Source organism: Nitrospinaceae bacterium, from assembly GCA_018669005.1.
Taxonomy (GTDB): Bacteria; UBA8248; UBA8248; order UBA8248; family UBA8248; genus UBA8248.
In genome coordinates this window covers 57,672-114,167 of sequence record JABJAL010000103.1, presented here as the reverse complement: position 1 = coordinate 114,167, position 56,496 = coordinate 57,672, and the positions used below count along the sequence as shown (strand labels likewise).

61 protein-coding genes (2 of these 61 running past the window's edge) are annotated in these 56,496 nt (G+C 52.6%); 36 read left to right on the top strand and 25 right to left on the bottom strand.

What is annotated here, in order from left to right:
• Together HOJ95_16685 and HOJ95_16680 are read right to left on the bottom strand one after the other, a co-directional pair.
• Positions 1–1,009: the 5' portion of a GAF domain-containing protein gene (locus tag HOJ95_16685; GenBank protein ID MBT6396334.1), read on the bottom strand. 503 nt of this gene lie to the left of the window's left edge; only the first 1,009 of its 1,512 coding nucleotides appear in the window; the start codon lies at positions 1,007–1,009; its stop codon lies beyond the left edge, outside the window.
• Between the two features lie 144 nt (positions 1,010–1,153).
• Complete coding sequence (locus tag HOJ95_16680) at positions 1,154–2,158, bottom strand: dipeptide ABC transporter ATP-binding protein (GenBank protein ID MBT6396333.1); 1,005 nt, start codon at positions 2,156–2,158, stop codon at positions 1,154–1,156.
• A 360-nt stretch (positions 2,159–2,518) separates the two neighbouring features.
• On the opposite strand from HOJ95_16680, the gene HOJ95_16675 reads away from it, so the two are divergent.
• The 4 genes from HOJ95_16675 to HOJ95_16660 all read left to right on the top strand — a co-directional run bounded on the left by HOJ95_16675 (position 2,519) and on the right by HOJ95_16660 (position 6,357).
• The gene (locus HOJ95_16675) at positions 2,519–2,989 is read left to right on the top strand and encodes a hypothetical protein (GenBank protein ID MBT6396332.1); all 471 of its coding nucleotides are present in this window, start codon (positions 2,519–2,521) and stop codon (positions 2,987–2,989) included.
• A 186-nt stretch (positions 2,990–3,175) separates the two neighbouring features.
• Positions 3,176–3,640: a hypothetical protein gene (locus HOJ95_16670; GenBank protein MBT6396331.1), complete on the top strand. Its 465-nt coding sequence runs from the start codon at positions 3,176–3,178 to the stop codon at positions 3,638–3,640.
• A 78-nt stretch (positions 3,641–3,718) separates the two neighbouring features.
• Positions 3,719–4,714, top strand: a complete 996-nt coding sequence (locus tag HOJ95_16665) for a radical SAM/Cys-rich domain protein (protein ID MBT6396330.1) — start codon at positions 3,719–3,721, stop codon at positions 4,712–4,714.
• Between the two features lie 380 nt (positions 4,715–5,094).
• A complete protein-coding gene (locus HOJ95_16660; GenBank protein ID MBT6396329.1) occupies positions 5,095–6,357 on the top strand; it encodes a sodium:proton antiporter in 1,263 nt (420 codons plus the stop codon).
• Positions 6,358–6,408: 51 nt separating this feature from the next.
• Here HOJ95_16660 and HOJ95_16655 read toward each other — a convergent pair whose 3' ends face one another.
• From HOJ95_16655 to HOJ95_16635, 5 genes are all read right to left on the bottom strand, one after another.
• Entirely contained in the window at positions 6,409–8,058 is a 1,650-nt protein-coding gene (locus tag HOJ95_16655; protein ID MBT6396328.1) for a Tat pathway signal protein, read from the bottom strand.
• A 31-nt stretch (positions 8,059–8,089) separates the two neighbouring features.
• The gene (locus tag HOJ95_16650; GenBank protein ID MBT6396327.1) at positions 8,090–8,572 is read right to left on the bottom strand and encodes a hypothetical protein; all 483 of its coding nucleotides are present in this window, start codon (positions 8,570–8,572) and stop codon (positions 8,090–8,092) included.
• A 97-nt stretch (positions 8,573–8,669) separates the two neighbouring features.
• Positions 8,670–9,659 carry a tripartite tricarboxylate transporter substrate binding protein gene (locus HOJ95_16645; protein MBT6396326.1) on the bottom strand — a complete coding sequence of 330 codons (990 nt, stop codon included), beginning with the start codon at positions 9,657–9,659 and terminating at the stop codon, positions 8,670–8,672.
• Between the two features lie 248 nt (positions 9,660–9,907).
• Entirely contained in the window at positions 9,908–10,786 is an 879-nt protein-coding gene (locus HOJ95_16640) for a DMT family transporter (protein ID MBT6396325.1), read from the bottom strand.
• Positions 10,787–10,820: 34 nt separating this feature from the next.
• Positions 10,821–11,702, bottom strand: coding sequence for a DMT family transporter (locus HOJ95_16635; GenBank protein ID MBT6396324.1), 882 nt, complete (start codon positions 11,700–11,702; stop codon positions 10,821–10,823).
• Between the two features lie 268 nt (positions 11,703–11,970).
• Between HOJ95_16635 and HOJ95_16630 the strand changes: the two genes are divergently transcribed.
• From HOJ95_16630 to HOJ95_16590, 9 genes are all read left to right on the top strand, one after another.
• Positions 11,971–13,206 carry an aminopeptidase P family protein gene (locus HOJ95_16630; protein ID MBT6396323.1) on the top strand — a complete coding sequence of 412 codons (1,236 nt, stop codon included), beginning with the start codon at positions 11,971–11,973 and terminating at the stop codon, positions 13,204–13,206.
• Between the two features lie 73 nt (positions 13,207–13,279).
• Positions 13,280–14,047: a cyclase family protein gene (locus tag HOJ95_16625; GenBank protein MBT6396322.1), complete on the top strand. Its 768-nt coding sequence runs from the start codon at positions 13,280–13,282 to the stop codon at positions 14,045–14,047.
• A gap of 49 nt (positions 14,048–14,096) precedes the next feature.
• Positions 14,097–15,251, top strand: coding sequence for an ABC transporter substrate-binding protein (locus HOJ95_16620; protein ID MBT6396321.1), 1,155 nt, complete (start codon positions 14,097–14,099; stop codon positions 15,249–15,251).
• 2 nt (positions 15,252–15,253) lie between these two features.
• Positions 15,254–16,165 carry an ABC transporter permease gene (locus tag HOJ95_16615; protein MBT6396320.1) on the top strand — a complete coding sequence of 304 codons (912 nt, stop codon included), beginning with the start codon at positions 15,254–15,256 and terminating at the stop codon, positions 16,163–16,165.
• 75 nt (positions 16,166–16,240) lie between these two features.
• Complete coding sequence (locus tag HOJ95_16610; protein ID MBT6396319.1) at positions 16,241–17,011, top strand: ABC transporter ATP-binding protein; 771 nt, start codon at positions 16,241–16,243, stop codon at positions 17,009–17,011.
• A 16-nt stretch (positions 17,012–17,027) separates the two neighbouring features.
• A complete protein-coding gene (locus tag HOJ95_16605; protein MBT6396318.1) occupies positions 17,028–17,840 on the top strand; it encodes a 3-keto-5-aminohexanoate cleavage protein in 813 nt (270 codons plus the stop codon).
• A gap of 90 nt (positions 17,841–17,930) precedes the next feature.
• Entirely contained in the window at positions 17,931–19,607 is a 1,677-nt protein-coding gene (locus tag HOJ95_16600; GenBank protein MBT6396317.1) for a thiamine pyrophosphate-binding protein, read from the top strand.
• 31 nt (positions 19,608–19,638) lie between these two features.
• On the top strand, positions 19,639–21,024 hold the full coding sequence (locus HOJ95_16595; GenBank protein MBT6396316.1) for an MATE family efflux transporter: 1,386 nt from the start codon (positions 19,639–19,641) through the stop codon (positions 21,022–21,024).
• Between the two features lie 55 nt (positions 21,025–21,079).
• On the top strand, positions 21,080–21,700 hold the full coding sequence (locus HOJ95_16590; protein MBT6396315.1) for a glycerol-3-phosphate acyltransferase: 621 nt from the start codon (positions 21,080–21,082) through the stop codon (positions 21,698–21,700).
• Between the two features lie 40 nt (positions 21,701–21,740).
• Here HOJ95_16590 and HOJ95_16585 read toward each other — a convergent pair whose 3' ends face one another.
• The 5 genes from HOJ95_16585 to HOJ95_16565 all read right to left on the bottom strand — a co-directional run bounded on the left by HOJ95_16585 (position 21,741) and on the right by HOJ95_16565 (position 26,249).
• Positions 21,741–23,234 (bottom strand): nitronate monooxygenase, encoded by a 1,494-nt coding sequence (locus HOJ95_16585; GenBank protein MBT6396314.1) that lies wholly within the window; start codon positions 23,232–23,234, stop codon positions 21,741–21,743.
• A 285-nt stretch (positions 23,235–23,519) separates the two neighbouring features.
• The gene (locus tag HOJ95_16580; protein ID MBT6396313.1) at positions 23,520–24,254 is read right to left on the bottom strand and encodes a hypothetical protein; all 735 of its coding nucleotides are present in this window, start codon (positions 24,252–24,254) and stop codon (positions 23,520–23,522) included.
• Between the two features lie 44 nt (positions 24,255–24,298).
• Positions 24,299–25,042 (bottom strand): hypothetical protein, encoded by a 744-nt coding sequence (locus HOJ95_16575; GenBank protein MBT6396312.1) that lies wholly within the window; start codon positions 25,040–25,042, stop codon positions 24,299–24,301.
• 15 nt (positions 25,043–25,057) lie between these two features.
• The gene (locus tag HOJ95_16570) at positions 25,058–25,798 is read right to left on the bottom strand and encodes a hypothetical protein (GenBank protein MBT6396311.1); all 741 of its coding nucleotides are present in this window, start codon (positions 25,796–25,798) and stop codon (positions 25,058–25,060) included.
• Positions 25,799–25,847: 49 nt separating this feature from the next.
• Positions 25,848–26,249 carry a cupin domain-containing protein gene (locus HOJ95_16565; protein MBT6396310.1) on the bottom strand — a complete coding sequence of 134 codons (402 nt, stop codon included), beginning with the start codon at positions 26,247–26,249 and terminating at the stop codon, positions 25,848–25,850.
• A 239-nt stretch (positions 26,250–26,488) separates the two neighbouring features.
• Between HOJ95_16565 and HOJ95_16560 the strand changes: the two genes are divergently transcribed.
• The 6 genes from HOJ95_16560 (at position 26,489) to HOJ95_16535 (ending at position 32,175) form a co-directional block, all read left to right on the top strand.
• Positions 26,489–27,073 carry a tripartite tricarboxylate transporter TctB family protein gene (locus HOJ95_16560; protein ID MBT6396309.1) on the top strand — a complete coding sequence of 195 codons (585 nt, stop codon included), beginning with the start codon at positions 26,489–26,491 and terminating at the stop codon, positions 27,071–27,073.
• Positions 27,074–27,080: 7 nt separating this feature from the next.
• Positions 27,081–28,601 (top strand): tripartite tricarboxylate transporter permease, encoded by a 1,521-nt coding sequence (locus HOJ95_16555; protein MBT6396308.1) that lies wholly within the window; start codon positions 27,081–27,083, stop codon positions 28,599–28,601.
• A gap of 20 nt (positions 28,602–28,621) precedes the next feature.
• Positions 28,622–29,599: a tripartite tricarboxylate transporter substrate binding protein gene (locus HOJ95_16550; protein MBT6396307.1), complete on the top strand. Its 978-nt coding sequence runs from the start codon at positions 28,622–28,624 to the stop codon at positions 29,597–29,599.
• A 202-nt stretch (positions 29,600–29,801) separates the two neighbouring features.
• Entirely contained in the window at positions 29,802–30,770 is a 969-nt protein-coding gene (locus tag HOJ95_16545; GenBank protein ID MBT6396306.1) for a tripartite tricarboxylate transporter substrate binding protein, read from the top strand.
• Positions 30,771–30,846: 76 nt separating this feature from the next.
• A complete protein-coding gene (locus HOJ95_16540) occupies positions 30,847–31,368 on the top strand; it encodes a cupin domain-containing protein (GenBank protein ID MBT6396305.1) in 522 nt (173 codons plus the stop codon).
• 72 nt (positions 31,369–31,440) lie between these two features.
• Positions 31,441–32,175 carry a cupin domain-containing protein gene (locus HOJ95_16535; protein MBT6396304.1) on the top strand — a complete coding sequence of 245 codons (735 nt, stop codon included), beginning with the start codon at positions 31,441–31,443 and terminating at the stop codon, positions 32,173–32,175.
• A 69-nt stretch (positions 32,176–32,244) separates the two neighbouring features.
• Here HOJ95_16535 and HOJ95_16530 read toward each other — a convergent pair whose 3' ends face one another.
• Positions 32,245–33,237, bottom strand: coding sequence for a zinc-binding dehydrogenase (locus HOJ95_16530; protein ID MBT6396303.1), 993 nt, complete (start codon positions 33,235–33,237; stop codon positions 32,245–32,247).
• 14 nt (positions 33,238–33,251) lie between these two features.
• Positions 33,252–33,704, bottom strand: a complete 453-nt coding sequence (locus HOJ95_16525; protein ID MBT6396302.1) for a hypothetical protein — start codon at positions 33,702–33,704, stop codon at positions 33,252–33,254.
• A 143-nt stretch (positions 33,705–33,847) separates the two neighbouring features.
• Between HOJ95_16525 and HOJ95_16520 the strand changes: the two genes are divergently transcribed.
• From HOJ95_16520 to HOJ95_16505, 4 genes are all read left to right on the top strand, one after another.
• Positions 33,848–34,267: a hypothetical protein gene (locus HOJ95_16520; protein MBT6396301.1), complete on the top strand. Its 420-nt coding sequence runs from the start codon at positions 33,848–33,850 to the stop codon at positions 34,265–34,267.
• A 12-nt stretch (positions 34,268–34,279) separates the two neighbouring features.
• The gene (locus tag HOJ95_16515; protein MBT6396300.1) at positions 34,280–34,675 is read left to right on the top strand and encodes a hypothetical protein; all 396 of its coding nucleotides are present in this window, start codon (positions 34,280–34,282) and stop codon (positions 34,673–34,675) included.
• 72 nt (positions 34,676–34,747) lie between these two features.
• Positions 34,748–35,140, top strand: a complete 393-nt coding sequence (locus HOJ95_16510) for a hypothetical protein (protein MBT6396299.1) — start codon at positions 34,748–34,750, stop codon at positions 35,138–35,140.
• Positions 35,141–35,355: 215 nt separating this feature from the next.
• Positions 35,356–35,778 carry a hypothetical protein gene (locus HOJ95_16505; protein MBT6396298.1) on the top strand — a complete coding sequence of 141 codons (423 nt, stop codon included), beginning with the start codon at positions 35,356–35,358 and terminating at the stop codon, positions 35,776–35,778.
• Positions 35,779–35,802: 24 nt separating this feature from the next.
• On the opposite strand, the gene HOJ95_16500 is transcribed toward HOJ95_16505, so the two are convergent.
• A complete protein-coding gene (locus HOJ95_16500; protein MBT6396297.1) occupies positions 35,803–36,222 on the bottom strand; it encodes a hypothetical protein in 420 nt (139 codons plus the stop codon).
• Positions 36,223–36,251: 29 nt separating this feature from the next.
• Entirely contained in the window at positions 36,252–36,677 is a 426-nt protein-coding gene (locus HOJ95_16495) for a cupin domain-containing protein (GenBank protein ID MBT6396296.1), read from the bottom strand.
• Positions 36,678–36,849: 172 nt separating this feature from the next.
• On the opposite strand from HOJ95_16495, the gene HOJ95_16490 reads away from it, so the two are divergent.
• The 5 genes from HOJ95_16490 (at position 36,850) to HOJ95_16470 (ending at position 41,321) form a co-directional block, all read left to right on the top strand.
• Entirely contained in the window at positions 36,850–37,728 is an 879-nt protein-coding gene (locus tag HOJ95_16490; protein ID MBT6396295.1) for a DMT family transporter, read from the top strand.
• Between the two features lie 135 nt (positions 37,729–37,863).
• Positions 37,864–38,649, top strand: a complete 786-nt coding sequence (locus HOJ95_16485) for an SDR family oxidoreductase (protein ID MBT6396294.1) — start codon at positions 37,864–37,866, stop codon at positions 38,647–38,649.
• Between the two features lie 592 nt (positions 38,650–39,241).
• Positions 39,242–39,703, top strand: coding sequence for a cupin domain-containing protein (locus tag HOJ95_16480; GenBank protein ID MBT6396293.1), 462 nt, complete (start codon positions 39,242–39,244; stop codon positions 39,701–39,703).
• Between the two features lie 70 nt (positions 39,704–39,773).
• Entirely contained in the window at positions 39,774–40,808 is a 1,035-nt protein-coding gene (locus HOJ95_16475) for a ketopantoate reductase family protein (protein ID MBT6396292.1), read from the top strand.
• A 12-nt stretch (positions 40,809–40,820) separates the two neighbouring features.
• Positions 40,821–41,321: a CinA family protein gene (locus tag HOJ95_16470; GenBank protein ID MBT6396291.1), complete on the top strand. Its 501-nt coding sequence runs from the start codon at positions 40,821–40,823 to the stop codon at positions 41,319–41,321.
• Between the two features lie 6 nt (positions 41,322–41,327).
• On the opposite strand, the gene HOJ95_16465 is transcribed toward HOJ95_16470, so the two are convergent.
• The 7 genes from HOJ95_16465 to HOJ95_16435 form a co-directional block, all read right to left on the bottom strand.
• The gene (locus HOJ95_16465; GenBank protein ID MBT6396290.1) at positions 41,328–41,753 is read right to left on the bottom strand and encodes a YjbQ family protein; all 426 of its coding nucleotides are present in this window, start codon (positions 41,751–41,753) and stop codon (positions 41,328–41,330) included.
• Positions 41,754–41,852: 99 nt separating this feature from the next.
• Positions 41,853–43,019, bottom strand: a complete 1,167-nt coding sequence (locus tag HOJ95_16460; protein ID MBT6396289.1) for a citrate synthase/methylcitrate synthase — start codon at positions 43,017–43,019, stop codon at positions 41,853–41,855.
• Between the two features lie 387 nt (positions 43,020–43,406).
• Positions 43,407–44,285: an agmatinase gene (gene speB / locus HOJ95_16455; GenBank protein ID MBT6396288.1), complete on the bottom strand. Its 879-nt coding sequence runs from the start codon at positions 44,283–44,285 to the stop codon at positions 43,407–43,409.
• Positions 44,282–45,109, bottom strand: coding sequence for a polyamine aminopropyltransferase (speE, locus tag HOJ95_16450; GenBank protein ID MBT6396287.1), 828 nt, complete (start codon positions 45,107–45,109; stop codon positions 44,282–44,284). Before speE ends, speB begins: the two co-directional genes overlap by 4 nt.
• A 44-nt stretch (positions 45,110–45,153) precedes the next feature.
• On the bottom strand, positions 45,154–45,621 hold the full coding sequence (locus HOJ95_16445; protein ID MBT6396286.1) for an arginine decarboxylase, pyruvoyl-dependent: 468 nt from the start codon (positions 45,619–45,621) through the stop codon (positions 45,154–45,156).
• Positions 45,618–46,022 carry an adenosylmethionine decarboxylase gene (gene speD, locus HOJ95_16440; protein MBT6396285.1) on the bottom strand — a complete coding sequence of 135 codons (405 nt, stop codon included), beginning with the start codon at positions 46,020–46,022 and terminating at the stop codon, positions 45,618–45,620. Before speD ends, HOJ95_16445 begins: the two co-directional genes overlap by 4 nt.
• Before the next feature lie 61 nt (positions 46,023–46,083).
• Positions 46,084–46,695 (bottom strand): cupin domain-containing protein, encoded by a 612-nt coding sequence (locus HOJ95_16435; GenBank protein ID MBT6396284.1) that lies wholly within the window; start codon positions 46,693–46,695, stop codon positions 46,084–46,086.
• 402 nt (positions 46,696–47,097) lie between these two features.
• On the opposite strand from HOJ95_16435, the gene HOJ95_16430 reads away from it, so the two are divergent.
• Positions 47,098–47,358 carry a glutaredoxin gene (locus HOJ95_16430; protein MBT6396283.1) on the top strand — a complete coding sequence of 87 codons (261 nt, stop codon included), beginning with the start codon at positions 47,098–47,100 and terminating at the stop codon, positions 47,356–47,358.
• Between the two features lie 81 nt (positions 47,359–47,439).
• On the opposite strand, the gene HOJ95_16425 is transcribed toward HOJ95_16430, so the two are convergent.
• On the bottom strand, positions 47,440–48,216 hold the full coding sequence (locus HOJ95_16425) for a hypothetical protein (GenBank protein ID MBT6396282.1): 777 nt from the start codon (positions 48,214–48,216) through the stop codon (positions 47,440–47,442).
• Between the two features lie 101 nt (positions 48,217–48,317).
• On the bottom strand, positions 48,318–48,716 hold the full coding sequence (locus HOJ95_16420; GenBank protein MBT6396281.1) for a hypothetical protein: 399 nt from the start codon (positions 48,714–48,716) through the stop codon (positions 48,318–48,320).
• A gap of 178 nt (positions 48,717–48,894) precedes the next feature.
• Between HOJ95_16420 and HOJ95_16415 the strand changes: the two genes are divergently transcribed.
• From HOJ95_16415 to yqeC, 7 genes are all read left to right on the top strand, one after another.
• On the top strand, positions 48,895–50,328 hold the full coding sequence (locus tag HOJ95_16415; GenBank protein MBT6396280.1) for a gamma-aminobutyrate dehydratase: 1,434 nt from the start codon (positions 48,895–48,897) through the stop codon (positions 50,326–50,328).
• 10 nt (positions 50,329–50,338) lie between these two features.
• The gene (locus HOJ95_16410) at positions 50,339–51,055 is read left to right on the top strand and encodes a hypothetical protein (GenBank protein MBT6396279.1); all 717 of its coding nucleotides are present in this window, start codon (positions 50,339–50,341) and stop codon (positions 51,053–51,055) included.
• 33 nt (positions 51,056–51,088) lie between these two features.
• Positions 51,089–51,805 (top strand): cyclase family protein, encoded by a 717-nt coding sequence (locus HOJ95_16405; protein ID MBT6396278.1) that lies wholly within the window; start codon positions 51,089–51,091, stop codon positions 51,803–51,805.
• 13 nt (positions 51,806–51,818) lie between these two features.
• Complete coding sequence (locus HOJ95_16400; GenBank protein ID MBT6396277.1) at positions 51,819–52,925, top strand: hypothetical protein; 1,107 nt, start codon at positions 51,819–51,821, stop codon at positions 52,923–52,925.
• An 89-nt stretch (positions 52,926–53,014) separates the two neighbouring features.
• The gene (locus tag HOJ95_16395) at positions 53,015–54,607 is read left to right on the top strand and encodes a hypothetical protein (protein MBT6396276.1); all 1,593 of its coding nucleotides are present in this window, start codon (positions 53,015–53,017) and stop codon (positions 54,605–54,607) included.
• 59 nt (positions 54,608–54,666) lie between these two features.
• Positions 54,667–55,818 carry an iron-containing alcohol dehydrogenase gene (locus HOJ95_16390; GenBank protein ID MBT6396275.1) on the top strand — a complete coding sequence of 384 codons (1,152 nt, stop codon included), beginning with the start codon at positions 54,667–54,669 and terminating at the stop codon, positions 55,816–55,818.
• Between the two features lie 2 nt (positions 55,819–55,820).
• Positions 55,821–56,496: the 5' portion of a putative selenium-dependent hydroxylase accessory protein YqeC gene (yqeC, locus tag HOJ95_16385; GenBank protein ID MBT6396274.1), read on the top strand. Its footprint extends 110 nt past the window's final position; 676 of the gene's 786 nt are visible here — the first part of the coding sequence; it begins with the start codon at positions 55,821–55,823; its stop codon lies off the right edge, out of view.

The following is a 56,496-nucleotide window of genomic DNA, read 5'->3' as shown; positions in this document are numbered from 1 at the left end:
TCTTTGAGGGAGATTCGTACCTTTCCACCAAGGGCACATCAGCACGTTGGTCGTATTCTTCCCTGCCTCGCCTACCCCTGCCCAAAAGCGCGAACAAAAACAAAAACACCAGCCAGCCAGAAAACATGCCACCCGCAACAAGGTTTCCGGATTCAACGGGTACGCTAGCGTTTCGAGCAGCCACGCGGACAAGACGAATATTTCTCGTTCCAATGGGAAAATCCAGCAGGCCCATCCATCTTCGTCCTTCCTGCACTGTGTTAAATGCCTCAGGATCGCAGCAAACTAGAATTTCAATACGAGGCCCCAGTCCCTTATCGAAAGGTCTGCCAATCGAATCGTGAACGAAGCGTTTCCCTACTAGTGCATAAAAAACCGTTTGCTCCGGCTCGGAAAGCAGAAACAAGCTATCCCCCGGACGATTCGTATGGGGAGACAGCGAAAACAAATTTTCCAGAATCACGATAACCCCCCAATATCCTTTTGTGGTTTGGGAGGGTGCCGTAACAAACAATGCGGGCACACCATCGAGAGAACCTGGTTCAATGTGGAATTTTTTTCGGCCAGATTTTTTCAGGTTCCTCAAAGCCGCTACGGACCGCCCCCAGGCTCTTTGCTCCGCCACACTGGCCGCTGGCACCCCTCCGCCACGCCGAGAGGCAAGAATTCTGGCTCGCCCGTCAAGGACAACGGCGGCGGAATTCGATTGTCCGCGGGAACCCTTTCTAAGGGCAAAAATCAACGCCTTCGTTGCAATTGCCGCGCTGAGCGGCCTGGATGTAATCAGAAGATCGGCCCCGTGAATTTGCGATATCACATGGTCAATTCGAGCTTCGATTTTTGTCCTAATTATTTGGAGAAGGAGTTGATCATTTTTCTCAAGGCGGGCGAGTTCCGCCCGTTGGAAGCCTTGCATGATGCCTAAATATGCGGTTCCAGCAATGAGTGCGGATAGGATGGCAAACAGGAGGAATCGCCGACGAAAGGATAGACGCCTTAAAATTTTCATGACTACAGCCAAAGCCCTCGCTAATGCTCAGCAATACCGGGGCGAAGGGACATGAATACTCTACCCGCTAGAGCAAAAAGCGGCAACAACAATATACATCCAAGACGGATTAAAATGATTTCTTCACTCTGAGAAAATAGGCGCTCAGGCTGTTGCTGCTTTGCCGGAAAAAATCTTTTCCGCAAAATGGCAGGCAGTCACATGCCCCTCGGAAATCACCTTGAGCGTCGGCACCTCGACAGAGCATTTGTCCTCTTTGTAGGGACACCTTGTGTGGAACCGGCAGCCGGAGGGCGGGTTCACTGGGCTGGGCACATCCCCTCGAAGAATTATCCGCTCTTTTTTGAGGTTGGCACTCGGATCAGGAACCGGAACCGCTGAGAGAAGCGCCTCGGAATAAGGGTGACGCGGCGACATGACCAACTCATCGGCATCCGCAATTTCGACAATTTCCCCCAAATACATCACAGCGATGCGGTCGCAAATATGCTGAACAACCGAGAGGTCATGCGAAATAACCAAATACGCAATGCCGAACTCTTTTTGAAGATCCTCAAGCAAGTTAATTACCTGCGCCTGAATCGAAACATCAAGTGCACTAACAGGCTCATCAGCAATTATGAGTTTGGGGTTCAATGCCAGCGCCCTGGCAATACCAATACGCTGACGTTGACCACCCGAGAATTCATGGGGATAGCGCCTCATGTGCTCAGGGCGGAGTCCCACCTTCTCAAGAATCCCGGCAACCTGATCATTGCGCTCTTTGCCTTTTGCAATTTTGTGGATAGTGAGGGGCTCTCCGACAATACTTCCGACCGTCATCCGAGGATTAAGAGAAGCATAAGGATCCTGGAAAATTATCTGCATCTCACGACGAAGCAAACGCATCTTCTCGCGCTCAAGGCCGATGATGTCTTGTCCCCTGAATTTTACTTCTCCCGAGGTGGGCTCCAGCAAACGCAATATTGAGCGGCCCGCCGTTGATTTCCCACACCCACTCTCGCCAACAAGACCGAGCGTTTCACCCTCTTCAATGTCAAAGCTGATACCGTCCACAGCGCGGACATGGGCACGGACTCTTGAAAAAACACCTCCTCGAACAGGAAAGTGTTTCACTAGATTTTTGACTTCAAGTAGCTTCTCTGCCATTGGGTAATTCCCCATAAAAACGGTTTGAGATAAGAAAAAGTACCTATATCTACCAAATCAGCCCAAAGATAGCTAATCGTCCCAAGAATCAATTACTGAAAAATTTGCCCCAGATGAGGAAAAATATACACTTTTCCTGCCTTTAAAAGGCCCAAGCAGAAACGGTCAGCACAATAGAAATAGACATAACTTATTGTAAATTAACAATATAATAGATTTGTTTTATTTCGGCATACTACTTGCTTATACATTGGGTGCAGGAGAATTCCTGCCGACCCGAATTTTCTTCTTTGCCAATTGAGCGGGTCACGGCTAGAATCTGTTAAGTTTTATTAATGTTGATAGGCGGGAGGCCTGATAATGGCTGATATTCATTCAATTCAACCGGCTGGCGGCGCTGGCTCCTTAGAGCCCGGCAAGACTGGCAAAAATGACAAACCTACAAATGGTCCCGCTTTTTCCGAAATTCTGGATAAAACGAGCCAGGCCGATAAATCAAGCCAGGTTGGCGGGGTACAAGGTGCTTCCTCACCCCATCCTGCTACGTATATCGGCAAGGTAGAGAGCGCACCGGCGGCAAAAGAATCTGTCCAGCGGGTAAGCGAAGAGTTTTTCAGAATTATGGAATCTTTCCAGTCCCAACTGGGAAGCCCAGAGTCCTCCCTGAAAGATATAGAGCCCTTGGTTCGTCACATGGAGTCCTACCAGGGCAAGTTGATGCAAGAAATCAACTCGCTCCCCCAGGACGACCCCGGAAGGGGGCTTTTAGAGGAAATGGCCATGATGGTTTCCAGCGAATCGGCTAAATTCCAAAGAGGTGAGTATATCTAACGGCCAAAACTCAGACGGAGCCTCCCTAATCCGGGGGGCTCTTTTTTTTGTCTCTTATTTTACCCACGCGATTTGCTCATATTTCCCTATTTTTGCTAGGTTTCACCTTCTGAATCTCGAACCTCGCCATTTGGCGAATCGAATTGCTGTTTGAGCAGTTATTTTAATTGTGTACAGGAGGCAACAATGGCGGACGAGGAAAAAAACGAAGCTGGCGACGAGACGCCCGAAGAGGTGGCAGCGCCTGAAGTAAAAGATGAAGCCCCTGCTGAGGGGGGAGATGAAGCGGAGCCCGCAGTCGAGGAGACAAAAGCGGCTCCCGAGGCGGAGTTGCCTAAAATCACCGCAAACGAAATTGCCAAGATGACCGTACCCAAGCTCAAGGAAGCAGCGCTTCAATACGGCGAAAAAATTTCGGGTATTCATGGAATGGCTAAAGCCGATTTGATTCGGGCCCTAAAAGAAGTCAACGACATTCCGCTCGTCGAGACAAGGCGTGCCTCAAAACTAGACCGCACAGCCGTTAAAGAGAAGATTAAATCTTTGAACAAAGAGCGCGATGCCGCCCTTGAAGATAAAGACAAAATCAAACTCAAACGTGTCCGTGTCCGCGCCAAGGCATTGCGCCGAAAACTTATTCGCAACGCCTAAGCGTTTTTTTTCGTCGCCAAGTCCTTCGTAAATCATCGCCGCCCGGAATAAATTCGGGCGGCGCGGGATTATATATACATGGAAACCTCTGCGGCCCTACCCACCATAGAGACCGGCGAGCGTAATACGCATTTCCAGACGCGCATCGCGGAAGATGCCGGCCGCCTTGATCGGACATCCCTGGGCACACTCCAAGTTAACGTTGGCAAATTTTGCAATCAAACTTGCGAGCATTGCCACGTTGGGGCCGGACCCCACCGCAAAGAAATCATGACCTCAAATACCGCAGGGCGAATTCTTGACTGGCTCGCCTCCTCGGACATCGAAACCGTGGACATCACTGGCGGGGCGCCGGAACTTAATCCCAACTTCAGGCAAATCGTCGAAACAGCGCGCGCCCTAGGGCGTCATGTCATGATCCGCTGCAACCTTAGCGTTATTTTTGAGCCCGACATGGAATGGCTCCCCGCCTTCTACCGAGAGCAAGGCGTCGAACTCATCTGCTCCCTTCCCTGCTACCTAGAGGAAAACGTCGACTCCCAGCGGGGCGAAGGCGTATACGAAAAGAGCATTCGCGCCCTTTTGGCGCTCAATGAGGTTGGCTTCGGACCTCCCGGGGAGCTGACCCTAAATCTCGTCTATAATCCGGTCGGCGCCCACCTACCCCCACCTCAAAAAGAACTTGAGGAAGATTATCGCCGCGAACTCGGCGAGCGATATGGCATCCGCTTCAATGAGCTTTTCACGATTACCAACATGCCCATCTCCCGCTTCTACAGCTACCTGAAAATAAGCGGCCAGGCAGAGAGCTACATGAATATGCTGCGCACCTCTTACAATCCGGACACCCTTCCTGGCCTGATGTGCCGAAACCTCATCAGCGTTGCCTGGGACGGCACCCTTTTTGATTGCGACTTCAATCAAATGCTCGACATGTCTCTTGGAAATGGAACACCCCTCAAGCTATGGGATACGCTTCCCGAAAATCTCATCGGACGCGACATCCTTACCGGGAACCATTGCTTCGGGTGCACCGCCGGCACCGGCTCCTCTTGCGGCGGGGCGCTCGCTTAACGAAAATCATCAACACCCACCTCTGTCTAATCCTTCAAGGAATTTCGACGGGATATCAAAATCGAATATTTCGATTTTTTATCGAAAATTAAAAGATTGAACAGATCGCACCAGCCGCGCTATTATTCGACTGGGTCTGGAGAATTCTGGATAGAAGCGAAATTCGCTGAGCCTTCAGCCTAGCGTATGCAAAAGAAAAATTGTCTCCATTTCACGAATGAATACAGTTTTTTTCAGAAAGACAGAATAGGTAGACACTTCCCAATGGCAAACATACTTTTTCCATCCCGAAGTTGATTCTGCGAGTCGAAGAATTATTAAAAGCAGCTGATCTAAACTAAACGTTTCAAAAAAGAATATCCGCCGTAGAGGGAAATAACATGGCAGACGCTTCTATATTCTCCATATCCGCCATCGTTCTCACCCTTGCCGCCATCTTCGGCTACATTAACCTCCGCTGGTTCAAACTGCCCCAGTCCATCGGCCTGGTCGTCATTGCGCTCCTCGCCTCGGTCTGCGTCATCGCTTTGGATATGATCGCACCCCAGGCGAACTTCCAGGAAACGGTTCGCTCGCTTTTATCAAAGATTGACTTCCACGAATCCCTGATGAAGGGGATGTTGAGTTTTTTGCTATTTGCTGGCGCGCTCCATATCGACCTTGGCGACCTTTTAAGCCGAAAATGGGCTATCGGCACGATGGCGACGGCGGGGGTATTACTTTCCACTTTTATCGTTGGGTTTGCGATTTACTTCGTGGCAGGCGCGCTGGGCATCGACATTCCGTTTGCCTACTGCCTGGTATACGGCGCTCTCATCTCACCAACCGATCCGGTAGCTGTTCTCGGCATTCTCAAGACGATTTACGTTCCCAAGGAACTTGAAGCCATGATTGCGGGCGAGAGTCTGTTCAACGACGGGGTCGGGGTTGTCATTTTCGCTATCCTGGTAGCCGTTGCAACGGGAGCAAGCGGCCACGGGAGCGAGCCACTTGCAGCCTCCGGGATACTGAAACTTTTCGCTCTTGAGGCCATCGGTGGCGCAGCTCTTGGCCTGGCGGCAGGCTGGATCGCCTATCGGGCGATGAAAAGCATCGATGAGCATAATCTTGAAGTCTTGATCACGCTTGCCCTTGTCATGATGACCTACACCGTTGCCTTTGCTATTCACGTCTCCGGCCCTCTGGCCGTTGTTGTCGCCGGTTTGTTCATCGGCAACCACGGAACCCAGTTCGCCATGAGTGAGAATACGAGCGATTACATCCAAAAATTCTGGTCGCTCATCGACGAAATCCTTAACGCGGCGCTTTTCCTCATCATCGGCTTCGAGGTGATTGCCATCTCTTTTTCAGCCAACACTCTATGGCTAATGGCCGCTGCTATTCCCATAGTGCTCGCTTCACGCTTCATCTCGGTGGCGGCTCCTATTACGGCCCTCAGCCTCCGTCACTCTTTTAGCCAGGGGACGATACCTGTTCTGACCTGGTGCGGCCTCAGAGGCGGCATCTCGGTGGCCCTGGCGCTCTCGCTGCCAGATGTTCCGGCGAAAAGCACCATACTCGCCATTACATATGGCGTCGTAATTTTCTCGATCATCGTACAAGGACTGACGGTGGCGAGGGTAATCCGCTCACGGGTGGGTTGAAGCTTAGATCAACCCATAGTTAAAATATCGACAACAAGAGGCGATACAGAATTAACCGGTCGAAATTGGGCCATCGTTTTGCATCCGCCGCCAGAGCAAATATGCGCCAAGAGCAACGAAGGCAAATCCTCCGAATTTTAAGTTGCCGGGTGAAATCCAAAAAGGAACCGATACGGCAATGGCGCTCACCGGCAGAAAATATTCCGCCCAGGCTTGGTGACGGACCCTCTGCCAAAACGGGAAAACCAACGATATGACCGCTAGAACAATAAAAAATAGAGAGATTGGGCGCGAGAAAAAAAGAAATGGATTCGGATCGCTCATATAAGCTCGGTTCAAGTTGACCTCAGCCAAATCTCCTAAAATCACACCCAATATCATCGGTGCGAGGGGGAATCCGAACTTTTTCATCAAATAGCCCAACACCCCGAACCAAAACAACGTCCATATATCAAACGTGATGTTGTGAAGCGCGAAAACGCCTGTGGCGCAGAAAAACAACACTGTCGAGGCCAGGACATATTTCGGCAAAATCGCCACCTTGAGGAACAACCTCATTCCGACTGCTTGCAACAAAATCATGACAAAATGAGCAAGGAAAAATGCGACAAATATTCCGTATACGAGTACAGGCTCTTCCGAGATAAACGTCGGACTCGGAATGACGTTGTGAATCAGAAGCGCACCGAGCATGACAGCCACCGAAATGTCGCCTGGAATTCCGAGTGCGATCATCGTAATTAAAGCACCACCGGCTGTGCCGTTGTTCGCTGCCTCTGAGGCAATTATCCCGTCCGGAATCCCTGTCCCAAATTTTTCAGGATGACTAGATGCCTTTTTGGCTTGATCGTAGCTCAAGATATTCGAAACGCTTCCACCTGCCGCCGGAAGCGCTCCAACGAATACCCCGATACAGGCCGACCGGAAAAGGTTAAAAGGCTGGCGCCAAACTGTCTTGATCGCTTCCCAGTGTTCGACCTCGACACCCTCAGCGTCCACATCCATGAGCGAGGCCTGAGCTTTCTTATCGCCTTCCACATCCCCCATCAACTGGGCAAATGCGAACAGCCCAATCAACACTGGCAAAAATCCAAAACCCTGCTTGAGGGCCTCGGTGCCAAAATCGAATCGCGAAATACCTGTGATGTCATCGTCCCCAACAGTGGCTACCAACAAGCCCATCAGCCCGGCAATACCTCCCTTAAGCATGGACTCGCTACTAAGACTTGCAATGATAGTTAACGCAAACGCGATAAGGGCAAAGAACTCCCAAGGACCAAATTTGAGGCCGAACAGCGCAATGGGGGGCGCGAACAAAACGAGGAACACCGCCCCGATAAGACCACCGAAAAACGAAGACCAGACGCCCACACCAAGCGCCAGACCAGGCCTTCCCTGGCGCGCCATCGGAAAACCGTCGAATGTCGTCGCCACCGACGAAGGTGTGCCGGGGATTCCCAGGAGGGTTCCAGAAATAAGGCCCCCAGAATAGCCACCGACGAAAACACCCATCATCGTCGCAGAACCCTGGAGAGGGGTCATGCCAAAAGTAAAGGGAAGCGTAAGTATGACCGCCATCGCGATAGTGAACCCGGGAATGGCTCCTGCAACAATGCCGGCCAAGGTGCCGGCAAAAATAAGAATCACCGTTTTGATCTCAAAAACAGCGGCAAATGCCAGACCCAAATTCTCCATTACCATCTCGACTCCTTTACCCCAATGAATCTCAGCGCTACATCAGACCGATTTCACCCTCGGGCAATAAAACGAGAAGAACCACCCGAAACAAGACATAAAGAGCAACCAACACGCCGATGGTCACAGCCAAATATTGCGGCACTTTGGCCCAGCTTTTCGGGCCCAACAACACCTGCATGAATAAAAGAAAAACAAAACCCGATGCCACATATCCCGCCCAAGGAAGGGCAAGGGCGAACATGAAAAACAGGGCATAACTCGCCAGAACATTCCTATAATCCTGAAACCACTCGGCAAATGGGCGCAACGCCTCGGGCCTTGCTCTCATATCGCCAAGAAAACTCTTCACAAAAAGGATGGTACAAAGAGGGAAAAGCGCGACAAGAAGGATACGCGGAAAAAGAGCAGGCCCCATCGTCTCATATGGCGCAGGAGGAAGGGCGAACGACATAGCGAACAAGGTGACGATCAGAACAACAAGTATGGCCCCGATAATGGTATCCGCGCGAAAGCGCATCTAAACCCCCAAAATTTTCACCCAATCACAAATCGCAAAAAAAGAACAAGAGGGGCGGCCCTAAACGACCACCCCCCTTGTTCGAATTATCAGCTACCTAATTGCTACGCTTATAGAGTCCGACACGCTTAGCGGCACCCGTAATTTTTGCGGCGCTTCCCTTCAAGAAAGCGCTATACCCCTTGCGCCCCTTGAATTGAATGATTACACCTTTCGCGGTGAGATTCTTCACCACCTCCGGGTCCTTCATCGCTTTGCCGAATGCCTTCTCGAAAATCGCCTGGATATTGTCCGGCGTTCCTTTCGGAGCAAAAACGCCGCGGTTCACACCTGTCACAACGTTAATACCCTGCTCTTTGAGAGTGGGCAGGTTCGGCAGACGCGAGTCACGTTTCTCAAGTGCAATACCAAGGCCGATAAGTTTGCCGCTACCTAAGTACTTTTTAGCGGATGAAATATTCAGTTCGCCAAGTTGGATATGCTTCCCAAGGAGGGCGGTCATTCTCTGGCGTGTTCCATCGTAGCCGACATACTTGAACTTCACGCCGGTTCCAGCCTCAATCAAGACAGGGAAAAAGTGGCTCGTCGAACCCAGAGTGGCACCAAAAAGCACTTTTTTGCCGGAATTTTTCTTCATATCGGCAACCAGAGCCTTTGCTGTCTTCCAGGGCACCCCAGGATGCGCACCGATGATAGATGGAGTGTGCGTTACAAGAACGAGAGGCTCGAAAGCGAAAAACGAAAAATTTACCCGACCTTGTACATAAGACGTATGCATCGAGTCGTGGCCAGCAAACAAAGTGCAACCGTTGGGTTTGGAAGCCTTCGCCACCTTGGCTCCCTTGTTACCACCCTGACCACCTATGTTCTGTACAATAATATCCTTGCCAAGATGTTTTTGCGCCGCGCGCGCAACGATACGGAAGATAACGTCCGTGCCACCGCCAGCACCCCATGGAACAATCAGCTTCACGGCCCGGCAAGGCAAATCAGAAGGACTTGCCGCCTCGGCGGAAAGGGCAGAAGGACTTGCAATAGCCGCCAAAAAAGCCAATGCCGAAAATAAAGAAATCAACCTTTTTTTCATTTTACAGCCTCCTGTCATAGGTGCGTCATAATAAATGACGTCCATTGGTGATGAGCAAGAACGTACAAAACAGACCCATTAGATACAGAGAAAATCTCCTCCGCTGCTTAATAGAGGAACATTTACTATCGACCGATGACTCTAAGATAGGGGTCAAGTTAAATTTCGTCAATTTCCCTAATTATCCAACCATCTAAATGTCTATATTTAAAAGGATTACATAAATTCAAACTATAACAGAGCGCAACTTATTTCCCCAAAACGATAGCCCAGGCACCAGCCACCGACAGGAAACCTCCCAGCACCACCTGTGCCGTAATCGCCTCTTGTTTTCGGAAAAACAACCATGAGAACAGGATAATCAAAAGCACGGAAAGACGGTTAATCGGGATGACTTCAACGATATTTCCCATCTTGACCGCCGTCCAGAACAGGATCATCGCGAACGCATTGAATAGCGCACCGAGGATTACCAAATAAGCAGGCCGCTGCTCCCAGCGCTTTAAACTTACATCCTCGGCGAACGGAACAACCACAAGCAGACAGATCATCGCCATCGAATTGGCTACGCTCATCCCGAGCGACGCCGAGGGAAGCCAGTAGTACCCGTATTTTCGAAATAACTGAGAGAAGCCTTGAATCAACGCGATGGCTAATGGGATCAGATAATAAACAAAACGAATATTCAGCTTCTCATTCTCGCGGCGGTACACGAGAAGAATGGAGCCCAGCATGATGGTTATCGATCCCAAGATAACCCAATGAGTTGGGCGCTCGCCCAGAAACGCGATAGCCAGCAACGAGGACCAAAGCAAACTGGTTTGCATGAGGATAGATGTGCGTGCCAAGCCCACCTTGCTCATCGAGAAAAAACTCAAGTAGCGGTTTCCCAACCCGCCCATAAATCCGATTAGCGCAAACCAAAATAGTCCTTGCGGGTGCCAGACATCCACATCCCCCACGGCCCAAAAATACAGCCAGGAGATAACGAGTGTGATGGCACTCGAAAAAAGCGCCACCACCCCCGGGCCTAGCCTGCTGAGCGCACCGCGATACAGCGTCCGGGCCACCGCAATGATTATGGCTCCGAGAAAAGCCAACAAATTGGGATCAATTGACTCAAGCAATATAAATTACCCCGCAACAAAGCAGGCGCGGCATTTACTTGCCCCAGACAATGACAAAGGCACCTACAACGGAGAGAATGCCTCCTGCCACCACACGAAACGTCACCGCCTCTTGTTTCCTGAAGAAGAACCACGAGAAAAAAATCACAAAAAGCACCGAGAGCCGGTTAATTGGAACCACGCGGACAATTTCTCCATCTCGCAAGGCATTCCAAAAAAGAACCATGGCCATAAAGTTAAATGACGCACCCAAACCAACAAAAGCCAAGGAGCCGAAATGCCATTCCGGCTTGGACGACTTGCCTTCCGTAAAAGGCATCGCGCACATCAGAAGCAGCGATGCGCTTCCCGACGCTACCACCATCCCGAATGGCGGCGATGGCATCAGCGCCAATCCGTACTTGCGAAATAAAAACGTCACAGAATAAGCAAAGGCCGCCATCAACGGAAGAAGATAGAGCCATAGCGAATAATTTCTTTTCCCATCTTCTTTTTCATAAACCAACAATACGGCCCCGAACATAATGGCCAGCGTTCCGGCCGCCACCCCGAGGGTCAATCGCTCTCCCAGGAACATTACTCCCAGGACCGCCGTCCAAATCAATAGCGATTGAATTAGAACCGACGTCCGGGCCAGACCGATGAGTTTTACCGCTTGGAAATTAAAATATCTCCCGAAAGAGCCCCCGGAAAATCCAACCAACGCAAACCAAAACGCCGCCTCAAGGGACCAAGGACCACCTTCATCTAGATAAAAATACAGCATCGCCGCGAGGGTGACCGTCGTCATGTTCATCATGAGCGCCGTTGCCGTCGGGTTCAGATGGGTCAATCCGGTCCGGAACAGAGTCTGGGCCACCGACACCAAAATGGCCGCCATGAATGAGAGGAGGTTTGGAGAAAACGAATCTAGCAATTTTCCACCTGAGAGTGAAATATCTTTATGTCAGATAAAGTTTCATTAAATGCGGAAACAATCTAGCGCCTAGCATGGCGAGAGAGGATTTCATAAATCCTCAATTTGGAGTAGGATATGTAACATATTTCATACAACTTACTTGCGTCACGGAACCGACCCAGTTCTATCGGCTTTAACAACAACCTCGGCATCTTCTCTAAAGAGGTCGGCACTTCAAATCGATTAGCAACATGGGGCGACCGCTACCCAAAAGGAGAAAAAACAGATGTACCTGAACGAAGAGCGTGCACGCGGCCTCATGGCCGAACACAACATTGATGTTTTAGTGGCCAGCACCCCTGAGAATGTAACCTATGTTGCTGGAACATGGGGCTGGTCCAACAAGGTATATGTTTACTCTGTCCACATATTTGCGCTCTATGCGCGTGATGCGGGAATTGCCCCGGCCCTGATCGTACCTGGCCAGGAAGTTACCTATACCTCGATGCAGCAATCCTGGATCAAGGATCTCTACACCTTTGGCGGCAAAAGCGCACTCATACAACCAGCGGGCTCCACGGCGCAAACGCCTGAGGAAGAAACCTACCTTGGCATGTACAACGATGACGCCAAAAGAGAAAAATCCCCGGGTGCCTCGCTGGCCCAGGCCTTGCGCGACAGAGGACTCGACAAGGCCCGCATCGGGCTTGACCAGGAGCGCGTCATGCCCAACGTGCGTGCCCAGATCGATGCGGCCATTCCAGACGCAACGATTGTCGAGGCCAGCGACCTTTTCCGCCTGATTCGTATGGTCAAAACACCCGACGAGCTAAAAGCGATGAGCGCCGCCGCCGAGTTGAACGAGAAAGCCGGCATAGCCGCCTCCGAGGCAGTCGCCGATGGGGCTGTGGAGCAAGAAATTGCCAATGTCTTTGCATCCGAAGTCGGGCGGGGCGGCGGAAAGTGGCAGTGGTTCCACTTCTGCTCCGGAAGAAGAGCAACCGGTATCTTCCCGCCGACCAACAAAAAAGTTGCCAAAGGCGAGATGTGGAAATTCGACGCAGGCCTCCATCTCAACAACTACCAGGCCGATACTGGCTGGGGCGGCGTCCTCGGCGAGCCAACCAAAGAGCAACTAAACCTTTGGAAAGCAACTGAGGATGGTTTTGAAGCGGCCCTGGCCAAGGTTAAAACGGGCGCTCTGGGCTCAACCCTTTACAAAGCCATGCTGGAGACAACACAAGGCGCAGGCTACCCTGAGCACAACGGAAACTTCGCTGGCCATGCCATCGGCCTTGAGCAACGCGAAGTTCCTTATGTTCTTACAAACCCGTTTCCCCAAAACAGCGAATTCCTGCCGCCTTCAAGCGATTTCCCGCTTGAGACGGGAACCACACTTTGTCTCGAAAATCCAATGCAGATTTTCGGATTTGGCGGCACCCAGATTGAGAAAACAGTTGTCGTTACCGAAACCGGCTATGAATTCGTATATCCGCAGGAGAGGAAACTCTGGGTGGTTTAATAATCTCCACCCTTTTCCTTTTAGGATGCGGCATTTGTTAACAGAAAAACATTACAAACAGGAGTAACACCAAATGTGTGCAACACGCTTTATTGATCTCAGCAGCCCCCTTGAGAACGGCGCCAACGAGCCGCGTCCGCCCGAGATCACTTATCTTGATCACAAGGAATTCGGTGCCCGCTCAGCAAAAAGTTGGGGAATACCGCTGGAGGATCTTCACGACGGCGTCGGCGGGGCGGCCGAACAACTGAATGTCTCCACCCACTCGGGCACCCACATGGATTCTCCCTGGCATTATGGGCCCACCGTTGCGGGCAAACCTTCCAGGAAGATAGACCAAATTCCTGTTGAGTGGTGCTACGGCGATGGCGTGGTACTCGACCTCAGGCACAAGAACACGGGAGATTGGATCACAGAGGACGACATCAAGGGCGCCCTTGAAAAAATTGACTACGAGATAAAAGAAGGCGACATCGTTCTTCTCTGGACGGGCACCGGCGAGAAACGCGACGATCCCAACTACTCGGAACTTCATCCAGGCATGAGCATCGCGGGAACCGAGTACCTGCTTGACCGGGGCGTGCGCGTCATCGCCATTGACGCATTTGGCTTCGACCGCCCGTTCAATAACCAGATCCCCGAGTTCAAGGCAGGCAAGAAAGAATCTCTCATGCCCTGCCACCACATCCTTGGCCGGCAGCGCGAGTACTTTCAGATAGAACAAATCCAGAATATCGGCGCGATACCCCGGCCACACAGCTTCAAGCTGTCCTGCTTTCCTATCAACATCAAAGATGCGAGCGGTGGCTGGGTGCGACCGGTCGCGATAGTCGAAGACTAGGAGTGTTTTTTTCAAGACCTATCACTAATCATTGAGGAGGAAAATCAAGATGAAAAGAATTTCAGTTTTCTTTATCGCTGTATTAATGATTACCTCATTTTCACTTGCGCCTCAGACGGCTTCAGCCGCCGAAAAACTGAACAACATCAAAATTACATTGGCTAATCCTCTGTTTAACCCGGGAATTTCCTTCCTCTGGATCAGTAACTTCCTTGGCTACTACCAGGAAGAGGGCGTAGACGCCCAGTTCGTCGCAGCCCAGGGCGGCGCCCAGGGGATGGGATGGGCTCTCGCAGGCCGGACCCATATCGCGATTCCGCGGCCCATTCCAATCCTCTTTAAAGCCGCAAAAGCACAGAAAGCACCGCCTTTAATGGGCGTATACATTGTGAACCGCGACGCCATCTACGCCGACGGCGTGGCCGTTCCGATTGGCAGTCCCATCAAGAGCGTTTGTGACTTGCAGGGCAAAAAAGTTGGCGTGATGAGCCAGCGCGACGCTGGCCCGCTTTTTGTCAAAAAAGCGCTTGAGACTTGCGGCATTCCCAAAAAAAATCAGCGCGTGACCTACTTGCCGGTAGGCCCGGTCGCGAAAGCTGCAACGGCCATGAAACTGGGTCGTGTAGAAGCATGGGCAAACGTTGACGTGCAGTACACGCTGGCAAAGGCGAGCGGCTTTAAATTCAACATCATTCCTTATCAGAAGGGTTGGACCAAGAACCTTTTCGGTAACGTGGTCTGGGTAAACAAAGAATACCTTGCCAAGAACCGCAAGACCGTGATCGGTTTCCTGCGAGGCCTCGCGAAGGGCAGCCTGTTTTTCTATACGAACCCGAAGGCCACGCTTGAGGCGCACTGGGTGCTTTACCCCGAGTCCATGCCCAAAGGTATAAGCAAGGCAAAAGCCACCGCACGCATGCTCAATGTACTCGTAGACCGGGCGCCCAAACTCCGTCCGGATGATGGAACGGAGAAAATCAACAAATTCGGCGCGCATCACGCGGGCGAATGGGACGAGTATCTTAAATTTGTCGGCCTCGACAAGATAATTTCCAAAAAATTACTGAAAGAGCTTTACACGAACGACATGATTGACGAGGTCAACAATTTTGACCGCCAGAAAGTTATTGATCGGGCGAAAAATTGGGACTTTGCCAAAGAGGTTAAAAACTTCAGAGCGCTCGAAAAACGTTATGGCAAATAAAAATGGCTGAAAACAAACAACAAATAAAAGATGAGGCTCCTTCACTGGCAGACACTTTGCTGGAGAAGCAGTACCTCCTGTTCCCGATCTCCTTTTTTGTTCTGATCGCGGTTTGGGAGGGGTTTATACGCTTCTTTGAAATTGATGAATTTCTCCTCCCTGCTCCATCGGGAATTGGCATGGCACTTCTGCGAGGATTGTTCTTCGTAGATGCTGGTAATCCTGTCGCTGAGGCGGCGGATTTCATGAACCTGATGCAGGGCAGTTTTTACAACCACATCAGCCACACCATGTTTGAAGCGGTGATGGGATTCTTCATGGGCAGCTTCATCGGGCTGGGGCTGGGGCTGCTATTCATGCAGTCAAAGTGGGTCGAGGCGATTATCATGCCCTACGTGGTGGCGTTTCAGACGCTCCCAAAATTGGCAATCGCCCCGCTGTTCATCATCTGGTTCGGCTATGAAGTGGAATCAAAGATTTTCTTGGCGGGCCTGGTGGCATTTTTCCCGCTACTCGTAAACACAATGGTGGGACTCAGGTCGGTCAATCAGGACCAACTTGATCTTCTGCGCTCGCTTTCGGCTTCCAGATGGAAAACATTCTGGAAGCTTCAATTTCCTAGTGCCCTCACCTTTATTTTCGCTGGCTTTGAGATCGCCGCGGTGTTCAGCCTGTTGGGCGCGATACTCGGCGAATTCGTCGGGGCGGGTCAATGTATGTGGGGTGGCCGCGGTCAATGCGGGTTGGGGATTTTACTCATGCAGATGAGTTTTTCCGCCGACACCACCGGCACTTTCGCCATCTTGGTGATCCTCTCAATGATGGGTCTGGGAATGCACAAAACAGTGCGCTTCATCAAGCTAAAGGTGCTTTTCTGGGCGCCTGAAAACGATAAGATAGAGAGCGCACAATAGAGAATAGGCTCGTCTTTTTTACCCTGGGGCACATCGACTGCGGTGTGTCCCAGGGCCTGATTCAAGAGAGGAAAAATGTCTTACATCACCGTATCCGACCTAAATAAGATTTACATCACCACCAACCGCGAGCCGGTAAACGCTCTGGATGATATCAATCTTGAGATTGAAGAGGGTGAATTTGTCTGCATCGTCGGACCAAGTGGCTGCGGTAAAAGCACACTTCTGAAAATTTTGAGTGGTCTGCTTTCCATCACGTCGGGGTCGGCCTCTCTCATGGGCAAAGCCATCACGGGCCCTCACAGCGACGTTGGCATTGTTTTTCAGGACCCCATCCTCCTTCCCTGGCGGACAGTCCTGAACAACACTCTTTTACCCGCCGAGATAATGGGGCTTGATCCGAAAGTTACGCACCCACGGGCGCATGATTTAATTAAGCTGGTTGGGCTGGATGAATTCGAGAATGTCTATCCCAGTGAACTATCGGGCGGCATGCGGCAGCGAAACGCGATTATTCGCGCTCTGATACACGACCCGGCTGTCCTCTTAATGGACGAGCCCTTCGGTGCGCTCGACGCCATGACCCGCGAGCAGATGAACATGGAGCTCCAGCGGATATGGCTCGATAGCAAAAAAACAGTATTCTTCATTACTCATAGTATCCCGGAGGCGGTCTTTCTCGGGGACAGGGTCGTCGTGATGACACCTCGGCCTGGTAAAATCGCCGAGATAATTGACGTCGAAATTCCTCGGCCACGCAATCTTGCCACCATGGGGGATGAGAAATTCGTCGCCCTCACCCAGCGAATCCGAAGTCTTCTCTACGTAGAAGGCTCGTTAGACTAAAAAAGAGGCCTCTGACATGGAAAAACTCATAATCACTAATTGCGCCGCCGATTCCAGGAAGCATGAAGGTGTCCCAAAGCGCCTTCAAACACCCGATGCCGTCGCCAAAGAAATTCGCAACAGCTATGACGCTGGTGCCGTAATTGCTCATATTCACGGCATACCGATGAAGCTTGAAAGCTGGGAGCCTCTTACCAATGCTGTCCGAGAGGCTTGTCCCGAGGCGATTATTCAGTTCGGCATCGCCGCCATGGGCCTCAAGGGGCGAGAGAAGATTATCCACAACAAACCCGACATGGCTTCCATCGCTCTGGGCTCGCACGATTTCGCGTTTATTGACGCCGATCTTCTTGTTGAGCACACACGCCAGGAGATAGAGGATCAGGTTCGGCTCTTTAACGACAACGGCGTTAAACCTGAATTTGAATGCTTCAACCTGGGTCATCTGTGGAATCTCGAATGGCTACTCGACAAAGGCATTGTCGAGGCACCTTTGATACTCACTATTTTCTTCGGCTGGCCGGGCGGTTTCTGGTCTCCGGCCACGCTCAAGGAACTCTTGCATCGAATCGAGCACCTGCCATCGGACTGCCGGTTTTCGGTGAGTGCTGCGGGACTTACGCAAACCGCCCTTGAAACGGTGTCGATCATTCAGGGTGGCCATGTCCGGGTGGGAACAGAAGATGAGCCCTACTATAGCGAGGGCGTTCTAGCCGAGGACAATGCCCAGCTCGTTGCCCGTATGGGAAGGATCTCTCGTGAACTCGGCCGCGAACTTGCGACAGTGGAGGAGGCACGCAAAATGCTAGGGCTTCCCTCGGCCAGCTAAGATCGAGATATTCTCCCTGACAAGCCAAATCTGGCTCATCCGGGTTCATTTCATTATTTTGCTTCATATATTTTCCTGAGGAGTTATGACATGCCAAAAATGACAGGTGCACAATATCTCGCAGAATCAATGAAAGGATACGGAGTAAGCCATATTTTCTTTGTTCCCACGATACTTAGCACGATGCTCGCGGAGATGGACAAAAGGAAAATGGGCATCACGAGGGTCCTCACTCACGGGGAGAAAGCTGCGGCGTATATGGCAGACGGCTACGCCCGCGCCTCGGGGCGGCCGGGCATCTGCATGTCTCAGATCGTAGGCGGTGTAAATCTCGCTGCGGGACTTCGCGACGCCTGGCTCTCCTGTACACCGCTCATTGCCTTCTCGGGTGGAACCACCCCACAGGAGCGTTACCGCAACGCTTACCAGGAAGTCGAGGATATCTCGGCCTTCGACCCGGTTACGAAATTCAACGCATGCGTAGACAGCGTGGACCGGATTCCGGACCTCCTTCGTCAAGCTTTTAGAGCCGCCACTTCAGGAACACCCGGCCCCGTTCACCTCCGATTCGCCGGAAATCTAGGTCAGATCGAAGAGCAGGAACTCGATTCCGAAATTCTCGTCGAAGAGCAATTTTCTCGCGTCCCGCCATTCCGCCCAGAACCAGAAGCCAGTCACATTGCTCAGGCGGCAGATATTCTTGGGGCAGCGAAAAAACCGGTTATTATTTCCGGCGGCGGCGTTCGCACTTCAGGTGCAGGCGCCGAAATCGTCGAACTTGCCGAAAAACTCCAGATTCCCATTGCCAACTCAATGAACGGCAAAGACACAGTACCCGGCAACCATCCACTCGCACTTGGCTCATCGGGCTCTTATCCCAGAAGGAGTGCCAACCAACTAGTTCGCGAAGCGGACCTCGTGTTTTTCGTCGGAACACAAACTGGAGGAATGGTCACGCACTTCTGGTCAGTCCCTCCAATCGGAACTCCAGCCATTCAGCTCGACATTGACCCCGAGGAATTGGGAAGAAACTATCCGCTTAAGGCCGCTATTATGGGCGATGCTAAAGTCTCGCTGAGAAAACTCATCGACGCCGTAGACCCGTCCACCAATGCTATCCGCAAGGAATGGGTCGAACATTGCCAGAGCGTCGTATCTGAATGGCGCGAAGAGTGGGCGCCGCTTCTTAACTCTGACAATGCCCCCATCCGCCCGGAGCGCATCTGCCAGACCTTCAGCGACTTTTTGCCCTCCGATGCTATCGTTGTCGCCGATACGGGACATTCAGGCATGTGGACAGGCGGATATCTCGATCTGAACAGCCCAGATCAGAGCTACATGCGTGCTGCGGGTCACCTCGGCTGGGGATTCCCGGCTTCCCTCGGTGCTAAATGCGGGGCGCCAGATCGGCCTGTCGTCCTATTTACAGGAGATGCAGGATTTTGGTATCACCTCAGCGAAATTGAAACAGCTGTACGCCGGGGTATTAATACAATCGTCATGGTTAACAACAACGGCGCACAGAATCAGGAAGAGAAAATTTTTGACAAAGCATATGGCGGCAAACAACCCGAGTCGGGACACGAGCTCTGGTATTTCCAAAAAACAAACTTCAAGACCATAGCAGAATCGATGGGAGCACATGCCATTCGTGTGGAAAAACCAAGTGAACTTCAGGGAGCGCTGGAGCAGGCGCTTGCCATTAAAGACGGTCCAGTTGTCCTGGATGTCGTGACGGATATTCACGCAATGGCGCCCCGGCCATAATTTTTTCGGCTTGCAACAGAAGGCTAGCTGCATGAGCCGTCAAGTATCTGCAACCAAAGTTCGCTACGACTACACTAAAGGTTCCATTCGTCGCGGGTTGTCGCGTCTGGCCGTCCCAGTTTTTTTTGAGCTTACCGCGTGGAACATCGACGTGGTAATTGAGCTCTATTGGGTGGGACGGCTGGGTGCGAACGCCCTGGCAGCCATGTCGCTCGGTTTCATATTCGTGGCCGCAAGCCGCTCACTTGGAATGGGTATTCGCACTGCGGGCCAAGCGCTCGTGGCCCAGCGTGTCGGCGCTGGCGACCTCGAGGGTGCCTCCCTAACTGCAGGCCAAGTTATCATTCTCCATACCTTATGTTTCACCCTCATCACCATCGCGGGCTTGGTGAGCGCCCCCTATCTGATGGCAGCCCTTTCATCGGACACCGAAATCATACGCCTCGGAACCATCTATTTACGCGCTTCTTTTATCGTGGTCATGTTCATTGACGGCATTTTTACTCTCGCCTCTATATTTCGTGGCGCAGGTGAGCCTGGCTACTCGCTGATGGGAATGATCGTCAACACAATCGCTGTATTTATTTCAATTCCTCTTTTAGTTTACGGGGCAGGTCCCCTACCTGCTCTGGGACTGGCAGGCACGCCACTGGGGCTAGGAGCGGGGCGCCTCACGGGTGCTCTTTTGATGTTGTTTTTCCTCTTTACAGGAAAATCCCGAATTCACCTCAAACCAAATCACCTCCTGCCTCGGTATGACCTTCTGTCACGCATTATAAATCTCGGCTGGCCTATCTGTGGGCAAAACCTTTTTGAGCGCACAGCGAACATCGTGCTAATCAAGATCATCTCCCCCTTCGGGGCACTTGCACTCGCCGCCTGGGGCGTGGGAAGCCGGGTGAGCCAGATGGGACGGATGCCCGGTTTCGCTCTCCAAGGTGCGGTACGCACCATGGTGGGCCAGAATATCGGGGCCAGACACCCTGATCGAGCTCGAGCAGCCGCTTGGTACACAATATCTATTGTTTTTTCTATTCTTCTTCTGACAACAAGTGTGGTATTTATCTGGGCTGAAGAGGTTATCCATTTCTTCGGCCTCAAGGGCGATGCCGCCCCCGCCGGAGTCATCTGTTTTCGAATTCTATGCCTCGGAACTTTGTTCGAGGGAACCAGGCGGGTGCTTGCCGGAATATTCGAGGGGGCCTCACAAACCAAACCACCTATGTTCGTAGAGGCCATAGCACGCTGGGCGGTAATGCTTCCCATCGCCTATGCAGCTAGTACGCTTTTTGGAATGGCTGAACTCGGCATCTGGTGGGCCGTTTCCATCAGCCATATTCTTGGTGGACTAGCACTATTCACATGGTTTGTTTTTGGATGGCGACGCAAAGCAGACCAAAAGAATCAGGTCAATTAGATTTTCAGTCGTGCTTAAACGAATAAAAAAACAACTCTTTATGTGAGATATCGTTTTGATTTTAATCTTTACTACTATCTTAATAATAACTCTTGCCTACGCACTCGGCTCGATATCGCCCGCCTGGTTCGCAGGCAGAGCCCGTGGGCTAGATCTTCGCTTCGAGGGCGATGAGTCCCTTAGTTTTATGAACGCCGGAATAATTTTAGGAAAACCTGTAGGCGTAATCGTATTCGCAGCCGATCTTTTCAAGGGATATATTGCCGTCAGCGGCGCGCTGCTGTTTACCAATTCACCTTGGGTGGTTCTTCTCGCGGGGATTGCAGTAGTGGCTGGGCAAATATGGCCTCTTTTTCACGATTTTAGCGGTGGAAAAGGGGGCGCTACCGCTGCCGGGGCAATTCTTGCGGCTTCTCCCTGGACACTCATCATTACGCTCACTCTCTACGCCCTGCTATCGGCAATCATCGGTCGAAGAGCACATGCCGAAATTCTGACCATCACTCTCCTTCCGGGGGTTGCCATTTTAGTAGCGCGGGCAGATCTCGCCCTCGTGTCGCTGAGCATCGCCCTGGCCGGGCTTTTGATTGTGCCACGCTGGGGAGAGGTCGAGGTTCTTCTCGGAGTGAGAAAGGCAAACAAAAACGGCGAGTCTAAAAACCCGCCGCTCAATTAATCCTTTAACAGAAACTAATTATCTCTATTCACATTCCATACTATCCCTCGTTCAGCAGGTAATTAATCACTTCCTGTGCGGTATAAGAAGTTTTTCCCTCTTTTAAGAAACGAGCAATTTTATTTACATCGTTCCCTGAAGTAACAAGCGCCAACTCGCGATACCCCGACTCGCGAACCTGGGGCAAACCAATATTGGTGAACAGACCATTACAAAGGCACTTGCGCCCCTCGGTGTTCTCTAGTCTTCCGCCTTTTTTCTCGTAATCCTCTACCGGTTCCGACGGACACCGATAACACACTTTCCCATCCTCACGGAGATAGGTTTGATGAAGATAGCCCAAATCGCATTTGCGGGGGCGCTCATCATAAATATTTTTATCAGAATTTGTGTCTTCTAGTTGAACTACTTTGAAGGGAAAACTGGTGGGAGATGCTACAGGATCGGTGAATACCTGCGCTTCACCCCGAACCGCCTTCTCACAAATCGCTCGCTTTATGGATTCGGTGAATCCGGATTCCTCACAATAGGCAAACAAAGTTCCGGCCTGAACACCGATAGCACCTAATTCCTTAATTTCTTTAAGCTTCTCAGGATCGGCACAGGACCCTGCCACCCAGAACGGCAGGCCAAGTTCCTTTATTTTCATGAGATCGACAACATCCTTGGGCCCGTAGAGTGGCTCCCCCTCTTCATCAAGTTGAAGCTGCCCGCGAGGAGGTGCGTTATGCCCACCTGCCGTGGGGCCTTCTATAATGAAACCGTTAACTTTCCCTGCCGCTTTTTTTATTAAGGTTATCGCTAGCGTAACGGAGGCGACAATCGCAAGAAATTCGGGCCGCTTGAGAGGAGGCAGGTCAAGGGGGATTATTTTCCGGGGATCGAGGCGCGAATAGAAACTCTCCCCATTTTTCACGTCCGCAACGTTAATCCGAAGCCTAGCTTCTTCATGGCGAGCAAGTTTGTCTAAAATACCAGGGATTTCACGCGGTATGCCTGCACCCATCAGGACATAATCGACCCCAGCCATCATGGCACCATATAGAGAAAAGATATTGGGTAACTGTATCTTTTCAAGCAGATTGACGCCGACTGGTCCGTCATGCCCCTCTTTGGCCAGCCATACCTCGACAAAATTCGCTGCTATCGTCAACTCCTGAAGACGTTTTCCAGGAGTGATGCTGTATTTTGGAACTGCCTTATAAGGTTTGTCGGAGTCTTTGCCACCTGGAATGAAATACCAGTCGATCAGACGCTCAACGATTTTTGGAAGAGGAAAATGGGCCAAGGCACGGCGCATGTGGCCACCAGGATCTCCATCCTGAAGGCGACGGGCCAGAATGGCATCCAGCGCGGTCCCGGAAACCACACCCAACTGGCCTGTTCTGGCCACAGCGTTTGCTAGCCGCCAGTTGGAAACACCCGCCCCCATGCCGCCTTGTATTATTGCGGGATATGTTTTCCCGGGCCCGCCGTTTTTATCTTCAAGCTGCCGGGGTCTTGGTTCCCTAGACTCAGCCGTCAAAACATTCATATTCCGATGTGCTTTCTAAATGCCGAGTAGGCGAGCCATCCTCGGATAACTTCAAATTGGCACGCTCCAAACCGGGTTCAGGTAGGGCGAATTTCCCAGAAAATAATAAGCTCTATAGGCACGAAAGTCTACCAACCGGAACAGTCGCTTATTCGATTCCAGGATAAAATCATCGGAATCTTAAACCTTGACTATTTTACTTTAAAATACTCTCCGTCTATAGATTCGCCGACTTCCCCTTCACAGAGCCCACCATGCCCAACCATAGTTTTACATATCGTCAATCTATATGGCCGGATAGAGACGACGGCCCACATTGGGCGAGCCCGGGGCATGGACAAGCTTGCGAACGACAACATCCGTCCATGCCTCCTTTTCAGGATCGTGCTTCTCATGTCCCGGAAAATGCTCATTTCGCATCTCAAGTGAAACAAATTCATAAAGAACGGAGTGTTTAGCCCACGAGGAGGCCGAAACCAATTTCCGACAACCAATGCACCCCGGAAGCGTCTCCATGCACGGAAGTCGCCACTGGGCATACCAAGCGCCTAGTTCGTCTTCATCCTCGAGGCTTCCTGCGTTAAAACTACCCATTTGCATCCATGGGCCCGGTGTCATATCAGCACTTCTCTGCGAGATGTCGGGCCCATCAACCCGGGCCTCTTCTACGAAAATGGCCGAGCGCTCGCCAATGCGACGCGAGAGCATCTGATTAGTCTCGGTCGAATAAGTCTCGGCAAGTTCTGCGGGAGTTGGCTCGAAAAATGGTTTAGTCGTCTCGGCGCCGAAAAGGAGAATGTACCTATCTCCCGAGGGCACCAACCCATCGCCCGTATGCCCAAGGCGACCCTCGACATTATTCTTAAGTTTTTGACTTTCTTGGGATTCATAGTGAGCAGCCCACAAATATCCAGGGCGCTCTTTCGACTCGGGAATATGCACAGTGTGGAGCCAGTCCAGATATTCCTCGCGCCCCTCCTCGGGTAAATCGTACCAAATAGCCCAGATAGAACGGTCCATGAAACCCTCCCTTTCACTTAAAATAATAAAAATAATATAAAATTTTATCGCGCCGCAGGCCAGATTCGCCGCCCAACGCTGGGCGATCCCGGCGCATGAGTCAAATACCTAATTACTTTGCCAGACCACTCCTTTTCATCAATCGAAAGCTCCTCGTGCTTCTGAAAATTCTCCTCACGAGCATCGAGAGAAGTGAACTCATAAAGTATCGAATGCTTCGCCCAGCCGGCAATCGAAACCAACTTTCGCGCACCCACACAACCCGGCATCCGTCCCATCGAAGGAAGGCGATATTGGGCATACCAAGCACCCAAATCGAGTTCAGCCTCAAGCGAGTTGGCGACAAAGCTCCCCATCTGGATAGCCGGGCCTGGCGTCAAACCAGGTGCGCGGCCTCTCACCTCCGGGCCGTCCACCCGCGCCTCCTCGGCAAAAATACATGACCGCACACCAATGCGGCGACCCAGCATCTCGCCAACCTCCGCGCTTTGGTGCTCCACCAACTGGGCCGGATTCGGGTCGCAAAAAACATGCGGCGACGCGGCCCCACGAAGGACAAGAAATTGAGTCCCTCCACCAACATCAGACAAATCCGTATAGGTGAGTTTATCCTTGACCCGATTCATTCGCGAGGAACTGTCTGCTATCTCGTAATGCCCTGCCCAAAGATAGCCGGGTCTTTGGGCCACCTCTGGCAAATGAATCTCGTGTAGCCACGAGAGAAAATCCGTCCTTCCACCTTCAGGAAGGTCGTACCATGTCGCCCAAATTCCCCTGTCGATTGGCAAGGCTCAATTCTCCCTTTATTCGACCGGCGGCCAAAGACGCGGGCCGACAAAAGGAGAGCATGGGGCATGGATGACAAATTCATGAACCTTGGCCGTCCATGAATTTTCAACAAAACCCTCTTCCTCGTGCGCAATAAAATTATCATCACGCGCTTTCGAGGAGGCAAACTCATAAAGAATCGAGTGCTTCCCCCACCCGACCGATGCAGTTAGTTTACGGGCACCGATACAACCAGGCATCTTTTGCATGAAGGGCAGCCGCTCCTGGGCATACCACCCGCCAAGAACATGACCATCATCCGGCTTGGCGACATTGAAATTACCCATCTGAATATAATTTCCAGGAGCCGTACCCGCTGGTCGGAGCCCAGCATCGGGCCCATCCACGCGCTTCTCCTCGGAGAACACGCAAAGGTTCAGCCCCTCCCGCAGGCCAACCATTTCCTTTGTCTCCCCGCTCTGGCGCTCCTTAATCTGAGGAAAGTTCGGGTTAAAAAAGGAATACGGCGACTCGGCTCCAATGAGAAGCAAATACTCACGTCCGCTCCCAACCTCGTCCTTCCCCGAGCGCATCATGTCCTTAACGACCTCGTGAAATCGCTCTCCTCCACCCTCGTTATGAAAATGCGCCGCCCACAGAAGATCTTCACGCCCCGCCAACACTTCAGGCAGATGGACCTCATGAAGCCACGAAAGATATTCACTCTGGCCTGAGTCGGACAGGTCGTACCAAAACGCGATCATTCCTTGATCCATCGCTTACTCCCGAAAAATAAATACGCAAAACCAAATCCACGAATGGAAGTTATTGAACAAACACCGTTCCCGCTTTATCGCGGTGAGAGCAATTTCCGTAGGTGGCGATGAGTTCCGCCACCTCTGTTTTGCTGGGATTTTCCTGGCCGTGCACCACACCCGCAGGTGCATAGCAAAAGTTCCCCTGCTCAACCAGTTGCTTGTCAGGATTCTCAGGGTCGCCTGAGTAAACATAGATAGGCCCCCGGGCGACATAAAAAGTCGCATCACATGCATGGTAATGCATCTTGTTTTTCCCACCCGGCGGAATAATCGTCCGCGCCATCGTCATCACCGTGGTGTCGGTCGTTTCATCGTTCACCCCCCAGAGGATCGTATAGGGAGGCTCATATTCGAGATCCTTGTTCACATCGACGGAATTAATGATTTTCATAGATTTTTCAGAATTCATAACAATCCTTCCCCTGTAATTTTACTGCCGCCTGAAATAGCGTTGAAAACAACTCGGATGGATAGATAGTAAAACCCATTTCACCCGGAGTCCACCGCCGAACCCGCCCCCACTTTTAAAGTTGCCTCTCCCCCTCTTTTAGTGAATAATAGGTCTATATTTACATACATGACTTAATCGGCCTTGGTTCAAGGTAATTTTACCTCATCCAAGGAAAGTCAACTTTTTAGGAATTGTTCATGGAAGAAGAAGAAAAATCCAATATACCAAACCGTTCATTCGTTATCATGGCGTTGGTAGTGGGGGGGTTGTTCACCGTTGGCTCGTTGACCTTATTCGTCATGATGCCAAGCCTCATCGCTCAGGGAGGTATTCCCGAGGCCCAAACGGACTTCCTGAGGCTCTCGCCGGTCTTTTTCCCCCGACTGGCTTTCGCCATTCTCTCCGGGCTCTCACTAACCTATTTCATCAGCACCGCCCGCACTCTGAACCAGGCCGAGGATGGTGGTATTTTCGAAGAACAAGGAACGCTCCCTCGAATCCTGACTTTATATTCTTTCGCAGTAGTTTATCCTTTCCTGCTTCCCCCACTCGGCTATGTCATTTCCACGATTTTCCTGATAGGGGGGATGACCCTGTTTCTGGGTACGCGGATCTGGTGGCAGGTATTGTCTTTTTCGATCTTCACACCAATAATGATTCGATTCGTTTTTGAACGCCTGCTGGCCATATCACTTCCGAGATCGGAATTTGAGCTGATCGCCGTTGCCGAAGAAGGCCTTATGCAGATACTCGTAAGCATATTTTTTGGATGGAAAGGCTAAATAAGACATGCTTGATGCTTTTATTGAGGGATTTTTTCTTCTTTTCCGGATAGACACCTATTTTTATATTTGCATCGGGCTTGCTCTGGGCATGTTTGTCGGTGCAATGCCCGGTCTGACAACCACCCTGACCATGGCTATTCTACTTCCAGTCTCTTTTAAACTTGAGCCCATGCTCGGCATCCCGTTTCTTATCGGTATCTATAAGGGGGGCATCTACGGTGGCAGCATTTCGGCCATCCTGGTGGGCATTCCGGGAACCGGTGCATCCATCGCCACTACGTTCGACGGCCCCGCTCTAACGCGCAAAGGCCAGGGGCGCAAAGCCCTCGAAATGGCTCTTTACGCCTCTGTTACTGGCGATACCTTATCGGATATTTTCACTCTGGCCGCAATTGGCCCCATCGCTCTTGTTATCTTAATGGTTGGCCCCCCTGAAGTTTTCGCCATCATCATTTTCTCGCTTGTTTTGATCGCGAGCGTATCAAGCGAATCTGGCTTGAAGGGCGCCATCGCCGCCTGTATCGGGCTCGGGCTGGGACTGATCGGCACAGACGCCGCCACTGGTGCGACAAGACTGACATTCGGTTTGGAAATTCTTTCGGCTGGCATTCCAATCATCCCGCTGGTTATCGGAATTTTTGCGGTGCCTGAGGTCCTTGAAGCTGTTCAATCGCGCGCGCCGCGATTTATCGACGAGCACATCGACCTCTCCAAGGCGGGCGAGCGCCTCAGATGGCCCGAGTTCAAGCGCTCAATCATAACAATTCTCAGATCGACTGCCATCGGCACGGGCATCGGCATGGTGCCTGGCGTGGGCCAGGTCGTCGCCGCCTTCATCAGCTACAGCGCCGCCAAACGCGCCTCGGACGATCCGGACAGCTACGGCAAGGGAAATCTCGACGGCATCGCCGCCCCCGAGGCGGCTAACAACGCCGTCAACGGCCCCACCCTGGTGCCATTGCTCACGCTCGGCATCCCCGGCGACAACATAACAGCGATTCTCCTGGGCGCATTTGTGGCGCACGGTATGCGCCCAGGCCCTCAGATCTTCGAGGAACAGGGGCCGCTGATGTACGCTTTGCTCCTGTCCATCGTCTTTGCCAATATATTGTTTCTGGGCCTGGGCTATATTTTGCTTAAACCGTTCGCCTATGCGATTCAAGCCAAGAAGGCCTATCTGGTCCCGATAATCCTGGGGCTGGCGTTCGTCGGAACTCTTTCAACGGGTGTCTATACCGACGTCATCATTATGATAGTCGTCGGGGTATGCTCTTTCATTCTTCGAAAGCTCAAATTTGATCTCGCACCACTTGTCATTGCGTTCGTACTTTCAGAACCCATCGAATACCGACTAAGCCAGACCATGCTCTACGCCAAAGGAGATATTTTCCACTACATGTTTGTTCAGCGGCCAGTTTCTTCAATTTTTCTGTCCGCAGCGATCATCTGGATCGGCTATCTAATTATCAGCCCTCGGTTGAACAAGCGAAAACAATCGCAAGGGGCTCAAGCAGCACAACCGTAGTAGAAAAGGGGAGAAATATCATGAAACACAAGATCATAATTCTCATGGCTGCACTGGCGATATTCCTTTCGCCAATGATGAACACCGGTGCCTCGGCGGCGTATCCTGACCGCCCCATAGTCGTCGTAATTCCGTTCGGCGCTGGCGGGAGCCACGATCTTCACGCTCGCGGCATCACCAGCATCATGACCGATATCATTGGCCAGCCCATGATCGTGAAACTCCTGCCGGGTGGGGCCGGAATGAAAGCCACCAGCTTTGTCGCCAAATCGAAGCCAGACGGTTACACCGTTCTCTTCACGCACAACGGCATTGACATGATCGTGCCGCAGACCCGGAAAGTACCAGTCAATACGCAGACTGCGTTTAAGACCATTTGGAAAATCAATCACTCTGACGGCATGATCGCCGTCAACTCCAAATCACCTTTCAAGACCTTCAAACAAGTTGTCGATTATGCGAAGAAAAACCCTGGAAAGCTCAACTGGGGCCACAGCGGCGTTTGGGGAAGTTCCTACACGAGCACGGTGCAAATCCTGAAAGCTGCCGGAATCAAAGTTAACCTTATCCCGCATAAGGGCGGCGGCCCGCTGCTTCGCGCCACACTAGCCGGGCGCCTCGACATCGGCTCGTGCCAGACGACGCAGTGCCGACCGAACTTCAAGGGTGGTAAAGTGCGTCCCCTGGCCGTCATGGGCCCGGACCGCTACAAGAACGACCCTGACTTTGGGCACGTTCCCTCGTGGACCGAGCTTGGCTACCCCAACACCGGATTCCGGATGGACCGCATTTTCATGGCCCCCTCGGGAATTTCGGCCAAACGGATGAAATACCTGCAGGATGCCTTTGCCAAGCTGATGAAGAACAAATCCTTCAAACGCTTCATGAGAAGCATTGGAATGCCCACGAACTACATGACTGGCGTCGATTATGACAAAACCCGGCCCACGAGATACAAGGAATACACCGCGCTCATCAAGGCGATAACGGGAAAATAAAACACCGAATTCCTTGAAAATAAAAGCTCCCGGTCCGTTAATTTAGATACGGACCGGGAGCTTTTTCTGTTAGGATAGGCTTATTAACTAATTTTCAGGGTGCTCTTTTAGATCGCCCTTGTTTTTTCCGCCCCTTGTTGGCTTGAACTTGTGATTTGCCGAAAAGAAATAGGGGCACCATCCAGAGAGAAGGAGAAACGCCATGAAACGATTTTTTGTCTTTTTGTTCGCGATTGCCCTTTTGGCACCGCCTCTGGCCGCCTCGGCTGACGAGTACCCAAATCGGCCAATTACGCTCGTCCTACCGGTGGGCGCGGGCGGAAGCCACGACCTACACGCACGCGGCATCACGAGCATCATCGCCGACATCCTGGGCCAGCCGATGATCGTCAAGCTACTGCCCGGCGGCGCCGCCATGAAGGGAACGGGATATGTCGCCAAGGCAAAACCGGACGGCTACACCATTCTTTTTTCGGCAAATCAATTCGATATGATAGTGCCGCAGACGCGTAAAGTCCCCTTCAACACCCTGAAAGATTTCAAGACCATCGCCAAGATCAACCATGCGCAGCCGATGTTTATCTCTCTGACCAACAAGCCCTGGAAGAACATGAAAGAGCTCATCGCCTACGCGAAGAAAAATCCCGGAAAGATCAATTGGGGCCACAGCGGCGTTTGGGGTGCCGGACACATACCCTCGATGCAGCTGGTGAAGGCCGCCGGAATCAAGGTCAACTTCATCCCCCATAAGGGCGGCGGTCCCGCGCTTCGCGCCCTGCTCTCGGGCCAGGACGACGTGGGAATGGCGTTCCCCACCCAGGCCCGCTCACACGCCAAAGCGGGTAAGATTCGGGCCCTCGTGATCACGGGTGACAAGCGCCTCTCGAAGGATCCCGTATTCAGGAACGTCCCAACAGCGGCCGAGATCGGATATAAATCCGTCAGCTTTCAGATGGAGCGAATCTTCATGGCGCCGTCCAAAATCCCGGCGGATCATCTCACTAAGCTACGTCTTGCCTTCGTGAAGTTGATGAAGAACAAATCCTTCAAGCGCTTCATGCGCAGCATCGGCGAGAGCGTTACTTTCGTGAAGGGTGAGGAGTACGACAAGACCCGCCCCCAGCGATACAAAGAATACACCACGCTCATCAAATCGATTACCGGCAAATAAACCGCCAGGATATCAAAGGGGCCTTCCCATACGGGGAGGCCCCTTTTTTCTGCCGGCATTTCAACGAGGAAATTCAATGGTAAAAAGATATAAATCATACGTTCACAACACGAAGACCATGAAGGCGCGCCACGCCGGGGGTGACTACTCCACGGCGCACGGTCCCTTCATCGAGGGCGAGCGTCTGATTTTCGGCAAAATCACGATTCCCGCCGGAACAAAAGCTGAGCCCCATAGCCATCCGAACGAGCAGTTCAGCTATGTCCTCCAAGGCCGCGTTCGCATGACCATCAACGGCAAAGTAAAAATCGCAAAACGCGGGGACATTATCCACACACCCGCAAACGCGATACACAGCGCAACTGTACTGGGTGATGAAGACCATATCTTCATCACAACAAAAGACGCCTCGTGGGGAATTCACGGAATCAAACAAGGAGGCGCAAAGCCCAAGGCAAAAAAAATTACAAAGAAAAAAGCAGCCAAAAAGACCACCAAGAAAAAAGTGGCAAAAAAAACAACAGCCCGGAAGGTGGTCAAGAAAAAAACAGCTAAAAAGGCAACGAAACGAAAAACCGCGAAGAAAAAATCGCGGTAGGCATAGAATCTAACAACCGGCGAGACGATCTTTTAGCGTCCGCCAAATATTCGATATAGGGGAGATCATCCGATGCAGCACTATTATAAGATCAGCGAAATGGAGGTCGGCCTAGCCGGTGAAGCCTACGCCCCCACAAACGGCTCTTGGGTAGAGGGCGAGCGCCTCATCTTTGGAAAACTTAAAATCCCAGCGGGCACCCACTCCAAGGCCCACTCACATCCAAACGAGCAAATCAGCCTCGTCCTGGGTGGTCAGGTCCAAATGGATGTCGAGGGAGACAAGAAGACCCTCGTCGCGGACGACTTCAGCTACCGCCCCCCCAACGCCATCCATTCGGCAAAAGTACTAGAGGGCGAGGACTTCAGCTTTATTACGGCCAAGGACACCGCCTGGGGCATTCAGGGCAATCTTGCCACCCCGGAGGAAGCAGCCCGGCAGGGCGGACCGGACGCCGTCCAGCATTTTTACAGTGTCAAAGAAATGGAAGACCGCAAGGCGGGCGAGGCCTACGCCGATACCCACGGCGCGTGGATCGAGGGCGAGCGCGTCATCTTCGGTAAGCTCAGCATTCCCGCGGGGACAAAAGCCGCTCCCCATAGCCATCCGAACGAGCAGATGGTCATCGTTTTAAGTGGAAGTTTTCACATGAATATCGATGGGGACGAAAGCACCCTCGTCGCAGACGACATCGCCCACATACCCCCGAATGCGATTCACTCGGGTGAAGTGGTGGGCAGTGAAGACTATGTATTCGTCACCGCGAAGGACACTTCTTGGGGAATCCAGGGCAACCCGGTAAAATAGATTCTGTTTCGACCGGGGAGGCGAGCATCGTCTGCCTCCCCGGTCGAAAAAATCTCAGAGTCAGCCCTCTCAGGCCGTGACAACGACCTTGCCCATGCTTTTTCGTCCCTGCAAATGCTCGAAGGCGTCTACCGCCCGCTCATGAGGAAAAGTTTTCTCTACAATAAGACGAATTTCTTCCCTCTGAACCATGTCCACAAGGCGTTGTTTAGCCGCGATGACCCGATCAGGATGACCCACCAGGTGGGGACCAAGCCAAAAACCAATCAACGATTTGTTCGAAGCAAGAACTTCGTAGTTGTCAAAATTTACGACATCGCCGCTTGCGACCCCGTAGACTACGAGGCGTCCAAAGTCAGCCAGCGCCTCTCGATAGGAACGGGCTAGAACCTCACCACCCACGGATTCAAAAATCACCTCAGCCCCCTTGCCCTCCGTCAGTGCAAGAACCTCTTTTACCCAATCGGTTTCACTATAATTAATTGCTACTGCACCCAACTCTTCAATAAGGCGACACTTCAAATTGCTTGAGGCGGTTCCAATTACCCGCGCTCCTTTTGCGCGTGCAATCTGAACAACGAGCGTACCCACGCCGCCCGCCGCCGCGTGGACAACAACTGTTTCCCCGGCCACTACACTAGCGGCATTGTCGATCATCATCACCGATGTAAGCCCTTGAACAAGGAGCGCAGCCCCTTGAGGCGGAGTAAGCTCATCGGGGCATAGCATCAGATTCGTTTCTGAAACAACGACATACTCAGCCAAGCCACCGCCCGATTGCGTAGTCGCCAAGACCCGCTGGCCCACACTCCAACCTTCAACACCCTGACCGATTTTTTCTATGACACCGCAAATTTCATGACCAAGTATGTGGGGCAAAGATATTTTTCTGAGATAGCGCCCTTCGCGTGCCATGATATCTGAAAAATTGAGACCGCATGCCTCCATCTTCACCTGCACTTCATCCGCCCCCGGTTCAGGGACAGAGACCTCGGCAAGATGCATCACCTCGGGGCCCCCGTGCGCATCTATCTGAAGAACTTTCATCTGCTCCGCTGCCATTTCATCCTCCCAATTTAGCCGACTCGAACAGACCCTTTGGTCCCAAGTCGTTGATTCCACCATTTCCAACTTCTCGGTTTCAGGGTCAGCCGGATACGAATCTTCTCCGCTGAGGACGATTTTTCCCACTCCTCCCACATGCCTGGGCGATAATAGTGGTCAACAATCCTTTTGAGCCCTTCGTGATCCTTTCCCAAGGGCTCTGATATCTCCGGCTCGCCCTCGACAATCACCGCTCGAAATGGATGTTCATCGTCATCCACGCAAATGGTAATAGAAGGGTTCTTTTTTAAATTCCGTACCGTGAGTGAATCTGCACCAGTGCTGACAAAAAAAGAACCGTCCTCGGGGTTGAAAATATAAACCACCGGCACCATATGGACGGTGCCATTCTTTTTCACGGTAGCAATACGGGCCATGCGGGGCTCACATAAAAATTCATCCATCTCGGTGGGTCGCTCCGCCATCGGTAATCCTCCCATTCGCTAGTAGGTTAATACATTTCGAACCCGCCTTCGGCGGATAGTTAGTGGGGCATGGATACTCGTTATGTTATATTAAAATTACCTACAAAACATACGGGCAAACCCAAATTGAAGGAGAAAACATCTTGGCTACAGTTATCCATTTAAAAGACATCATGGCCAACACCACCTATGAGCCGCCTTGTGGTATTTTTTTCGGCATTAACAAGGAAACCGTAAAAGGGGCCAAGATTGTCATGGGCCTTACACGCTCGGGCCCCGACATGAGAAACCAGCGCCACTATCACAACAATTGTAAAGTAGGCCAGTACAAAATCAAGGGAAGTGACAAGTTGATGAGCGGCGCATTTTATGAAACCAGTGAAAAGGATTTCTTGCCTGGGGATTTTCATTATATTCCCAAGGGCGAATTACACAGTGCCAAGGGCACTGGAGAATCTAACGAACTGATATTTTGTTATCCTGGAGCCGGCTCCCTTGAGGAAACCGGGACGGTGTTTATCGAACCACCTAGGCAGGCGCCAACACAGCCGCCAACTTCGTAAACGGAGATTTAAATGGCAACGGTAATTCACTTGAAAGACATCAAGGTAAATACGAAATATGAACCGCCATGCGGAATTTTTTTCGGCATTAATGAGGAAACGGTAAAAGGCGCCAAAATTGTCATGGGCCTTACGCGCTCAAATCCTGATGTAAAAAACCAGCGTCACTACCACAACCACTGCAACACTGGACAATACCGAATAAAAGGGCCTGTGCGCCTTCTCATCGGACCAGAACACGAAACCACCGAGCAGGATTTTATCCCGGGAGATTTTAATTTCATCCCCAAGGGCGAGATACACAGCGCCATTGGCTGCGGCGAGTTCACGGAGCTTATTTTTTGCTATTCCGGCGTCGGCTCACTTAAAGAGGCTGGGACTGTTTTCATCGAACCACCGCACAAATAAAGTACGGGCAGCCCCATAGATTGGACGAATTTTTATATTCGATGATAAAAAATATTGTCAGGAGATAACGAAATGTCAACGATTTCCAGAGACTACACAGACAACCTCGATTGCGCGGTACCGGCCACCACCCGAATCGGCATTAGCGATCAAATTGTGGAAAATCCCGGTTTCGTAATGGGGAATTTCTCCATTCCTCCTAAAGGTAGAACCCGCCGCCACTTTAACGTCAACGCCGATTTGGCGATGTACAAGGTGAGGGGCCAGGGCCGCCTCCTCGTTGGCCCTGATCATCAGCTTGAGGAGATGGATTTTTCGGCCGAGGATTTCGCCTATGTACACAAAGGGGAGATCTATTGCTTCGAAAATGTCGGGGACGAATCCGATTTTGTGATTTTTACCTACATCGGAGTGAGCAATATTGAGGAGGCGCAGGAGGTATACATTGAGCCTCCGGTGGCATAACGAAACACCAAACCTCACCACAAGGACAGGGCTGCGCCGGGTCGCAAAACCCAATCTATCTAGATACTTTTATCTTTTTTTTAATTCCAGTTTCCTCTGGAGCGCCGTCCCACTTCGCGCTATATTAGCGCCACCTTCAAGGTTGAGTGGCGCTCCCTCGCGCTGCATACCCTGTGACATCTATGAAATTTTTAAAACGCTATGGAGGCTACAACGTGGCCGATATTATTACGGGAATGATCAAACGTTACGCGGCAGACGACCGGTTTACGATGGAGCCCGATCCGGCGGGTAAAATTATTCGGCTCAGATTTAACGATGAGTGTTGGTTCGAAGCAGAAAAAAATGAACCAGAAAACAAGCTCCGCATCAGCTTCGCCACTTCAAATCGAACCGTCAACGAAGACATCGAACACGCTATTCTCGACAGCAAGGATCCGATTGACGATTTTATTTACGACGGCATGGAAGAGGCCGGCGAGGAGGATGCAGAACACAAGGTAGAGCACTACCACGACGACGTGTTTCGCTATGCCATCGATCTGACTCTAGATGAAGAAGGTGTGGATGATCGGGCTGCCCGTGTTGTTGACGGGCTGTTCTACACCTTTGAGGAATATGCCGAGGGCGACGACTGAGTTTCTTCTTACATTCTCAAGAATTTACCGGACAGTCCGAAAAAAATCGATAACCCGCCCGACCTTTCCTGAAAATTTAAGAGAATGCCAAATCTTTTCGCGAGGCTTTATGGATGCAAAGTAGCGCGCCACCAGAGCAGCTCCCTCCTCGGAATTCACATGCGTATCGGTCTGACACTCCAGGAGCCTGCCTCCGTCATGAATAAATGAGAGCCACTGATCATCTCGTGAAACAAGAATCTGCGGCTGACAATGATCATCGGGCAGCTCCGGCTGAGGATAAGGGAGTCGGTGAAATTTATCCAAAAGCGCCGCTATCCCCTCTGTATCCATCTCACCCATCTGGGTTAAATCATCGTAGTCGCCGCTCGCTTTGGTGCACTGCTCATCCATCGCCTGAACAGACACCTCATATTTTTTAGGGACGCCCTCGGCTTCACTCAACTCTAATCCTCCCGCTGAATGTTATTAGGCTAACTTCCCTCCTCAGCCTCTATCTCGGCCACTCTTTCGTCCACCATGCGGATAAGATCATCAGCGTTATCCACCGCCTGATAGTCCTCGCCCATGACCCCGGTGCCGGCCGGGCTTTTCACTGCAAAGAAAACACACTTTTCATCCAGTGAGCGGCCAGCGCCGTGGACAGAATTGCGTTGAATATGAATCAGGTCGCCGGCGCCAACCTCGGTCACCACACCATCGAGAATCATCACCCGGCGTCCCTCCAAGATCAGATTGAACTGCTCATCGTTCGGATGTGAATGTGGCGGCGCGCCCTTGCCCTTGGGATACATCACGATTCCCGCCTTCATCAGGTCGCCCTTGACCCGCTGTATGTCGCCCTCTGGCGATGCTTCCTCTTTGTGCTTGTCCATCTCGAAAATCTTATAAACTGGCATTAAAATTCTCCTTGAGTAAAAGAAAGTGTCAGCATGAACATCAAATGAATATTTATTATAATGGAGAACTGGAGTTTACGTCACCCTTTCACTACTGAACTAAACAAAATTCGCACAATTGTTCTAGAATGCCCACCTAATCAATTATGAATTTATGCTAGAGGTAATACCGTTGCTCGATTCATGGAACCCTGATTTTCTGGCAATTTTGTCAGCGCTTTTCATTGCGGTAGCACGCGTTTTTTACACCTCGGGCCTCGCGAAAGTCACCCCAGCCCTATCGAATTTCATCCTCGCCCTGATCAGCACAGCCATCGCCCTGTTGGTTTACCAATCCGAAGGGGGCTTGGAGAAGTGGCCGCTCGAAGGCCTACTCTGGTTTATCTCGGTGGGTGTTTTCGGAACTTTCTTTGGGCGCTTCATGCTCATGGTTTCCATCAAGCTACTCGGAATGGCCCGCTCCGCCGTAATGGCGCAAACCGTATTAATCTGGTCAGCGGTGCCTGCAGTCGTGTTCCTGGGCGAGCGGATGACTTTCTCCATCGCGGCTGGAACCATCGGCATCATGTGCGGCTCGATTCTGCTCGTCCTCGACAAAGGAGAGGCAAAGAAGAATTTTCCGCTACGCTACTACCTCGTCCCTCTCGTAATGACATTGTCCTTCTCCTTCGCCCACATGAGTGTGAAGCGCGGTCTTCTCATAATTCCCTCGCCCGCCTTCGGCATGCTCTCCGCCAGTATGACCGCCATATTCTTTACGACCGGCCTTTTATTTCTGACCGATGGGGTCAAGTGGAAAACTCTTGAAAAAAGACCACTTCTGGCAATATGCTTTGGTTCAGTTCTCAACGGATTCGCCTCAATTACCCTCTGGGGTGCGATGAAATATGGCGACCTCGTCCGGGTGGTGCCTCTCAACCGCCTGTCTGTGCTTCTTGTAATTTTCTTCTCGTGGTTGTTTTTCAGAAAACAAGAACTCATCAATCGCCGTATCGTGTTCGGGGGCATTCTGGCCGTCGCCGGCGCGTTCGGAATTATTTCAGGTAGATAACCTGAATACTCGGCCTTGGAATGGACGGGAACGAATAACGGCACTTGATAATAGTGCTCCTCATGCAGGCAGATTCTTCAGAGCCTCGCCTGCCATGTATTGTCATAACAAATAAAAATTTTAGGGGACAAAAAAATGGACTACGAACTAGATGGAAAAATCGCCATCGTCACGGGAGGAACCAGCGGCATCGGCCTCGAAATTGCGCGCCTGTACGCCAAGGGCCGTGCCAAAGTGGCCATCACCGGGCGGGATGAAGAGAAAATGGCGGGCGTGGCAAAGGAACTTCGCGGCGATGGAGCCGAGGTGCTTGAAATCCAGGCCGATCTCGCCAACCTCCCGGACATGGACCGAATAATTGAGGAAACAGAAAATAAGCTGGGGCCCGTCGATATACTGATCAACAATGCAGGGAGAAGCTATCCAGGCGATTTTTTTGCTACCGAACCAGCGCTGTGGGAAGAGATTCTCAAGAATCGAATCGTCTCCCCACTTTACCTCACCCAAAAGGTGCTTGCGCGAATGAGCGAGCGCGAAAGCGGCTCCGTCGTGTTTATGGGTGCTACCGTCTATAGAGAGCCGATACCCGAGAACGTCATGGCTGCCGCCGCTGGAGGCGGCATACTGAGTGCGACCAAAGCCCTGTCCAAACTTATGGCACCCAAGTGCATTCGCATAAATGCTGTGCTTCTAGGCCAGTTCGACACCCCCATGCTTCGCCGGGGTTTTGAGACCTATGCAAAGCTTCACGAAATAACGGTTGAAGATGCAGAAAAACTCCGTGCCTCCCAGAATCCAACTGGCCGCCTTGGAGACCCGACAGAGGCCGCCCAGCTTGCTGTGTTTCTCTCATCCGACGCCGCCTCCTACATGACCGGCGCCCTCGTACCCGTTGACGGTGGGAGAGGTTGGTCTATCTAGAAAAACAAGCACCTCAATAAAGAACCTTTGCTTGAAAATAAGCAGACCACGGCCCCTTATCTTTTACGTAGTTATGCAGCGGATTGCTTCTCGACACTCATCCTTTAATTATTTTTTTCAACATAATAAGGTTCACCATGAAGAAATTCGGCATTTACTTCTGGAACACCAAAACCCTTGCAGAAGATTTGCGCGCGGGGAAAGTTACAGAAGATCAAAATGCTCTACTACATGGCCATTGCAATCCTAGGAGTTAGCGCCTCTAACGCACCGACCGAAACGTATCTTGACTGGGGGATAGATGCGATAGTAATTCTTGTCGGATGGGAAATTGCTTTAAGATCGTCGCATGGCCACCGGAAGAATGGCCACGTAAAATAGTCATGCCGCCGTCAGACATTTCAACCAATGAGCAGATTCACCCAAGATAGTGGCCTGACTAACAGGACGTTTAATAACTCTCCCTCTCCTCTCCACAAATTACCAATATCAGCGTAGTATTAATTCATTCGACAAAATGAATATGGCACAATCCCTCTTTAGGCCCCTTTGTTTTCATGCTGGGGCGCCATTTTTTCTCAAGGAGTACGACATGGAAATTAAATCGACACTTCAAGTAATCAAAGAGAGCGAAATTGCATCCCATCAGGGGGTGACCGAAGGTCAGACCCAGCAGCCGATAATCGGAAGCGATGGCCGGCCTTCGGACAGAATCCGGGTTGCGCTGGCAACGTTTGTCCCGGGGACGCTCGAAAAACTCCACTGGCATCCGATTGAATCTTATTACTTCGTCATCTCGGGGCGCGCCACTGTCCGCGATATCGAAGGCAAAGAATATGAAGTGGGCCCGGAAACTTCGATCTACTGCCCGCCCGGACTCGCCGGGGCACACGAATGGGAAGTCACCGAGACGATGCGTCTGCTGAGCGTCCGAGGCACCACCGACACGTCGAAAAAGATGCAGTTCACGGTCGACAAGGACACAAAACGCTCCTACATCGACCTCGATGAACTCATCCGCCGCGAGGGGATTAGTTTCGAGTCTCATTATTAAAAAAAATGCGGCCATGGCATAATTTCCAGCTATAAGAATCGACAGACCAATCATTATAAGGGCTTAAATTATGGACAAGAAAATTGCAGTATTGGGCACTGGCGCCATCGGTAGCAGCGTGGCCGCCGACCTCACGAAAGCGGAATACGATGTAACCATCGTTGACCAGTGGGCCGAGCATGTTGAGGTGATGAAAGAAAAAGGACTGCACATCAAATTTCCGGATATGGATCTTAAAGTGCAGGTAAATGCCTGCCATCTTTACGAAATGGCCTCGCTGTACCCCCAGTTCGACATCGTATTCCTCTGCGTAAAATCTTACGACAGACGCTGGATGGTCGAATTCATTGAACCTTATCTAAAGAGCGACGGTGTGCTCGTTGGCCTGCAAAATAGCCTGAACGATGATTCACACGCATCCATATTGGGCCGCGAGCGCGTTGTAGGCTGCGCCATAGAGCTTTCTGCTGAAATATTCACACCAGGAATCGTCCAGCGAAACACCACCCATGAGGGCACCTGGTTTGGCATCGGGGAGCTCGACGGCTCCGTCACCCCGCGTGTTAAGGAGCTTCAAGAAATCTTGAGCCACGTTGCGAAGGTAGATATCACCGAGAATATTTACGGCTCAAGATGGACAAAGCTTCTCGCCAATTCGATGACGATGGGTCCCTACGGGCTACTCGGCACCAGGAATGCCGAGGCGGCGGGCCTGGATGGTTTACTTGAAATACAAATGAACCTCGGCAAAGAATCAATGGAGGTGGGCACCGCGCTCGGCTACAACATTGAACCCGTTTTCGGCTTGAACGCTGACGATTTTTCCGGCTCAGACGATCAGGTATTGATAACGGCGATGAAAACGCTGATGAGCCATGTCGGGACACGCGCCAGAACCGCCCCAATCCAGGATCACATCAAGGGCCGCAGAAGCGAGATGGCATTCATCAACGGCCTCGTGTCGAGCAAAGGGCGCGAGGTGGGCATCCCGACACCCTACAACGACGCCGTGACTGAAATTGCCCTAATGATCGACAAGGGCGAGCTTGAAATGGATATTTCCAACTTTGAAATTTTGAAAATGAAGATAGCTGAATCACTTTAAAGCAATACATTTATGGAGGATGTCATGCCGAATCTAGATGAAATGGGTACGTCACTGGGAGCGCTTCTGAAAGAGAAGGGCGAGACCATTGCAATAGCCGAAACATCGGCCGGAGGGTTGATTTCGGCTTCCTTGCTATCGATAGGAGGCGCTTCGGCCTACTTCCTGGGAGGCGGGGTGCTTTACACCTATGAGTCGCGCAACAAGATGCTTGATCTTCCGCAAGACACTTTCGACGGCATGAGACCCAGCACCGAGGAATATGCCCTCCGCATCGCCCGGGCGGCGCGGGAGCACTTGGGCTCCACTTGGGGCGTTGGCGAAACCGGAGCCACAGGACCCAAGGGAAACCGGTACGGGGATGACGCAGGTCATTCGTGTATTGGTGTCTCAGGGCCTAGGGATGCCGTGATTACCCTGGAAACCGGAAGCGCAGATCGAGTGGCAAACATGTGGGCCTTCACCCAGGCCGCGCTTGAGCTGATAGAGAAAACGGTGAGGGGGAATTCCTAAAACCTCTCACCCGCCGACGAGTTGGACCTCGATCCGTCGCTGCCTCGGGCGGTTGTCGAAATCGACCAGGACAATCTGCTGCCAAGTTCCGGTGATTAGCACCCTATCTCTGAAGGGCAGAGAAAGGCTGGGCCCCAAGAGCGCGGCACGAACATGGGAAAACCCGTTCCCGTCACCCCAGCGAGCGTCGTGAGCATACGCCTCACCCTCGGGAACAAGGCGGGCAATGGCTTCCTTCAAGTCGGCGAGAGCCCCTGACTCAAACTCAATGGTGGTCACACCGGCCGTTGAACCTGGAACAAATACCACGCAGACCCCCGAATCGAGTCCACTCTTAAGAACAGCTTCCGAGACCTCGCCGGTAATGTCCCTGATGTCAGCAAATCCTTGCGTATCAATCTGAAATGAATGCGCGTAGGTGGACATTTTCATCGCCTCGTCAAACGGACTACCCTGAAAACCCTCTGGACAAAAAAAGGACGGGTCATAGACCCGCCCCTGATTTTACTGATTTAAACAGCTACACCGCTTCTACCTCTTATCAATCGGCGTGTAGCTCGCCTCAAGATCGCCCACATAGACCGCGCGCGGGCGGAAAAGACGATTCTCGGGCAGATATTCGAGGACACGTGCCGACCATCCGGCGATGCGCGGCACCGCGAAAATCGGTGTGAACATGTCGGTGTCGATTCCCATCGCGTTGTAAATCAGGCCCGAGAAGTAGTCCACGTTCGGGAATATTCCCTTGCCGCCGAGATCGGCGACAACGAGGGCCTCGAGCTTTTTGGCGATTTCGTAGAGGTGGCCTGAACCCGCACGCTCGGAAAATTCCTTGGCAACAGGGTCGAATATTACCGCCCGGGGATCATAGGCTTTATACACGCGGTGGCCAAAGCCCATCACCTTTTGCTTCTTCTCCTTGGAGGCCGCGAACCATTCGTCGGTCTTAGCCGGATCTCCAATTTCCAAGAATGTTTTCAGCGTTGCCTCGTTGGCGCCGCCGTGGAGAGGGCCTTTGAGGGAACCGATGCCAGCGCAAATAGAACTGTAAAGATCTGTGAGGGAGCTATTCGTCACCATTGCGCTAAAGGTCGAGGCATTCATGCCGTGCTCGGCATGGATGATGAGCGCCATGTCCATAACCTCTGCGGTCCGAGCATCGGCAGGCTCGCCCGTCATCATCCGCATGAAATCCTCGGAGTGACCGAGAGAGGGGTCCGGGTCCACAATCGGCTTGCCGCTTCTTACCCGCTGAATGGCCCCGACGATGGTGGGGAACTGCGCCGTGAGGGACATTGCGATATCCAGATCATTTTCAACCGTCACTTCGAACTCTTTGGAATTGAGGCATCCCAACATGGAAACGGCTGTGCGGAGGGTGTTCATTGGATGCGTATTGGGGGCAAGGAGAGTGATCATATCCTTGACCTCCTGGGGAATAGTCCGGCGGCCGGCCAAATCCTTACTGAAGGCATCGAGTTGCGCCTTAGTGGGCAACAAGCCATCTATCAGCAGATAGGCGCACTCCTCGAACCCCCCGCCGCCCGCACACAGATCATCGATGCTGTAGCCACGATAGATGAGCTTACCGTTGGCACCATCTACATAACTGATGGCACTTTCGTTCGTAATGGCACCTTCGAGGCCCTTCTTAAACTCGGTTTTTCCGACAAACTGCCGGGGTTTTTCTTCAGCCATATCCACCTCCAGCTAATTTCAGCCCTAAATCAAGACATCACAAAAATCATTGATAGTAAGACACTTATACGATTGAACGCACATGGCGCTCATAAGGAGCATAAAAATGTATACGGTGTACGATTTGATAGCTACATCCCAACGCCCCACCAATATACCGGTAATATGGCCTTGATCGCAAACCCCCCGTCGGGCAGGACAACCTCTCTCAATGGGGAGGGTGGAGAAGTAAATCCTCCTTGATTCTCCCCTTCAGGGCCTTGAAATCTCACTAAAATCAAATAGGGGAGGATATTTGGGCCCTTGGAAACCCTCCTGGGAAGCTTGGATATTCAGCCCGAGCAGCTTTAATCCCGATTCTTCCGCTGGATTCGAAGGCTTGGTCCGCTAAATTCGAAGGCTTAGGAGAAGCTCCCTGACCAATTTCGCAGTCGCAATCGCGCTAATGCCGCTTCTATCAATATTAGGCGCAAGCTCCACAACATCAACACCAATTATCGGCGCCCCCGCCTGGCGCATCGCCTTTATGCACGCAATCAAATTCACAAAAGTTGAGCCACCCGGCTCTGGCGTTCCCGTCCCGGGGCACTCCGATGGGTCGAGAACATCCACATCCACCGTCAAATACACGGGCCGCCCCTGATGCTGTACCAGCCCGGCCATCATATTTTCAGGGATCATCGGCCACACCGTCATGTGTTTCGTCATCCAATCCCATTCCTCACGGGTGCCCGAGCGTATTCCATATTGGACAATCCGGTCCTCGCCTAGCGCCTCGACGACACGCCGCATAACCGTTGCGTGGGAAAGCACCGCCCCTTCAAAATCCCCACGCAAGTCGGCATGCGCATCCCATTGAAAAACAACAAGATCCGGATGATGCTCCAGCGCCGCCACAATAAGCGGCAAGCTCACCAGATGCTCTCCCCCCAGCGCAAAAGGCACCTTGCCCGCCGAGAGAACCTCCCTCGCCCGGTTGCTAATAATCTCAAGGTTTGCCTCCAGCCTCTCCTCTTCCAGGACAAGATCCCCCATGTCGCAAAAAGCAACACCGCCAAGATCCTTTTCAAACTCAGGGCTGTAGGTTTCAAGAACCTCTGAATAATCTCGGATGGCAGCGGGCCCATTCCTGGCACCAGCCCTGAACGACACCGTCTCATCGAAGGGACACCCAAATAGCGCAATGAGCGCCTCCTCATACGATCTCTTTTCCGCGCCAAGAAAGTACTCTCTCCTCGGCGGCGTCTCAGTGTTATCTGTGCTCACGCAAGAAGCTCCTGAACATATTGAGGTAGGGCAAACGCCGCTTGATGAAGTTCACTCGTATAATAGCGGGTCTCCACCCCTTTCGGCAGGGGGCGCGGCTCCACCCTCTCGGGCCGCTTTCCGCTTTTAGAGGCGATGGCAAAACACCACACCCCACCCGGATAGGTCGGAACGTGGGCCCAGTAGTGTGCCGCATCCGGAAACACCTTCCGAATCGTCCGGGCCACCCGGCGCATTCCCCGTGCCTCAAACAACGGTCCTTGGGACTGGCAGCAATACAGTCCACCTAGGCGCAAAGCCTCCTTCGCCGCCCGAAAAAACGGCACCCTCGTCAATGGCGAGGCCATGTTCACCGGGTCGGTCGAATCTACAATAATAACGTCGAACGCCTTCTTATGATTCCGAACAAACTTCACCCCGTCCTCGATGCGCACCTCAACACGCGGATCGCCAAGTTTCCCTGATATTTTCGGAAGATACTCCCGGCAAAGATCCACCACCATCCCGTCAATCTCAACCAGCGTAACTTGCTCAACCTCCGGATGGCGAAGCACCTCGCGCACGCAGCCGCCATCGCCACCCCCTACGATAAGCACCCGTTTCGGATTTGGATGTGTACACAGCGGCGTGTGGACTATCATCTCATGGTAAACGAACTCGTCCCGTTCGGTCGTTTGAATCGCCCCGTCCAAAACGAGCATTCGACCATAATCCTCTGTGTCGAAAATCTGGATATCCTGAAAATCGCTCTTTCCTGAGAAAAGAGATCTCTTGACCCTGAGGGTGAGGCCGCAGCCGGGGGACTGATACTCGGTGAACCACATCTCCCCGCTCGTTGGAGCCTCCGGCTGGGAAAAAGGGCGTTTGTTTAATTCCATAGAACCACGGCGGCAAAAGCCGCCCCCGTATTTTCAACCGTGTGCTCGGCGGCGGCGATCTCGACCCGTTTAATCGTCTGGCCCCGGAAGTGCATGCCCTCCTCGGCCATTCGACAAACTTTCTCCTCGACCACATCCTTCGGCGCCGCCTCGTGATACTCCATAATCAGGCCGCAGTGATCCTCATCTGTCGGATACGCGATTGCCACTGCCGCCGTGATCACCTCGCCCGGCCGGGTAGAATCGATGGTCGAATACGCTACCGGAACCAGCGCTCCTTGAGGCAGCTTGACGGGTGCTATTCGCTCACATTTCGGGGGAAGAATGCTGCTCATCCGAACCAGATTCGTATTGCCGACCCCGGCGTTCAGCAGCGCCGAGTCAAAAGCATTCAACGTCGTGAAACCCTCGGCGCAACCGCGAACCAGATAGTATTTAGATGGAACAGTGTAAATCATGCTCTTTGCTCTCCGCTTTCGGGGCCGGCCAAAACGCCCCTCCCATCGCCGCCCGCCGAAAAAATGCCACGCCCCACCTCTCGGGATGTCACGCGCTCTGCGCCAAATTTTTCCTTGAGGTGGCGAATCGCCGCCCCGGCATCGACCTCGCCGCAGGTGAAATAGTCCACTGCGGCAAATCCGTACTCGGGCCAGGTGTGAACGGCGAGATGGCTTTCCGCCACAACCACTACCCCGCTCACCCCGTGGGGACTGAACATGTGGAACACACTCTGAACGATAGTGGCACCACTGACCTCCGCCGCCTTCCTCATTACCAGCTCGATTGCCTCGGGATCATTAAGCAATTCGGGAGCGCAATCATAGAATTCAGAAAGAATATGTCTGCCCAATGAATTCAAAATATTTCCGCCTCCTTGTTTTCGAAGTCCCATGCCCCGGCATCATCCACCTACTCCCGCCCTAAAAACTTGGCGGGGACGAAACCCATAGAACCTTCGCAGGCTTCGCGAAGGGGTTTGAAAGTTTGTGCGCCCGGTCGGAGACAAAATAAAAACTCTGCCCACGGCTGGCGGTCTGCTCACGCTCGCCCCAGGTCACCGCCACCTTTCCTGACAGGACATAGCCGTACTCCTCGCCCATGTGAGATTGCTCGGCTATCTCCTGGCCTGGGTCAAGCGTGACGAGTGCCGGCTCCAGGTTGCAATTGGCGCCCCCCGGAACCAGAAGGCGGAACCCGGCCACCTCGGGATGGGTGTCCGAGTTGATGACATCGCCCTCCCCGAACACGAAATCCTCTTCATCCTGACCCTTGAAAAACGAGACAATGTCAGTGTCCAGCGCACGAAGAATCCCCACCAGGCTCTCAAGAGAGGGTGAACTTAGATCTCGCTCAAGCTGACTAATGAACCCCTTAGTGAGATTCGAGCGGTCGGCAAGCTCCTCCTGGGTGAGCCCATAGGACATCCTCAGATCGTGAATGCGCTCGCCGACCTGCCATATTTCGCCGCCATGGTTTCCGTGCGCCGTTCCATTTTCCCTGGCGGGAGAGACGCCGTTTTTCTTTTCGCTCATTAGCTGTCCCTCCCGGTTAGCCCAGTTGGCAGAACGCCCGTTTATCTCCGGCGCGAATCACCCCGGCGGATCGCCCCGGCAAGGGTAAAAGAGTTTAGTTAACCACTCATCCAAATAGCGCTTTATTAAACTTCAGAGGCGATCTTTTACCCTCAATCCGGCCTCAAGTCAACAAAAAATTCGGGGAGATCCCCTTGTTTTCCGGGAGAATCGGCCGGTTTTGAAAATGGGGTAATATCAGACACTTAGCGCCGCCGCCGTGCGAGGCCCCGAGCGGGCCACCGGAGGGGGATGCGGGGGCGTCCCTTTTTTGGTAGCTTTCCTCTTCGCGAGAGGGGAGTCCGCGAACCCGAGGCCCGGCATACCTGAGCCCGGCAAGGGTCCAGCTACGGAGGTTTTTGAATGGCTACAGAAATCGAAGTCTATACCACCGAGCCATGCACCTTCTGCATGGCGGCAAAGATGCTGCTCAAAAAGCGGGGGCTCGAATACACCGAACACCTCGTATTCGGCCACACCCCCGAGTGGGACGCCATGATGGAACTTACGGGCGGCAAATCCGCCCCCCAGATCCTCATCAACGGCGAGGCCATCGGCGGCTTTCCCCAGCTTCAGAACCTCGACAAGCAGGGCCGCCTCAATGAGCTCGCCGCCGAGGCGTAATCGCCAGACCACCAGAATCAACACAAAAAAACCTCCCCAGAGCGGGAGGTTTTTTTGTGATTCCATTTCGGACTAGATCGGCTAAGAGCCGATGAGGTCCAGAATCCAATTCGCGTAATCCAAAAGCATTTGCGATACCGGATACCCGCTCTTGCCGATGCCCCAGAATACCACCCAGAACCCCGCTATCACCATCGCCACCGAGGCAATTCCCCAGAAGGCGAAATAAACCGCGGGAAGAAGATACCTGGACTCGGTGCCGTTTATCTTCTCTGTCAGAGTGCCTCTAAACCCCCAGCCCAGCGAGGGGACAACGCCGAAAAGCACGACGGCGAAATGCGCCGCCGTGGGTACAAGTGTGCTCAAAAGCATGAACGAGACCCAGAATCCCTGGCCCCAGGGGTCAGTGGCGGCGACAATCAGAAAATCTTGGAGGTTAAAATCCCACTCCGCAAAGTAGACAAGAGTCTCTATTCCGAGAATCAAAACGGCGGCGAGGGTGAAGAGAAAAAACACGGCGGCGGCCACATCGAGCAAAGCAAGACCGAGCGCCCTCAAGCCGGACCTTCGCTTGAGAATATCCTCCCCGAGACAGCGGCTGACGCTGAGCGAGAACCAGTCCCACGCCCCGTTCAGAAAAGGAAGTACAACTAAAAATAAAACGACCGTGATGGAATAATCATCCATTATGCCCGTTTTAAAATAAGAGGCTGAGGCTGAGGCTACGGCTACGGCTACGGCTAAGGCTCCGGCTACGGCTCCGCCGCTGGCTACAGCTCTGTCTAAGGCTCCGGCTCTGGCTACGGCTACCTCTACGACTATGGCTATGGCTAAGAGATAAAATCTAGACCCCATCATCGGCCCCCACAATTTCAGACCGAATCTTTTCCCCACTTTTTCTGTTCCAGAAATCCCTCTTGTGATAATAAAGTACACCACAAACGGAAGCGCCAGTATGATCACCCCGCGAAGCCAGTTCGGCAGCCAGCCAGCGGTGCGGAATCGGAAAACATCGACACTCTCCCCAGCGCGCCGGGCGCACCCATCATCCAGCCAATGACGAATGATGCGTAGGCATAACCAAGAGAAATGGCCTCGCACACGAAAAAACCCCGCCACTCGAAACGAAAGGGGCGTAGCGACATCTGGGGGCCGAAAAAATCATCCATCCAGCCAAGACAGGATTCGAGCAACTGGAAATAAACGGGATGATTCAGGCGGCGGATGTAATCCTCTCGGGATTCGGGTTGCTCCATCGCCCTTCGGTGGTGTGAAAATATGAACCCGCCGATTGTCAAAAGGACACCGATGACACCGAAGAAAATCGCCACAATGATGCCAACTAAGGCCAGGTCCATCCCGCTCTCCCTGAAAATTGGAAAATACATTCTAGCCCACCCGACCGGAACTGTATAACGCGATAGCTCCGACGGCGGTGTGGATTCACGGTGCTGGTGATACCCCTTCCCCGCTTCACGCCGGGGCCGATAGGGGCTAATCTAGGGCATCCAGTCAGCAACCAGGGAGGGCGCGGGAATGCCCCTGATGAGTCCGGACGACTACAAGGCAAGCCTGCAGGACGGGCGGCGGGTGTTTTACCGGGGGGAGGCGGTTGAGGATGTCGCGGCGCATCCGGTGATTGGCGTCGCGGTGGATCACGCCGCCATCGACTACGAGATGGCCCACGAGGGGGATGACAGGAAGCTAGCGGTGGTGGAGGGCCCAAACGGCCCCTACTCGCGCTACTACCACATTCCAGGGAACGCAGGAAACCTGCTCAAGCGGAGCGCCCTCATCGAGCGGGCAACGGCGCTGGGCGGGACGCTGGTGGTCCTCATTAAAGAAATTGGCACGGACGCGCTGTTCGCGCTTCATCTGATCGCCGAGCACATGGACCGCGAGATGGGGACCGAGTATCTACCCCGCGTCAAGAAATTCTACGAGCATTGCCGCGACAACGACCTTGCCATCGCCGTCGCCCAGACGGATGTGAAGGGCGACAGAGCAAAGGGCCCCGGCGAGCAGAACCACCCCGATTATTACGTCCGCGTCGTCTCCGAGGACGCAGAGGGCATCACCCTGCGCGGTGCGAAAATTCACACTTCTGTTTCGACGAACGCACACGAGATTATTGTTTTGCCGACGCGGGCAATGGGCGAGGGCGACGAAGCTTATGCAGTGGCCTGCGCGGTGCCTGCAAATGCGCCGGGGCTCACCATGATCGCCTCAGGCTACGGGCGGGGCGGCAACGAATTCGAGTACCCCATCGCCTCAAAACACAAGATGATGGAAACGCTCACAATCTTCGAGGACGTAAAAGTGCCCTGGGATCGGGTGTTCCTGAACGGCGAGGTGGGAATGGCCGGGGCGCTTGCGAAAACTTTCGTTGAGTATCACCGCTTCACGGCTATCAGCTACAAGCTCCCGCTGGTAGATTTGTTCGTCGGGGCCTCCTACCTGATGGCCGAGTACAATGGCGTCCTTCGCGCGGGCCATGTCCGCGACAAGCTCGCCCGGCTTATCAGCTACGCGCAAATCCTGCGGGGAATGACCCGCGAGGCGGCAAGAGAGTGTCGCACCGTGGACGGCATCGCCGTGCCCGATGTCGAGACGGTGAACATCGCCAAACTCCACTTTGCCACCGGGTACCACCAGGCCCTCGCCTGGGTGCAAGACATCGCGGGCGGGCTTTTGGTTACCGGGCCCACCGAGGAGGACATGAACGACCCACGCCTGGGCGAGCTGGTCGAAAAATACCTGGGCGGGGCGGGCGGCGTGTCGGCTGGTGACCGCTTGCGGCTAATGAACCTCATCGCCGAGATAACGGCGACAGATTTTGGCGGCTACCAGGCCGTCCTCGCCATCCACGCCGAGGGCTCAATCGAGGCCGAAAAGATGACCATCTGGCGCGAGCATAAGGTTGCCCCTTCGGTCGAATACGCCAAGTGGCTGGCGAACATCAAGGATTAAGGAGAAACAAATGAGCCTTCCCGAGGCGAAAGCCATCACCGCTATCTGGTCGAACATTCCCAAGGAAAAGGAAGAGGAAATCCGCAAGTGGCACAATCTTGAGCACACGACCGAGCGCCTCGAGGGCCCTGGCTACATCGCCTGCCGCCGCTACAACAGCGAGGGTGGCGAAGGACACCATAAGCGGCTCACCGTATTCGAGGGCGAGGATTTGGCCACCTTCGACAGCCCCTACTACCGCGAATCGCGCAACAACCCCACCCCATGGACCCAAAAATCAATGGGTGTCATCAAGGACGCCCGGCGCGGCGTCTACACGCTAGAGGCCACCTCGGGTGATAGGCCTCGCGTCGAGCCACCCTACATCTACACCTTCCGGTGCGACCCGACCGAGGGAGCCGAGGCGGAAGTCATCTCCTGGTATCGCGAGGAGCACCTCCCTCGTCTGTGCGCGCTTGACTGCGTGGTCCGGGCGCGGCTCTTCCGGCGAGATGCTGTTTCAGACGAGAAAACCGCAGAAACCAAAATGCAGGGCAAACAAGACGGCCAGCAGACCCTCATCGCCATTTATGAAATGTCCACCCTCGAACCCATCGGTTCGGCGGAATGGAAAGAAGCCGCCACAGGCACTTCGCGAAGTGCCGAGACGATTGGCAAACTTGTTGGCCCCATCCGTGAGATGTGGTGGTGGGATTTCATCAAATACGCACCGGGCCGCATTAAATAGAACCTGAACGCTACATATCAAGTGGAGATAAAAATGCCCCAGTTGATCGATCTTTCAATGCCTGTGCACCAGAACATGCAGCATTATCCGGGCACGCTCCAGCCGCTCATCAAAACGGTGGAAACCACTTTCGAGTCGGCCAAACGCGTCGGCACAGACAAGATGGGGTTTCCCGAGCTTTTCCAGCACAGCGTTTGCATCTTCAGCGAACACTGCGGCACCCATATTGATGCCAGAAGCCACGGCGGCCAACTCGACTCGCCCACCGAGAAGATTCCCATCGACAAATGTTACGGCCCCGGTGTACGCCTCGACATGCGTCACAAAAAACCGGGCGAGTTGATTACAGAAGGCGATCTTCAGGCTGCACTCGACAAAGAGAGCTACGAGTTCAAGGGCGGCGAGATCGTCCTGCTATGGACCGGCGCTGCCGACTACAACGAGGAGCCGCGTTATCTAACAGATCATCCCGGCATGGTGGGCGAGAGCGCCGAATGGCTCATCGACAAGGGCATTCAGGTAATGGGCATCGACGCACCGGGCTTCGATTTACCGATTAAAGAAATGCTTGATCGCAAAGACCCCTGGCCCTGCCACCGCCTCTTCCAAAAGCGTGAGTACTGGCACATTGAAAACCTCGCCAATTTAGGCGACATTCCCAAAGCACATGGCTTCACCGTGAGTGTACTGCCGCTCCACTGGATGGGCGCCACTGGCACCCACATCCGCGCCGTCGCCATTATGGAATAATCGGAATCGAAGCATGGCCAACATCAAGCAGACAAGACGAATAATGTGGACCCCTCAAAAAGAGACGCTTCATGTTTTAATTTTCGTTTTAGTGCTCTTTACAGGAAGCGCACTATTGGCGGGATGCGGCCCCGCCCCCAGACCTATTTCGCTAACCCCGGCGAGTACCCCTGCCACCCGCGAGGGTCGAAACGCGCTCTACCGAAAAACTGTTCAGGCTTTTCTCAAGGGAGGTCACCTGCCAATAATCGACATGGATATTTTACTGGCGCCCAAAACTGACCTGGCAGGTCTGATCGAAACCATGGATCTCTCCGGCGTGGCACTAGCTGCCGTCTCGGCCCACGAGAAAGAAACGATCTCGCGAGCGGTGCAAAGATATCCCGCTCGGATAATTCCACTCACAACCTCGCCCAGAGGAATTTCATGGTCTGCGCCCGGGAGTGGTCATCTGGCCTCAACCCGCCAGGAACTCGAAGCTGGCGCGTATGGAATCGGCAGGGTTTTTCTTAACCTCGCCCCGGGAAAAATTCTGGACGGTGAACAAAAAGACCCCCGAGCCAATAAAATCACAAGACAAAAAGCCGCGTTTGAAGCCCTTCTACGTCTTTCCGCGGAAAAAAAAGCGCCGCTCTGGCTCAATATGGAACCCGAGGACAACGGACTCGGCTGGCTTGAACGTCAGTTTCGGGCCTATGTCGGTGCCTCCGTCATATGGAACCGTGCCGGGTATCTCCCCAATTCAGGGAAACTACCCGGCTACGGCCACGGGCTCATTCGCGCTATCACCCTGCGCCGACCGAACCTGTATTTTATACTGACCCAGCGGCCGCCACAGCTTAAAACCATTTTTTCCCAGCCGAGGGAGAATCTTCTGATCGATCCGGGTGAAGGATTTTCGCCCGAATGGCGTTCGCTGCTCGAATCGCGGATCTCTCACTTTCATACGGGCAGTTCGATAAAATATTCGACCCCCGAGATATATTCTGCTCGAATACAAAGCTATCGGCGCCGCATATTAGAACACCTAACACCGCCCACCCGTCAGCGGCTTGCGTTCAAAAACGCCTGGACCCGCCTTACCGGTTCAAACTGGCCCGGCAAGGCGCCAGCCAATTAAACGGGTGGTTGGCAAATGGCTTTTTTTGCTATAATTTTTTCTTACGAATTACTCGAATCGTCGGCCCGACTTATGCCAGAATCCGGAATATGACCGCTACCTATCAGCCACCAATAGCCTTGCAACTAGTTGCCAAAGGCATATTCGTAATCAGCTTTCTAGTGGGGATTTTCATCCTTGTTTATGGATTTTCGATAATCGAGATCGTTGCCGACTCGGGAAAAATAATCATGGGCGCGGCCGGCGCCTTTTCGGCTTTTATCGGAGTGGCCTATTTTCTATGGCCTGCCTATCGGCTTAATTTCGCACTTTTGATCTTCTCTCTTGGCACCGGAGCTTATCTTTTTAATTTTATTTTAGAAATCCGAGAAAGCAGCGACCAAAAACAAGCTTACCGGGAAGTAGGTGTCGCGAGAAACAAACGAAGCGCCAAAAAAAGATTTGACCGCCGCAACAAAATAGAAGTAATTAACGACTTCAAAAGACAAAACATCGACGCCTATCCTTCAGGTGTCGCCTCTCAACTTTTCAACAATTTAGACAATGACTACTTGAACAGTGGGATACATCCATTCGGAAACATTTTTCCGATCGGAGGCATCTCCAATATAAAAACTGTCCTTTGCAACGAAACCGGAGACTGGGCCATTTATCAAAGCGACCGGCATGGGTTCAACAACGACGATACGGTCTATTCGCGCCCCGGTCCCCGCCTAATGATCCTCGGCGATTCCTTTGCGCACGGCTCTTGCGTTCCCGAAGGAAAGGATATCGGAGGCAGGCTGCGGGCCCATGGATACAACGCCATCAATATTGCCGTTCGAGGCAATGGCCCTTTGCTGGAACTGGCCGGCCTCGTGGAATACGGGCGCATATTAAAGCCCAAAATTGTTTTTTGGGTTTATTACGAGGGAAACGACCTAAGAAACCTAAAAGAAGAACTGGGAAGCCAGTATTTAAAAAATTACCTAAGTAAAAAATTCTATCAAGGACTGACGAAGCGGCAAGATGAAATTGATTCATTCTGGAAACGTTTCATCAACATCAAAAAAGAACTAATCGAGATAAATGCCTCGAAAGACTCCCCAAAAAAGACCGCCCAGATAGACTCCCGAAAAAAGATAGACGAGATAGCTCGGCGTTTTTCATTCCGAAAATTCTCGCGCGGCGGGGGAGATACCCCGCGCCAGTATGATACCCCTACAAAACAAACATCCGAAAAAAAAGAAAAATATGACTTCAGATCAACCGTAACAAACATTCGCAACTTTATCGTCCTATCAAAGTTAAGGACATTACTCGGCTCCACCGGCATCCGCCTGAAAAAAAATCAAAACAGAGTACTCCTCGAAAAATTAAGAACTATTTTCAAAAGGGCCAAAGAAGAAACGGCCGCCTGGGGCGGGAAAATCCATGTGGTCTATCTTCCGGTACAGGTGCTGGGTTCCAGATATTTTTCAATCAAATCGGAAGAGCGGGTCGACCGGACGGAAATAATAAAAATTCTCCGGGAACTGAATATTCCGCTGACTAATTTCGAAAGAGCTCTTGAAGAGAAAAAATACGACCCAAAATTTTTCCCTTCCCGCGGGCATTACACGACAGCGGGTTATCAGTTGTTGGCGGACTATATTGTGAGAGAGGCACTAAGCAAGGAAGCCGGTGTGAAATCGGGCGGATAAATGGCCCGAGATCAGGCGCTAAGACTAAAAATTTATCTCCCACGAAAGGAGTTCGAATCATGTTCAGCATCCGACACCCCGTCCGCACCTGGTTCGGCGCAGGAACCGTAGAGAAAGTATCAGAGGAAGCCACATTCGCCAGCGCAAAAAAGGCCCTGGTTTTCACGGACAAGGGCGTCATGAGCGCAGGAATCGCCTCCCGGGCAATTGACCCGCTCAAGGCCTCCGGCGTCGATGTCACCGTCTACGATGAATGTGCGCCGGAGCCTGCCATTGGCGATCTGGAATCCGCATATGAGCACTATCGAGACGAGGCTTTCGATTTCATCGTCGGCATCGGCGGGGGAAGCTCCATGGACCTCGCAAAATCCATGTCCGTTCTATTCACGAATCCTGGAGAACCACGGGACTACCTCGGAACTGAGCTTGTTCCCAATGCAGGCCTTGCCTGTGTTCTCATTCCAACAACAAGCGGCACAGGTGCCGAGGCGACGCCTAACGCCATTTTTTCCGTCCCTGAAAAAGGGGTAAAACTCGCAATCGTCAGCACACGAATAGTTCCTAGTGCGGCGATAATCGACCCGGAGCTTACTTTGACATTGCCGCATAAAGTAACCGCGGCCTCAGGCGTTGACGCTTTCACTCATTGTGTCGAATCATTTGTTAATCCGAACTCATCGGCCCTGAGCGAGCTATACAGCGTACAGGGCATGGAACTCATCGCCGGCTCCCTCCGGCGTGTATGCGAGGAGGGTAGCGATCTCGCCGCTCGGAGCGATATGGCCCTCGGCTCCCACTACGGGGGCGTCTGCCTGACGAGCGCAGGGGCCGGGGCGATTCACGCCTTGGCGTATCCCCTCGGCTCGCGCTTTCATATTCCACACGGGGTGAGTAATTCGCTCATGTTCTCCCACGTAATGAAAGTGAACTATCCGGCAAACCCAGAAAAATTCGCCCGAATTGCGGCAATTCTGGGCGAGGATATCGCCAGCTTGTCAATTGAGGAGGCCGCAGAGCGCTCGGTCGGCGCCGTGGAGCGCCTATGCAAAGACTGTGGTGTGCCCACTCAACTCAGTGAGGTCGATGTACCCGCCCATGTCATTCCCGAGCTGGCGGAGGCCGCTTTTGAGACACAACAGCGACTCCTCGGGTTCAATCCGAAAAAGCTGACTCTCGAGGACATCGAGAAAATTTACAGGGCTGCCGCGTAGCCATGAATAAAAATATAGACGCACTACCACTTCTTTCAAAAATCATTGATATCAAGCCCGGCGAAATGACCGCTGTCATGGGCGCCGGCGGCAAGGCAACGATCACGAAGCGACTCGTAATCGAATTCGTAGAGGCCGGAAAGCCCGTGCTCGTTACGGGCACGACCAACCTTCAATCGCTCCAGGATTGGAGTGGTCCTTCCTTACTCCTCAGCGAGGCCGAAAGAGAAAAGGCCGATGCGGCAGCCCAGGAATGGGCCGCGCGAGGCGCGGTTGTCTGGGTAGAAAAAAAGCTGCCCAAAGATATGTTTCTTGGCATTCCGCTTGAGCAGGTGGAGGCGCTTCATGCCATGGGCAGCGGAAACGTGCTCATCGTGAAGACCGACGGTGCGCGAAAGAGACTCATTAAGGCCCCCTCAGAAACAGAGCCTGTCATTCCGGGTGGCGTATCGCACTGCATTCTTGTACAGGGACTAAAGGCCATCGGTATGAGCGCGAACCCGGATATCGTTTTTCGCTTTGAGACCTCCTGCCGAATCGGCGGCTTTGCGCAAGGCGACACGCTTGAGCCTCGCCACCTGGCCGCACTGGCCTCACATCCCGAGAGCTATCCAGCGCGTCTCCCTGCCAGCGCTAAGAAAATTCTCTACCTAAGCCACTGTCTATCTCAGGAGCGCC

Excerpts from the sequence above, each read along its gene's own strand:
- HOJ95_16435 (MBT6396284.1), bottom strand. The coding sequence starts at position 46,695 with ATGAGCGAAAAGAAAAACGGCGTCTCTCCCGCCAGGGAAAATGGAACG.
- HOJ95_16620 (MBT6396321.1), top strand. The coding sequence starts at position 14,097 with ATGAAAAGAATTTCAGTTTTCTTTATCGCTGTATTAATGATTACCTCA.
- HOJ95_16560 (MBT6396309.1), top strand. The coding sequence starts at position 26,489 with ATGGAAGAAGAAGAAAAATCCAATATACCAAACCGTTCATTCGTTATC.
- HOJ95_16645 (MBT6396326.1), bottom strand. The coding sequence starts at position 9,659 with ATGAAAAAAAGGTTGATTTCTTTATTTTCGGCATTGGCTTTTTTGGCG.
- HOJ95_16655 (MBT6396328.1), bottom strand. The coding sequence starts at position 8,058 with ATGGTAATGGAGAATTTGGGTCTGGCATTTGCCGCTGTTTTTGAGATC.
- HOJ95_16665 (MBT6396330.1), top strand. The coding sequence starts at position 3,719 with ATGGAAACCTCTGCGGCCCTACCCACCATAGAGACCGGCGAGCGTAAT.
- HOJ95_16475 (MBT6396292.1), top strand. The coding sequence starts at position 39,774 with ATGGACAAGAAAATTGCAGTATTGGGCACTGGCGCCATCGGTAGCAGC.
- HOJ95_16465 (MBT6396290.1), bottom strand. The coding sequence starts at position 41,753 with ATGAAAATGTCCACCTACGCGCATTCATTTCAGATTGATACGCAAGGA.
- HOJ95_16675 (MBT6396332.1), top strand. The coding sequence starts at position 2,519 with ATGGCTGATATTCATTCAATTCAACCGGCTGGCGGCGCTGGCTCCTTA.
- HOJ95_16605 (MBT6396318.1), top strand. The coding sequence starts at position 17,028 with ATGGAAAAACTCATAATCACTAATTGCGCCGCCGATTCCAGGAAGCAT.
- HOJ95_16525 (MBT6396302.1), bottom strand. The coding sequence starts at position 33,704 with ATGGCGGAGCGACCCACCGAGATGGATGAATTTTTATGTGAGCCCCGC.
- HOJ95_16410 (MBT6396279.1), top strand. The coding sequence starts at position 50,339 with ATGAGCCTTCCCGAGGCGAAAGCCATCACCGCTATCTGGTCGAACATT.
- HOJ95_16660 (MBT6396329.1), top strand. The coding sequence starts at position 5,095 with ATGGCAGACGCTTCTATATTCTCCATATCCGCCATCGTTCTCACCCTT.
- HOJ95_16650 (MBT6396327.1), bottom strand. The coding sequence starts at position 8,572 with ATGCGCTTTCGCGCGGATACCATTATCGGGGCCATACTTGTTGTTCTG.
- HOJ95_16610 (MBT6396319.1), top strand. The coding sequence starts at position 16,241 with ATGTCTTACATCACCGTATCCGACCTAAATAAGATTTACATCACCACC.
- HOJ95_16625 (MBT6396322.1), top strand. The coding sequence starts at position 13,280 with ATGTGTGCAACACGCTTTATTGATCTCAGCAGCCCCCTTGAGAACGGC.
- HOJ95_16630 (MBT6396323.1), top strand. The coding sequence starts at position 11,971 with ATGTACCTGAACGAAGAGCGTGCACGCGGCCTCATGGCCGAACACAAC.
- HOJ95_16430 (MBT6396283.1), top strand. The coding sequence starts at position 47,098 with ATGGCTACAGAAATCGAAGTCTATACCACCGAGCCATGCACCTTCTGC.
- HOJ95_16530 (MBT6396303.1), bottom strand. The coding sequence starts at position 33,237 with ATGGCAGCGGAGCAGATGAAAGTTCTTCAGATAGATGCGCACGGGGGC.
- HOJ95_16515 (MBT6396300.1), top strand. The coding sequence starts at position 34,280 with ATGGCAACGGTAATTCACTTGAAAGACATCAAGGTAAATACGAAATAT.
- HOJ95_16470 (MBT6396291.1), top strand. The coding sequence starts at position 40,821 with ATGGAGGATGTCATGCCGAATCTAGATGAAATGGGTACGTCACTGGGA.
- HOJ95_16535 (MBT6396304.1), top strand. The coding sequence starts at position 31,441 with ATGCAGCACTATTATAAGATCAGCGAAATGGAGGTCGGCCTAGCCGGT.
- HOJ95_16405 (MBT6396278.1), top strand. The coding sequence starts at position 51,089 with ATGCCCCAGTTGATCGATCTTTCAATGCCTGTGCACCAGAACATGCAG.
- HOJ95_16555 (MBT6396308.1), top strand. The coding sequence starts at position 27,081 with ATGCTTGATGCTTTTATTGAGGGATTTTTTCTTCTTTTCCGGATAGAC.
- HOJ95_16680 (MBT6396333.1), bottom strand. The coding sequence starts at position 2,158 with ATGGCAGAGAAGCTACTTGAAGTCAAAAATCTAGTGAAACACTTTCCT.
- HOJ95_16485 (MBT6396294.1), top strand. The coding sequence starts at position 37,864 with ATGGACTACGAACTAGATGGAAAAATCGCCATCGTCACGGGAGGAACC.
- HOJ95_16585 (MBT6396314.1), bottom strand. The coding sequence starts at position 23,234 with ATGAATGTTTTGACGGCTGAGTCTAGGGAACCAAGACCCCGGCAGCTT.
- HOJ95_16445 (MBT6396286.1), bottom strand. The coding sequence starts at position 45,621 with ATGATTTACACTGTTCCATCTAAATACTATCTGGTTCGCGGTTGCGCC.
- HOJ95_16415 (MBT6396280.1), top strand. The coding sequence starts at position 48,895 with ATGCCCCTGATGAGTCCGGACGACTACAAGGCAAGCCTGCAGGACGGG.
- HOJ95_16480 (MBT6396293.1), top strand. The coding sequence starts at position 39,242 with ATGGAAATTAAATCGACACTTCAAGTAATCAAAGAGAGCGAAATTGCA.
- HOJ95_16580 (MBT6396313.1), bottom strand. The coding sequence starts at position 24,254 with ATGGACCGTTCTATCTGGGCTATTTGGTACGATTTACCCGAGGAGGGG.
- HOJ95_16540 (MBT6396305.1), top strand. The coding sequence starts at position 30,847 with ATGGTAAAAAGATATAAATCATACGTTCACAACACGAAGACCATGAAG.
- HOJ95_16460 (MBT6396289.1), bottom strand. The coding sequence starts at position 43,019 with ATGGCTGAAGAAAAACCCCGGCAGTTTGTCGGAAAAACCGAGTTTAAG.
- HOJ95_16510 (MBT6396299.1), top strand. The coding sequence starts at position 34,748 with ATGTCAACGATTTCCAGAGACTACACAGACAACCTCGATTGCGCGGTA.
- HOJ95_16670 (MBT6396331.1), top strand. The coding sequence starts at position 3,176 with ATGGCGGACGAGGAAAAAAACGAAGCTGGCGACGAGACGCCCGAAGAG.
- HOJ95_16570 (MBT6396311.1), bottom strand. The coding sequence starts at position 25,798 with ATGGATCAAGGAATGATCGCGTTTTGGTACGACCTGTCCGACTCAGGC.
- HOJ95_16615 (MBT6396320.1), top strand. The coding sequence starts at position 15,254 with ATGGCTGAAAACAAACAACAAATAAAAGATGAGGCTCCTTCACTGGCA.
- HOJ95_16550 (MBT6396307.1), top strand. The coding sequence starts at position 28,622 with ATGAAACACAAGATCATAATTCTCATGGCTGCACTGGCGATATTCCTT.
- speE (MBT6396287.1), bottom strand. The coding sequence starts at position 45,109 with ATGTGGTTCACCGAGTATCAGTCCCCCGGCTGCGGCCTCACCCTCAGG.
- HOJ95_16400 (MBT6396277.1), top strand. The coding sequence starts at position 51,819 with ATGGCCAACATCAAGCAGACAAGACGAATAATGTGGACCCCTCAAAAA.
- HOJ95_16600 (MBT6396317.1), top strand. The coding sequence starts at position 17,931 with ATGCCAAAAATGACAGGTGCACAATATCTCGCAGAATCAATGAAAGGA.
- HOJ95_16425 (MBT6396282.1), bottom strand. The coding sequence starts at position 48,216 with ATGATGGGGTCTAGATTTTATCTCTTAGCCATAGCCATAGTCGTAGAG.
- HOJ95_16495 (MBT6396296.1), bottom strand. The coding sequence starts at position 36,677 with ATGCCAGTTTATAAGATTTTCGAGATGGACAAGCACAAAGAGGAAGCA.
- HOJ95_16390 (MBT6396275.1), top strand. The coding sequence starts at position 54,667 with ATGTTCAGCATCCGACACCCCGTCCGCACCTGGTTCGGCGCAGGAACC.
- HOJ95_16395 (MBT6396276.1), top strand. The coding sequence starts at position 53,015 with ATGACCGCTACCTATCAGCCACCAATAGCCTTGCAACTAGTTGCCAAA.
- HOJ95_16420 (MBT6396281.1), bottom strand. The coding sequence starts at position 48,716 with ATGGACCTGGCCTTAGTTGGCATCATTGTGGCGATTTTCTTCGGTGTC.
- HOJ95_16565 (MBT6396310.1), bottom strand. The coding sequence starts at position 26,249 with ATGAATTCTGAAAAATCTATGAAAATCATTAATTCCGTCGATGTGAAC.
- HOJ95_16545 (MBT6396306.1), top strand. The coding sequence starts at position 29,802 with ATGAAACGATTTTTTGTCTTTTTGTTCGCGATTGCCCTTTTGGCACCG.
- HOJ95_16595 (MBT6396316.1), top strand. The coding sequence starts at position 19,639 with ATGAGCCGTCAAGTATCTGCAACCAAAGTTCGCTACGACTACACTAAA.